The 57,671-nt window shown below is 47.4% G+C and carries 40 protein-coding genes (1 of these 40 running past the window's edge); 21 read left to right on the top strand and 19 right to left on the bottom strand.

All coding sequences use genetic code 11. The features are described from left to right. On the top strand, nucleotides 1–284 hold the 3' end of the coding sequence (gene tilS, locus QUB11_RS07265; RefSeq protein WP_333390150.1) for a tRNA lysidine(34) synthetase TilS. The gene continues 1,090 nt to the left of window position 1, outside the view; only the last 284 of its 1,374 coding nucleotides appear in the window; its start codon lies off the left edge, out of view; its stop codon occupies nucleotides 282–284. Here the strand turns inward: tilS and hmpF are convergent. Continuing rightward, a complete protein-coding gene (gene hmpF / locus QUB11_RS07260) occupies nucleotides 281–2,026 on the bottom strand; it encodes a pilus motility taxis protein HmpF (protein ID WP_333154721.1) in 1,746 nt (581 codons plus the stop codon). The two genes, tilS and hmpF, sit on opposite strands and share 4 nt — an antisense overlap. Nucleotides 2,027–2,774: 748 nt before the next feature. Between hmpF and QUB11_RS07255 the strand changes: the two genes are divergently transcribed. From QUB11_RS07255 to QUB11_RS07225, 7 genes are all read left to right on the top strand, one after another. Then, entirely contained in the window at nucleotides 2,775–3,986 is a 1,212-nt protein-coding gene (locus QUB11_RS07255; RefSeq protein WP_333390148.1) for an RNA-guided endonuclease TnpB family protein, read from the top strand. A gap of 359 nt (nucleotides 3,987–4,345) precedes the next feature. Continuing rightward, nucleotides 4,346–5,584: a response regulator gene (locus tag QUB11_RS07250; RefSeq protein WP_333205332.1), complete on the top strand. Its 1,239-nt coding sequence runs from the start codon at nucleotides 4,346–4,348 to the stop codon at nucleotides 5,582–5,584. 699 nt (nucleotides 5,585–6,283) lie between these two features. Continuing rightward, nucleotides 6,284–6,817 carry a chemotaxis protein CheW gene (locus tag QUB11_RS07245; protein WP_333257180.1) on the top strand — a complete coding sequence of 178 codons (534 nt, stop codon included), beginning with the start codon at nucleotides 6,284–6,286 and terminating at the stop codon, nucleotides 6,815–6,817. Nucleotides 6,818–6,964: 147 nt separating this feature from the next. Then, nucleotides 6,965–10,057, top strand: a complete 3,093-nt coding sequence (locus tag QUB11_RS07240; protein WP_333205331.1) for a methyl-accepting chemotaxis protein — start codon at nucleotides 6,965–6,967, stop codon at nucleotides 10,055–10,057. Nucleotides 10,058–10,198: 141 nt separating this feature from the next. After that, a complete protein-coding gene (locus tag QUB11_RS07235; protein WP_333390146.1) occupies nucleotides 10,199–11,017 on the top strand; it encodes an HNH endonuclease in 819 nt (272 codons plus the stop codon). Nucleotides 11,018–11,068: 51 nt separating this feature from the next. After that, entirely contained in the window at nucleotides 11,069–16,378 is a 5,310-nt protein-coding gene (locus QUB11_RS07230; protein ID WP_333390144.1) for a response regulator, read from the top strand. A gap of 172 nt (nucleotides 16,379–16,550) precedes the next feature. After that, nucleotides 16,551–17,894, top strand: a complete 1,344-nt coding sequence (locus QUB11_RS07225) for a Rid family detoxifying hydrolase (protein WP_333257168.1) — start codon at nucleotides 16,551–16,553, stop codon at nucleotides 17,892–17,894. A 61-nt stretch (nucleotides 17,895–17,955) separates the two neighbouring features. On the opposite strand, the gene QUB11_RS07220 is transcribed toward QUB11_RS07225, so the two are convergent. From QUB11_RS07220 to QUB11_RS07210, 3 genes are all read right to left on the bottom strand, one after another. Continuing rightward, nucleotides 17,956–18,333, bottom strand: coding sequence for a hypothetical protein (locus QUB11_RS07220; RefSeq protein WP_333205327.1), 378 nt, complete (start codon nucleotides 18,331–18,333; stop codon nucleotides 17,956–17,958). A 4-nt stretch (nucleotides 18,334–18,337) separates the two neighbouring features. Next, entirely contained in the window at nucleotides 18,338–18,553 is a 216-nt protein-coding gene (locus tag QUB11_RS07215) for a hypothetical protein (protein ID WP_333205326.1), read from the bottom strand. Between the two features lie 377 nt (nucleotides 18,554–18,930). Continuing rightward, nucleotides 18,931–21,084 (bottom strand): polyribonucleotide nucleotidyltransferase, encoded by a 2,154-nt coding sequence (locus tag QUB11_RS07210; RefSeq protein WP_333205325.1) that lies wholly within the window; start codon nucleotides 21,082–21,084, stop codon nucleotides 18,931–18,933. A gap of 448 nt (nucleotides 21,085–21,532) precedes the next feature. Here QUB11_RS07210 and QUB11_RS07205 point away from each other — a divergent pair, with 448 nt between their 5' ends. Beyond that, entirely contained in the window at nucleotides 21,533–26,362 is a 4,830-nt protein-coding gene (locus tag QUB11_RS07205; RefSeq protein WP_333205324.1) for an SNF2-related protein, read from the top strand. Nucleotides 26,363–26,641: 279 nt separating this feature from the next. Continuing rightward, entirely contained in the window at nucleotides 26,642–27,469 is an 828-nt protein-coding gene (locus QUB11_RS07200) for an SWIM zinc finger family protein (RefSeq protein WP_333205323.1), read from the top strand. Between the two features lie 275 nt (nucleotides 27,470–27,744). Here the strand turns inward: QUB11_RS07200 and QUB11_RS07195 are convergent, their stop codons facing one another. Together QUB11_RS07195 and queG are read right to left on the bottom strand one after the other, a co-directional pair. Further along, a complete protein-coding gene (locus tag QUB11_RS07195; protein ID WP_333205322.1) occupies nucleotides 27,745–28,383 on the bottom strand; it encodes an HAD-IA family hydrolase in 639 nt (212 codons plus the stop codon). Between the two features lie 314 nt (nucleotides 28,384–28,697). Further along, a complete protein-coding gene (gene queG, locus QUB11_RS07190) occupies nucleotides 28,698–29,663 on the bottom strand; it encodes a tRNA epoxyqueuosine(34) reductase QueG (protein ID WP_333205321.1) in 966 nt (321 codons plus the stop codon). 209 nt (nucleotides 29,664–29,872) lie between these two features. On the opposite strand from queG, the gene QUB11_RS07185 reads away from it, so the two are divergent. Together QUB11_RS07185 and QUB11_RS07180 are read left to right on the top strand one after the other, a co-directional pair. Then, entirely contained in the window at nucleotides 29,873–30,835 is a 963-nt protein-coding gene (locus QUB11_RS07185) for an orange carotenoid protein N-terminal domain-containing protein (RefSeq protein ID WP_333205320.1), read from the top strand. Nucleotides 30,836–31,175: 340 nt separating this feature from the next. Further along, nucleotides 31,176–31,610: a nuclear transport factor 2 family protein gene (locus QUB11_RS07180; RefSeq protein ID WP_333205319.1), complete on the top strand. Its 435-nt coding sequence runs from the start codon at nucleotides 31,176–31,178 to the stop codon at nucleotides 31,608–31,610. A gap of 339 nt (nucleotides 31,611–31,949) precedes the next feature. Here the strand turns inward: QUB11_RS07180 and QUB11_RS07175 are convergent, their stop codons facing one another. From QUB11_RS07175 to rsmH, 3 genes are all read right to left on the bottom strand, one after another. Continuing rightward, complete coding sequence (locus QUB11_RS07175) at nucleotides 31,950–32,372, bottom strand: ATP-binding protein (protein ID WP_006633914.1); 423 nt, start codon at nucleotides 32,370–32,372, stop codon at nucleotides 31,950–31,952. Nucleotides 32,373–32,864: 492 nt separating this feature from the next. Next, the gene (locus QUB11_RS07170; RefSeq protein WP_333205318.1) at nucleotides 32,865–34,538 is read right to left on the bottom strand and encodes a SpoIIE family protein phosphatase; all 1,674 of its coding nucleotides are present in this window, start codon (nucleotides 34,536–34,538) and stop codon (nucleotides 32,865–32,867) included. Between the two features lie 935 nt (nucleotides 34,539–35,473). After that, nucleotides 35,474–36,376 carry a 16S rRNA (cytosine(1402)-N(4))-methyltransferase RsmH gene (gene rsmH, locus QUB11_RS07165; RefSeq protein WP_333205317.1) on the bottom strand — a complete coding sequence of 301 codons (903 nt, stop codon included), beginning with the start codon at nucleotides 36,374–36,376 and terminating at the stop codon, nucleotides 35,474–35,476. 57 nt (nucleotides 36,377–36,433) lie between these two features. On the opposite strand from rsmH, the gene QUB11_RS07160 reads away from it, so the two are divergent. Together QUB11_RS07160 and QUB11_RS07155 are read left to right on the top strand one after the other, a co-directional pair. Next, complete coding sequence (locus QUB11_RS07160; protein WP_333205316.1) at nucleotides 36,434–37,618, top strand: NAD(P)H-quinone oxidoreductase subunit H; 1,185 nt, start codon at nucleotides 36,434–36,436, stop codon at nucleotides 37,616–37,618. A 243-nt stretch (nucleotides 37,619–37,861) separates the two neighbouring features. Next, nucleotides 37,862–39,076: a class I SAM-dependent methyltransferase gene (locus QUB11_RS07155; protein ID WP_333205315.1), complete on the top strand. Its 1,215-nt coding sequence runs from the start codon at nucleotides 37,862–37,864 to the stop codon at nucleotides 39,074–39,076. A 103-nt stretch (nucleotides 39,077–39,179) separates the two neighbouring features. On the opposite strand, the gene QUB11_RS07150 is transcribed toward QUB11_RS07155, so the two are convergent. From QUB11_RS07150 to QUB11_RS07120, 7 genes are all read right to left on the bottom strand, one after another. Further along, a complete protein-coding gene (locus QUB11_RS07150) occupies nucleotides 39,180–39,404 on the bottom strand; it encodes a DUF433 domain-containing protein (protein ID WP_190734536.1) in 225 nt (74 codons plus the stop codon). 117 nt (nucleotides 39,405–39,521) lie between these two features. Then, nucleotides 39,522–40,169 carry a hypothetical protein gene (locus QUB11_RS07145; protein ID WP_333205314.1) on the bottom strand — a complete coding sequence of 216 codons (648 nt, stop codon included), beginning with the start codon at nucleotides 40,167–40,169 and terminating at the stop codon, nucleotides 39,522–39,524. A gap of 113 nt (nucleotides 40,170–40,282) precedes the next feature. Next, nucleotides 40,283–41,383, bottom strand: coding sequence for a DNA cytosine methyltransferase (locus QUB11_RS07140; protein WP_333205313.1), 1,101 nt, complete (start codon nucleotides 41,381–41,383; stop codon nucleotides 40,283–40,285). 96 nt (nucleotides 41,384–41,479) lie between these two features. Continuing rightward, nucleotides 41,480–42,229 (bottom strand): Uma2 family endonuclease, encoded by a 750-nt coding sequence (locus QUB11_RS07135; RefSeq protein ID WP_333205312.1) that lies wholly within the window; start codon nucleotides 42,227–42,229, stop codon nucleotides 41,480–41,482. A gap of 315 nt (nucleotides 42,230–42,544) precedes the next feature. Next, nucleotides 42,545–43,819 carry a histidine--tRNA ligase gene (hisS, locus tag QUB11_RS07130; RefSeq protein ID WP_333205311.1) on the bottom strand — a complete coding sequence of 425 codons (1,275 nt, stop codon included), beginning with the start codon at nucleotides 43,817–43,819 and terminating at the stop codon, nucleotides 42,545–42,547. 186 nt (nucleotides 43,820–44,005) lie between these two features. Further along, on the bottom strand, nucleotides 44,006–44,287 hold the full coding sequence (locus tag QUB11_RS07125; protein WP_190742066.1) for a hypothetical protein: 282 nt from the start codon (nucleotides 44,285–44,287) through the stop codon (nucleotides 44,006–44,008). Between the two features lie 34 nt (nucleotides 44,288–44,321). Then, nucleotides 44,322–44,597 carry a photosynthetic electron transport-dependent transcriptional regulator PedR gene (locus tag QUB11_RS07120; RefSeq protein ID WP_006633901.1) on the bottom strand — a complete coding sequence of 92 codons (276 nt, stop codon included), beginning with the start codon at nucleotides 44,595–44,597 and terminating at the stop codon, nucleotides 44,322–44,324. Between the two features lie 443 nt (nucleotides 44,598–45,040). On the opposite strand from QUB11_RS07120, the gene QUB11_RS07115 reads away from it, so the two are divergent. Continuing rightward, nucleotides 45,041–46,018 (top strand): carbohydrate kinase, encoded by a 978-nt coding sequence (locus QUB11_RS07115; RefSeq protein ID WP_333205310.1) that lies wholly within the window; start codon nucleotides 45,041–45,043, stop codon nucleotides 46,016–46,018. A 359-nt stretch (nucleotides 46,019–46,377) separates the two neighbouring features. On the opposite strand, the gene QUB11_RS07110 is transcribed toward QUB11_RS07115, so the two are convergent. After that, nucleotides 46,378–46,890, bottom strand: a complete 513-nt coding sequence (locus tag QUB11_RS07110; protein WP_333257165.1) for a gluconokinase — start codon at nucleotides 46,888–46,890, stop codon at nucleotides 46,378–46,380. A gap of 104 nt (nucleotides 46,891–46,994) precedes the next feature. Here QUB11_RS07110 and aqpZ point away from each other — a divergent pair, with 104 nt between their 5' ends. Next, on the top strand, nucleotides 46,995–47,747 hold the full coding sequence (gene aqpZ / locus QUB11_RS07105) for an aquaporin Z (RefSeq protein WP_333205308.1): 753 nt from the start codon (nucleotides 46,995–46,997) through the stop codon (nucleotides 47,745–47,747). A 227-nt stretch (nucleotides 47,748–47,974) separates the two neighbouring features. After that, a complete protein-coding gene (locus QUB11_RS07100; RefSeq protein WP_333205307.1) occupies nucleotides 47,975–48,211 on the top strand; it encodes a hypothetical protein in 237 nt (78 codons plus the stop codon). Here QUB11_RS07100 and QUB11_RS07095 read toward each other — a convergent pair. Continuing rightward, complete coding sequence (locus QUB11_RS07095; RefSeq protein WP_333205306.1) at nucleotides 48,208–49,530, bottom strand: 3-isopropylmalate dehydratase large subunit; 1,323 nt, start codon at nucleotides 49,528–49,530, stop codon at nucleotides 48,208–48,210. The two genes, QUB11_RS07100 and QUB11_RS07095, sit on opposite strands and share 4 nt — an antisense overlap. A 101-nt stretch (nucleotides 49,531–49,631) precedes the next feature. Between QUB11_RS07095 and QUB11_RS07090 the strand changes: the two genes are divergently transcribed. Next, nucleotides 49,632–50,027, top strand: coding sequence for a Uma2 family endonuclease (locus QUB11_RS07090; protein WP_333205305.1), 396 nt, complete (start codon nucleotides 49,632–49,634; stop codon nucleotides 50,025–50,027). A 70-nt stretch (nucleotides 50,028–50,097) separates the two neighbouring features. Here QUB11_RS07090 and sfsA read toward each other — a convergent pair whose 3' ends face one another. Continuing rightward, the gene (gene sfsA / locus QUB11_RS07085; RefSeq protein ID WP_333205304.1) at nucleotides 50,098–50,820 is read right to left on the bottom strand and encodes a DNA/RNA nuclease SfsA; all 723 of its coding nucleotides are present in this window, start codon (nucleotides 50,818–50,820) and stop codon (nucleotides 50,098–50,100) included. Between the two features lie 399 nt (nucleotides 50,821–51,219). On the opposite strand from sfsA, the gene murJ reads away from it, so the two are divergent. The 3 genes from murJ to QUB11_RS07070 all read left to right on the top strand — a co-directional run. Next, complete coding sequence (murJ, locus tag QUB11_RS07080; protein WP_333205303.1) at nucleotides 51,220–52,833, top strand: murein biosynthesis integral membrane protein MurJ; 1,614 nt, start codon at nucleotides 51,220–51,222, stop codon at nucleotides 52,831–52,833. A 662-nt stretch (nucleotides 52,834–53,495) separates the two neighbouring features. After that, nucleotides 53,496–53,639 carry a hypothetical protein gene (locus tag QUB11_RS07075; RefSeq protein WP_333205302.1) on the top strand — a complete coding sequence of 48 codons (144 nt, stop codon included), beginning with the start codon at nucleotides 53,496–53,498 and terminating at the stop codon, nucleotides 53,637–53,639. A 428-nt stretch (nucleotides 53,640–54,067) separates the two neighbouring features. Then, nucleotides 54,068–57,671, top strand: a 3,604-nt coding sequence (locus QUB11_RS07070) for an Ig-like domain-containing protein (RefSeq protein WP_333390142.1), incomplete at its 3' end; no start/stop codon positions are given.

Below are 57,671 nucleotides of genomic sequence, written 5' to 3'. Positions count from 1 at the left end.
TGCTACAGCGAGCAATGTCTCCCATTGCAGACAGCCTGCTGGTGGATTTTCAACTTCCCGTCAAGTTAAATCGCCCGATTTTGCGCGAAGCACCCCTGGCCTTGCAGCGACGGGCAATGCGGCAACTACTGCAACAAATATTGCCTTCGGCGCCCAGTTTTGAAAGCGTAGAAAAACTAACCAGCTTAATCGTAGCGCCCAACCGATCGCAAACCGATCCATTTCCTGGAGGAGCGATCGGTCGAGTCGAACACCCTTCGATAATTTTAGATATTAAATTTTAAGCTGAGAGTAAACCCGAAAGGACTTGCCGCAACTCGGAAACTACCCGATCTTGCTCGTCTCCCGTCTCCTGCACCCGATCGAGTTCCCCCGCCACCGCTTCGAGCTTTTGGCGTAGCGCAGTCAAATTGTCCTGCACCGGCTGCAACATTTCTTGATAAACATTCACCCTGCCCCAGAGTTGCGCCACTGCACCTTTCTGGTTGAACAAATTCTGCTCTAACTGCTTGAGTTCGTAGCGTTTCGCTTCACTTTCCCCATTTTGGCGGTTGACATTTGCCTCAATTTGGGATATGGCTTCCCGCACCTGCTGAATTTCGTTTTCCAGTCTTTGCAATTCTTGGCTTTGCTGCTGCCGCTGAGTATTGAGCTGTGCGACAATCGGCGCCAAATCAATATCTCCTCGCTCTTGTTTGGGAGCATTAGCAGTACCCAGCCGCCGCCACAGCACCGCCTGATGCTGCTTTAAAACATCTTCCCGTTCCTGCAACCGGAGGCGCTGTCCCACCAGAGTTTCGTTTAACATCTGATAACTTTCGAGTTCATCTGCCATTTCATTTTCCAAAGCCATGCGATCGTACTCGGTAGCAGCTTGAATTTTCCCTTGCAGCTCCTCGATTGTCTCCCGCTGCAGAGTCAACTCCTCCTCTTGATCGTTAACAAAGCGGAACACCTTTTCCAAATCCTGTTGCAGGTGTTGCACCAGCCCCTGTAACTCGTCAACCGGCATCTTCTCCAAAGCTGACACATCTACTTTTTGCTCCGTACCCGCAGTACCCGAAGCAGATGCGAGCCTGGAAACTTGCTGGTAAAGATCCTCAACAGCCCGCACCTGCAAAGACACGGACTGAGCCTGATCCTGCTTAGCGCTGAGGGTACTTTGCTGCCCTTTAAGCTCCGCCCGAGCCCCGGCCAAAGCTTCTTGAGATTGGTACCACTCTTGCCAGCGGTTTTGCAGGCTCTGATTTTGTCTATCGACCTCTTCTTGTTGCTGTTGAGCTATGCTCTGTTTTTGCTCCAACTGCTGCCAGTGCTGATCCAGAATTGCCTGTTGAGCGCCCACGGCACCAAGAGACTGATTCATTTGTTCCCGCACCCCTTGGGCCGAAGCAATTGCCCCTCCCAACTTCTGCATCAACTCCTGAATCCTCTGCGTCTGCTGCTCATCAATTACTGCCCCCTGCGGAACCTCAGACTGCTGCTGGGCCACCCGTTGCTGCTCGCCCCGCAACTGTTCCCAAGCCGTCTCTATTTCCACGCGACTGCGATCGACTTCTTCTCGCAGTCGGTTAGCTTCATCTCGAGTATTTTCAATTTCCGAGCGCTGAGCCTCCAGTCGCTCCAACTCCTCTTCCATTTGAGCCAACTGCTCTTCGCGGGCTTGCATTTCCATTTCCCGGCGATTGAGTTCCTGACTCGAAAACGTCAGAGAAGCCTTCCACTGTTCAATTTCCTCTTCCTTATCCTTAAACTTGTCCTGCAATCGCGAGAAATTTTGCAGAATGCTCACCAACTGGCGGGCCGCCTCCTGAATCCGCTGCACTTGCTTGCTAGCGCTCAACTCAACCAGCACCAGCGTGCCGTCGTTAAACTTATTAGCTTCCTCAACTGGGATCGCGTCATCGCCTGGTACGGCGCTCCAGTTATGTTCGCCCCGCTGACAAGCTAGCAGTTTCAGTTCAGCCTTACCGCCACCGAGACCAAAGCCGCTTCTCTGTTTTTGTACTTCCGCTAGATACAGCACACTAATAGTCCTCTGCTTCGTAAAACCTATCCCAACTTACTTTAAGTTACTTAAAGGCCTAAAAGATAAGTGGTGTTTACTTCCTACGCTGTTGGGTAGACGGCTAATTCCAACATAAGTAGGCTATCCCCCTTAAGCCAAAGGTTCTTGACTAAACATAACACTGCGTGTGATCTTTAGTCAACTTACCTAAAGTAAATAAGTATAGGCAAGTAAGGATAACTTTTTGCCACTTAAGTCTTACTCTTTGGTGTCCTTTGCCCAATCCGGGGATAGCATTTTTTCCTAACTTTTCTTCAGCACTAACGCATAGCACGTTCTCACGGGAGAGCCTCCAGAAAGCACGGCCGCCGCCCTCCTGGACGAATGAGACAGCAGTATCAATGCCGCTTGATTCAAGACTAGCTCTCACTGCGGGGACTGCCATAAGCCAAAGGTGAAAAAGGTCAGTCCGTCAAAAACTTTCTATTGATTGTACCAGGCTTTAGTTGCGGCTCGATCGTCAGAAAAGCCATCGCTGCCCCCAAGCGGACGTCATCCTCCGGCGGACTAGGGATTTGAACCGCGCTGCCTTAGAATAGGGTAATGACGCGAGCCTATGACCCTCGCGGAGGGCGAGCAAAAAGGTCGATCGGCACTGAGGGTGAGAAACTGTAACCAAAATCCTACTCACCTCTACTCATTCCTTCTGAAATGAGTAGGGATTGAAGCAGTATATAGCGTAATTCAAAGCGATAGAGAGGTAAAAATGCTGTTAGGCTTCAAAACCGAATTGAAACTGAATAATCAACAGCGCACATTGTTAGCCAAGCATTGTGGAGTAGCGCGTCATGCGTGGAATTGGGGATTGTGGTTGACCAAAAATATACTTGACCACAATAAAACCAACGAGAGTGAAAAGCTCAAATTTCCCACAGCTATTGACTTGCACAAACTGTTAGTAGCTATGGTGAAATCAAAAAATCCTTGGTACTATAGCAATCCTAAATCATTTGTAAAAATATGTAGGGGTAGTGCCCCCGTGCCTACCCCAGCCAAGGCGGGGCAACCACGGGGGGTTTGCCCCTACAAGAATTACACGAATCATTTAGGATTGCTATATGAATGCAGCAAGTCTACACCGCAGCAAGCATTAATGGCATTGCGCGAAGCATGGAAACGGTGTTTTAACAAGACTGGGGGAGTGCCGAGATTTAAGAAGAAAGGGCGGCGTGACTCTTTCACGTTAGAAGGCGCAGTTAAAATCTTGGGTGACAATAAAATTCAAGTTCCTGTTATTGGCATTCTGAAAACTTATGAAAGATTGCCACAAGTATTAACCAAGTCTTGCACGATATCCCGTCAAGCCGATAGGTGGTTTATCAGCTTTCGGTTTGACGCCAAACAGCAGGAATCAGGCAATACAAGCATTGTAGGAGTTGACCTCGGCATTAAAGCATTAGCTACTCTCTCAACAGGTGAAGTAATTGGTGGCGCAAAATCATACAAAAAATATGCAGCCAAAACGTCAAGAATGCAATGGCTAAACCGCCATAAAGTTATCGGTTCAAGCAACGGTCAAAAAGCGCAAGTCAAGATAGCGAGACTGCATAGAAAAATAGCTAACATACGTAAAGATACGTTACACAAGTTGACGACATTACTTGCCAAAAACCACGGTGTAATTGTCATAGAGGATTTGAATGTAAGCGGAATGATGGCTAATCATAAGTTGGCTGGGTCTGTTGCTGATCTGGGATTCTTTGAGTTTCGGCGCCAGTTAACCTACAAATGCGAGTTGTACGGTTCAAAGTTGGTAATTGCTGACCGTTGGTTCCCGTCCAGTCAAACCTGTTCTAAATGTGGAACAAAAAAAGAAACACTTTCCTTGAGCGAGAGAGTGTTTGAATGCTCCCATTGCGGATTGGTGATTGACCGTGACTTAAACGCCGCAATTAATTTGTCAACAACCGTCAGTTAGGCGGGGCTCGTGCCTGTGGACTGGTGAGTGCCGACACCGCCAGGATGAAACAGGAAGTAAGCTTCACAATACTACTGAGTAGACTTGTCTAGTCATGAGTAGATGTGAGTAGGTCTTATGTAACGCAATACTAAGGTGAAACTCTACACTTAGAGAATGCCGCGAGTTTCGCGGTTTCAGCTTGTGGACTGGTAGCGCCGCGGAGGAGTGGCAGCAAGTATCGCCCTTTCGTCAATTCCCAATTGTGAGATCAGCATCAGCGCGTAAATTATTGACGGAAACTAAAGTCAATCTTTTCGCCAGCACACAGTCTTTCCGAGCTCAGACGCCAACGGTTTTAAGGAGGATACTTTAGCTGCATGCAGGGAAATTTGAGTGAAATAGACATCCGCAGCATCCTGCAATTGATTGAGTTAGGTCAGCGAACCGGAGAACTGTTCGTAGAGGCCTACACCTCCACCGGCAGCAGCACGGGTACTCAACCTACCCCGCGCTCCCTTGCAGGACAATCCTGGTATGTCTTCTGCTTCAACGGTCAGATTATTTACGCTACCCAGAGTGCGGGCAGTTTGTTTCGCTTGCGCGACTACCTGCGCCGCTACAAAGCAGATACCGCCCTCGACAAAATCCAAGTTCCCTATATGGCATCTACCAATGCCCCAGAATACGGCTACCTATGGGCCCTGCTCGAAAACCACATCCTCACCCCAGCTCAAGGGCGCAACATCATCCAGAGCATGATCCACGAAACCCTATTTGACTTGCTCAGTCTCCACCAGGGTTCCTTCACTTTTGAAATGGGCCCAGCTTTGGCTCCTCAACTGACCAGCTTAGAAATTAGCTCCCTGCTGGCAAAGATTGTCAAACAGGTGCAGCAGTGGAAGCAGTTTCACCCTCACATTCAGTCGCCCAACCAATGCCCGGTGATTTCCGACCCCTCCGAGCTGCGAGTCGCACTGCCTGTCAATACCTTTAATACTCTCAGACGCTGGGCCGACGGGCACACTTCCATCCGCCAAATGGCGCGCTACCTCAACCGAGACGTGCTCACTGTCGCTAAGGCGATTTATCCATTTGTGCAGCAGGGATTGGTGCAAGTATTTTACGAACCCTCTGTGGCCCCCACCAACAACAAAAAAGAATGGTCGTCCCTAGAAACCAAGGTTCCCAGAGTTGTCTGTATAGACGACGACAATACTATTCGCAAAACAGTCGAGTCAATTTTAAATGAACACGGTTACGAAGCTACTACGATCGGCAATCCCCTCCAAGCATTGAGTTTGGTGTTTCCACTCAAACCCGATTTAATTCTGTGTGATATCGCCATGCCGGAACTCGACGGCTACGAAATTTGCGCTATGCTGCGTAGTTCTAGCGCTTTCCGGCAGACGCCGATCGTGATGCTGACGGGCATCGACGGATTTATCGACCGCGTTAAAGCCCGCATGGCGGGAGCTACAGACTTTTACACCAAACCTTTTGGTGAAAGCGAGTTATTGATGCTGGTAGAAAAATATGTGGGTCCGGGCTACCCTCGGGTCAATCTCTCAGAAAGATTATTAGACCGATCGCTAGAAGACCAATTAGAAGAAAAATAACTTTCGCACCGATGCCATGATGGGAGCTTTTTTGTACCTGCGGTTAGATCAAGTCTCGGCCGCCACAAAGAGAAAGCTCGCGGGCACTATTGGCGATCGCACCATAAACTAGAATGTATTAATCCGCGCGCTGGCATAAGGGCGTCGGTAAAACTCTGTTCAATTTCTAGACCCATGTGGGTCTAACACGCTCAAAGTGCAAATATAATATACTTGTTCTCCACTTGTAGCCGCTCCGAAAAACTGATGTACAGAGCTACTTATGGCTAGGTATTTCTGTACAAAGTCAGAGAGTCCAATTCTCAGTCTTAAGTGACTCCGTTGATGATTGTCGCGACACCAGCCATGTCAACAAATCCTCGCTAATCCGAGTATCGGTTTAGCATTCATCGCAGAAATTACCTAGAGTTTTACCAATTGAGACGGCGGTGGGAGTACAAAGTGAAGCTTTAGGGGTTTCAAATTAATTGTTCGTAGTCGATTTGAGCTAATTTGCCAGCAAAAGTCGCGCGAATTTATTGATGGCAGTCAATTATTGACGGAGCAAATTTATTGCCCAGCACCTCCGGCCGTCGCGCCATTCACCCCTTGGCTGTGTCAAGCTTGGCTGTGTCAAGTTTCGACCATCGAAGTTTCGATCCGGTTCTTCTTGGCGGGAAACCTCAACAATTTGCTAGAAATGCAGGTGTCAGAATTATGATTAGCGGTAGCCCAGACTTTATATTACCAGGACTAGGCGTAGATCCGGCTCCGGAATTCCAAGAACTAGAAACTCCCGAAGGCGAGCTGCACCTGCGGTTCTTCGTTCCTTCGGGGAACGAGTTCGCACTGCCGGCGACAGGGATTAGAGAGGTACTATCCCCGTCCCCAGACCGCATGACACCGATCCCCAACGTTTCCTCTTTGCTTTTAGGTACGCTAAATATGAGAGGACGAGTGATTTGGGTGGCAGACCTCGGCCAATTTCTGGGAGACCAAACACCTCTGAACACAGATAGACCCGAAATCCCGATCGTGGCTGTGGAAGACCAAGACACGATTTTGGGGCTGGCAGTCGATCGAATTGTGGGGATGGACTGGCTCGACGTAGAGCAACTGCACTCTCAGAACAATGCACCAGACGGCATGATTCCATTTCTGAGGGGAGAATGGATATTAGGTGCACAAGCGACTAAAGTGCTCCGACTGCTAGATCAAGTGAAAATTCTGCGCTCGGCGCGGTGGGCAGCGTGAAATCGATTTTAGATTTGCGATTTGCGATTTTCGATTGGGGTCTAACCATCAACAGTCACACGACTTGAGGCGCGCATCTAAACATTCAATTCAAGATAAAAATCAAAAATCTCAAATCTAAAATCTAAAATCCAAAGAGGGCGGCAAATGGCAACAAGTACCAACTTTCAGCAGGACTACCAACGGGCAGAAGCGGCCTACATGGATGGCAATTATTCAGAAGCCGCAGCCCTAGTTTATCAATTAGTAGAAGATTTTCCCGAAGACCCCAGCGCTCGCTTGCTGTGCGGACACATTTACTGCTACGGACTGCAACAGTATGAGGTGGCGCGGGAACAGTACACGGTTGTGCTAGGCCTGAGTGACGACCAGAGTTTGGTGGAACACGCTCACAGCGGAATTACCTACACTGACCAATTTTTATCTGGAGAACTACAAACGGAAAATTTCGAGGCTTTGTCTGCTGAAACTGAATTAGAATTCTACCCAGACTTATCTCTCGATGAAGGGTTAGAAGACCCGGATTTGGGACTTTTCCAAGGAAATTCCCCATCCCTTTCCTATAGAAGTCAATCCCCAGACGACTTGGAAAACGAGGACTTGGCAGACTTGGGCATGAGTGGCTTGGGGTGGGAAGCAGAAGACGACGATCGCGCAGGCTCAGTCCCAGATTTAGCCTCACATTCTAACCCCTTTGGTGGCGACAGCGGCGGAATGGCAGCTTATGCTGAGAACTCCGACTCGCTAGACATAGACGAGTTTGCCGACTCGGACTTTGGAGACCCTTTCGCCTTAGATGATGGAGGGTTTGATGGTGCTGACTTGTCTAGCAGCAAAGTGTCTGCCAAAAGCGCACCTTACTCAGGAGATTCGTTTTCAGAAGCTCCGACTCAGATGCTCAACGGTCAAAGTTTTGCCTCAAAAGAAATCGGGAATTCCTTCGACTCGAACCAACTAGACTCCCCCATCGGCCCCTCGGACAATTTTGGCGAACCTTTTGCGGAGCTCGATTTGCCAGACGAATTCGACGATAACTCCGACTACGACTACCAATCCCCGCCCCAGAGTGGTCAAAATTACGGTCATAACGCACCAGGGGCCGAAGAGGAAGACCCCTTTGCCGAGGCGATGCCCTCGTCGGGTTTCGGGTCTTCTCGACCTCAAAACAAACAGCCGAATAACGGGTCGGACTACTCGTCAAACTATTCGCTGGCGGAAGACGAAACGCTGTTGATGGGAGGTGCTGTCCCCAACTCTCACTCGTCAAGGTCGAGCCGGGGACAATTTAATTCAGTCGATCCACCCTCTGCCAACAGCAACGGTTACAGCGACTCGGAACCCCCGGCATTTAGCTCTCGAGACAACTTCGAGTTAGATGCTTTTGAAGACGACGCTTTTAGCGATTCTTTCTCTTTCGACGAAAACGAACAAGCAACAGCTTTCGGGGCGTCCGACAAGAACCACAGCGCCTGGTCGTCCAAAGCTGGGAACGCTCAAGAACACAGCGACTTTTTAGACGAATTTGACGAGTTTGACGATTTGGGCAATTTGCCCGACTTTGACATCTCAGAAGATGCCACCAGTTCGATCTTGACTAGAAATAACACCAATTTCGGCAACTCGACCAGCGGCATGATGGGAACGACTGGCAGCAGCCTGGACTTTGATAACAGCGATGGCTCAGCAATTCGGGATGACGAAATATTTAGCATAAGCGGCCCGGCTGATGCGTCTGTGTCGAGTTTTTCTCCCACCGAAACAGAAGCGGTCGATACTTCGGTAACAGTAGAACAGGGGGGACTGGCTTTCTTGGAAAATGCCCCTTTGTTTACAAAACAGTTGTACACGGCAATCGGGGCGGGACTGGTTTCTCTGGTAGCTGTGGCTTTCGTCACCAACATTGCCTCCTATCAAGCTCTGCGGCAAGACAAACCGGAGGCGATCGTTTACCTGCGCCAAACAGGCTGGGTAATGACAGCAGCAGCAGGCTTTACGAGCTTTTTAACTTCTTGGGGCATCGGCCAGTTGATCGCCAAGCAGGTACGCAAGTCGTCGGATAATTTGCAAGCTCAGTTCGATGCGGTATCTCAAGGAACTTTGGACGCTCGCGCTACGGTTTACTCGGAAGATGAATTTGGCAAAATGGCTGCTAAATTCAACCACATGGCGAAGGTCATCCAAACCACGATTAGCGATACCAGGCGCAAGTCTGACGAGCAGGAACAGGCAAAAGAAGACTTGCAGCGCCAAGTGATTCGCTTGCTAGACGACGTGGAAGGAGCGGCTCGGGGTGACTTGACGGTGACTGCAGAAGTGACCGCAGACGTTTTGGGTGCTGTGGCTGACTCGTTTAACTTGACAATTCAAAATCTGCGCGAAATTGTCCATCAGGTGAAGCAAGCGGCTCGGGAGGTCAGCAAAGGCGCGACAGATAGTGCTAAGTTTGCGGGCGATTTGTCTTCCGACGCGCTGCGGCAAGCTGAGGAACTGGCGGCAACGCTGAATTCGGTACAAGTCCTCACCGATGCGATTCAGCGGGTCGCAGAGAGCGCTAGAGAGGCGGAAGAAGTGGCCCGGGGGGCGGCGGCAACGGCTCTGAAAGGTGGCGAGGCTGTGGAGCGGACGGTGGCGGGGATTTTGGAAATTCGAGAAACCGTAGCAGAAACTACGAGAAAAGTCAAGAGGTTGGCGGAAGCTTCTCAAGAAATTTCTAAGATTGTGGCTTTAATTGCGACGATCGCCTCCCGAACGAATTTGTTGGCCCTCAACGCCAGTATTGAGGCGGCGAGAGCTGGGGAAGCGGGCAGGGGTTTCGCGATCGTGGCAGACGAGGTGCGACAATTGGCAGACCGATCGGCTAAGTCTTTGAAAGAAATCGAACAGATCGTGATGCAAATTCAAAGCGAAACCGGCGCGGTAATGACGGCGATGGAAGAAGGGACGCAGCAAGTTATTGAGGGGACAAGATTGGCAGAACAGGCGAAGCGATCTCTTGAAGATATCATTCAAGTAACTAACCGAATTGACGTGTTAGTGCGATCGATTACTGCCGACACTGTAGAGCAAAACGAAACAGCTCGCGCCGTGGCCAGTGTGATGCAAGCAGTAGAGCTGACCGCTCAGGAAACGTCCCAAGAAGCGCAGCGAGTTTCGGGTGCTTTGCAAAATTTGGTAGGCGTTGCTCGCGACCTTTTGACATCGGTGGAAAGATTCCGAGTAGAAACAGCAGAAAGACAATAATCAATTGTCTAATGCTTTTTTTGCGGGCTGATTTACAATCACATTAGTGTGGCCATAATGGCATACAAAAAGCAACCTCGCAGTCTTGAAACCGCTGCGGGGATGCCAATCCAACACCTAAACAAAGTAGGAGTTGCACAGATGGACGATAACATAGTAGAGGTAATACCGGGCATCTTTGGTGAAGTTCAGCCGACGGGCTGTATTATCTCTACCCTAACCAAATCTAGCAGTGGCTATGCCAATAAAAGACTTCGCATTAACGGTGAATGGAAAACGTTTACTGTCCACCGTTTAGTATTAGAAAATATCTTAGGTCGTCCGATTAGACCGGAATACTTTGCTTGCCACACTTGTGATGTCCGCAACTGCATTAATCCAAACCATTTATGGGAAGGTTCTAGACTGGAAAATTCTCAAGATAGGTTTAAGAAAGGACGAATTAAAGATGTAGGAAGTACATCTGCGCCGAAACCTCAAAAACAAGTGCGAGGCATAGAAGTAATTCCAGGCATTCGCGCTGAAATACAGCCGAACGGCTGCATGATTTGTACCTTGGCTAAAAGAAGTGATGGTTACGCCATTAAAGGTACTAAAATTAAGGGCAAAACTCAAAGCTTCTACGCTCACAGACTGGTACTGGAACACAGACTGGGAAGACCTGTTAAACCCGGTTATTTTGCGTGTCACAGTTGCGACGATCGCGGTTGTGTCAATCCTGACCATTTGTGGGAAGGAACCCCCGCCGATAACTCCCGCGATGCTATAGAAAAAAACCGCTTTCCTTTCGTTCCCGGCAAGATATCTGTCCACCGCAAACTCCAACCCGAACAGGTGCGGGAGATTCGCTATCTTTTAAGTGAGGGCATATCGAAAAGAAAAATAGCCAGAACATTTGCCATATCTCGCAGTCAGATTATTCTCTTGGCAAGGGGCGAGATCTACAGAGACCTTCTCTAGAACTACTAACATAGACCCAATACAATAACGCTTAAAATCAGGAATAAAACTATGCTGCCGGAGCAACAACAGAGGATAATGGGCTACTTTATTGAGGAGGCAAAAGACCACCTCAATACGATCGAACAAGGCTTGCTGAATCTGCAAACCACGATCGAAGACCCAGAACTGGTCAACGAAGTATTTAGGGCCGCTCACTCTGTCAAAGGAGGAGCAGCAATGCTGGGGCTGACCAGCATTCAGCAAACAGCTCACAGACTAGAAGATAGTTTTAAAGTATTAAAAGAGTGCAGCGTTAAAGTAGACCAACAGCTAGAGTCCCTGTTTCTGCGAATTTTTGACACATTGCAAGGGCTGTTAGAGCAACTGTCGGGGCCTTTTGGACTGACAGAGGAATTGGGAGAACAGATGGTTCGAGAATTAGAACCAGTATTTGAAGAACTTAACGGGCACTTGGGGGGACTCGTTGGACACGGAGAACACCATGCAGACGAGAGCTACGCGATGCCAGTACCCGAACCAGTTATGGCGGGGGTGGGCGTCGGGGCCTTTGCCTCATCAAAGAGTTTTCCAGATGCGCGGTCAGTTTACGCACCTGATGTTAGAGCAACAGAAGACAGCGCGCTGCAGCTAGTATTTGACTCGGACGTGCCGGCGAGGATGCGGGAACTCCTGCAAGAGTTTAAACAGCCGGAGGGGCCAGAAAGCAGGCGCCAACTCAAGAACATTTGTCGGAACTTGCTCAGGGCAGGGGAAGAATTTGAACTGCCCTGCTGGATAGAATTGATCCAAGCTGTATCCAAGGCGATCGCCAACCCGGACAATACCTACCGTACCTTAGCCGCAATAATCATAAGAGACATCAAACAAGCGCAAGAACTGGTAATTTCTGGTCTAGAATCGTCGATCGCACCAAGCGCAAAACTTCTGGCGCTGCAGCCTGCTGTTCTGGTTCCCGAAACGGATTTTGAAGATTTGCTGGCCTTCGCTCAACCAAGTAAATCCGGGAAAAATGTGGTTTCTGTTGAGGATGAGGCTTGGGATCTGGTGGGTTCGGGCGATGCCCCGGATGGATTGAACAAGTTGCTGCCGAATATTTCTGGGCTGAGTATAGACGAGCTGTTCGACCAACTAGACAGTGGCGACAGCAACGATGACAGTGGCATTCGATCGGCCCAGTTCGACGAGGCCGCCTTCGCAGAATCGGATATAGAGACGGGTGCTTTTAGAGGCTCGACCCGCACCGGCCCGGAAGTGGGCGCGGCAGAACTCAACACTTTAGCTGACTTGTTTGACGGCGAGTCCCCGGATCTCGACGGCGCTTGGGAAGAAGAAGAAGACCTCGACTATGCACAGTCTTCTGGGATATCGGCGGGAATGCTGGGGTCAGACGATGACAATTCCGGCGATTTTACTGATTTGTTGTTTGACGAATACGATGCGGAAAGTTCCGAAACGAACACGAAGCCTCCGATTGATGACCTGACGAGTTTGTTTGGGGAGGATTTGCTGTTTGGAGAAGAGGCAGAGGGCTCGGCAGTAGCTGCCGATCAGAAAAATGGGGGTTCGAGCCAGCGGTTAACTCGCAAACAGCTTAAAACGGGTAACGGTAGGGGCGGTTTGGAGCGGCGAGACGACACGGTGGCCCCAGCCAGGGGACAAGCGGACGAAGATGCTCTCGGTACGCTGTTGGACGAAGTGGCTGCCCAAACTTCTGCTGGTGGTACGGACAATGCTGATTTCGAGAACTTGTTCGGCGATTTAGGCTTATCTGAGGCAACAGGTGGGCCGGCAGTCTCTTCGGAGTATTCCCTGAAGTCTGAGGCTTTAGACGGAGAATCGAAGGAGCCTGCAGCCGGGGGGGGCAATAATGATTCAGCGGAGGCAGAAGCGCTTGCTCTGCCTGAAATGGATGATTTCGAGTTGTTCTCTGAGCTGGGCGAGGACTCGGATTTGAGCGAGCTGTTGGGGATTACTTCTAATTTCCTTTCTTCAGAAGACGAAGGTGGGGAGAATGGGGGCGATCGAGATCAAGCTGCAGGCATCCCACAAAATGAGGAAATGGGCAACGTTCTTAACATGACATCAAATTCTGATTTAGATATCTCTGCGGATGAAAACTGGCTAGAAGATGCTTTCGGCCTGGAAGACGAGTCTGTGCAATCGCTCAACCTGGATATGGACGATAGGGATTTAGATGCGCTGTTTGGGGATATGACCTCGGGTGCGATTTCTGAGGATGAACAGACTGTGCGGGAGCGGCAAGGAGCGGGTACTTCCCGAGAAGCCGCAGATTTGGCTGAGCTATTCGGTTCTGTACCTACGGGTACCGAGTATGACGGAGAAGCTTCGGGGCAAGCCCGTGGGGGTTGGCCCAATGATGGGAATTCAGAATTGCTGAGTGCGGATGTGGGAGTTGATGAGGGAGACTTGGGGAGTTTGTTCGAGAACAATGGTGTGGCTGTTTCCGACCAAGGCTTGACAAATTCGGCAGGGGTAGAACTTCGGGCTGTGTCGGACGATCGTCCTGAGTCGGAAATTTCAAATGTCGAATCTGATGAGGGCGCAGCTTTCGATTTCTTGGAGGATATGTTTGGGGAAAGCATGGTGCTGCAGGGCGATGCTGGATCGGCGCCAGATGACGGCGCGGCTGTGGATGTGAAGGAGTTGTCTGCCGAACCTGCCGAGGATTTGGCAGGCGGGGTGAGTGCGGATTTGTTCGATCGAGCCGAAACAGATATCGCCGGGGAGTCTGAGGGCGAGGATGATTTGTTTGATGCCCTGGAAACGGATTTTTTGAGTGCGGATTTAGAGCCGCTGCCTGCAGAATCTCTCGATGGTATGTTGGAGGGCGATGCTGACTTGCTCTCGGCGATGGAAACCGGCGCTACTCTCAACAACGCAGAGTTGGAGGGTTTTGATGATTTGTTGGATTCGATCGATGCTGAGGTTCTGGTGACTTCGGAACTGACGACGGGCTTTTGGGACGCTGAGGACGACTCGGCCGAGGCCGATTCCTCGGAGTTGGAAGAGGGATCGCTGGCAGACTTTTTTGCCGAGGCAGAATCAGGCGATGAGGATGCCGAAGGCAATTTTGACGATTTAGAAGCTCTGTTAATCGCAGGGGGTGCAGGAGCTGTCATAGCAGCTTCTGGAAGCACAAATCAGAGTCCGGTAAATACAGAAGTTTTCTCTGATCTCGAAGAACTCCTCAGCGAGAGCGCAACTATGCCGGAAATTCACGGGCTACCGGCGACAACTGCTAGTAAAGCTCCGCGCACTGCTGCCGATGAGAGCGACGACGAATTCGGCGATTTAGAAAAACTGCTCGAAGATCCCAAGGACGGCGGCCGCCAAGGGGAAGGCAATATGGGGCCGTCGGCGATCAACAGACCCAGGCGGAATGCCCGCGCGGGCGGGTTCGGCGACCAGACGATGCGGGTGCCGGTCAAGCAACTGGATAACCTCAGCAATTTGATGGGGGAACTGGTGGTAAACCGCAACAGTTTGGAGCAAGACCAAGAACGGATGCGACAGTTTTTGGACAATTTGCTGCACCAGGTGGCGCTGCTGAGCGATGTGAGCCAGCGGACTCAGGATTTCTACGAGCGGAGTCTTTTGGAGATTGCTTTGTTGGCAAACCGGCAGGGACACCGATCGGCCTGGCGCTCTGAGGATTCTGCCCACACAAGGGAAAGTGCCTGGAGACCAGAGGAAATGGACAGGTTTACTCCTTTCCACAGTTTGGCTCAAGAGATTATTGAGCTGATCGTGCGGGTGCGGGAGTCGGCTGCGGACATCGAGTTTTTGGTGGATGAGGCTGATCAGGTGACTCGCCAACTGCGACAAGTTACGACTCAACTGCAAGAAGGTTTGACTCGCGCCCGGATGAAGCCGTTTGCGGAGACGACGGACAGGCTGTTCCGCGCGGTGCGGGAAATCGCGATTAAGTGCGGGAAGCAGGCTCAGTTGCAGGTTGAGGGTAAGGAGATTTTGATCGACAAGATGATTGTGGATCAGCTATATGACCCGATGACTCATTTGGTGAACAATGCGATTACTCACGGGATCGAAGCGCCGGAGGTGCGTCTGGCGGCTGGGAAGCCTGCTGTCGGCAGGATTACGATTCGCGCTTTCCACCAAGGGAACCAAACGGTGGTTTCGGTTTCTGACGACGGGGCGGGAATTGACCCGCAAAGGGTGAAGGCGAAGGCGATTAAGCAGGGTATGCTGACGGCGGCTCAGGCTCAGAGGATGTCTCGCTCGGAAGTTTACGATTTGCTGTTTATGCCGGGTTTCAGCACTCAGGAACAGGCGACGGAGTATGCCGGCCGGGGGGTCGGTATGAATGTGGTGCAGACTTCCTTGCAGGAGATTCGGGGAACTGTGACGATTGATTCGACGCTCGGCAAGGGGACTGTGTTTACCATCCGTTTACCTCTGGTGTTGAGCATTTCTAAGGCTCTGACTTGCATTAGCGATCGAGCTCGCATTGCTTTCCCGATGGATGGGGTCGAGGATATGATCGATGTCCCTCGCGATCAGGTGACGACGGGGGCCGATGGTTTGCCTTGCATTGAGTGGCGGGGTCAAAGCTTGCCGTTCCGGCCACTGCGGGATTTGCTGGCTTACAGCCGCCATTTGGGTCGCGGCAGTGTTTACGGGTTTAATACTGACGATGACATGATTTCGGTGATCGTGCTGCGCTCTGCTGGCAATTTCTTGGCGGTGCAGGTGGATCAGGTTTCGACGGAACAGGAAATTGTGATCAAGCCGTTGGAAGGGCCGGTGCCGAAGCCGATCGGGATTGCTGGGGCCACGGTGCTCGGAGACGGTCGGATCGTGGCAATTGCGGATGTTCTGGAGCTGATCGATTTGGCGACGGGAAGGCTGCGGAAGGACACTGGCGGTACGCTTTGGGATGAGGGCGATCGGGCTGCTGCCGAGGCGGAAATCGAGAAGACTGAGCCGACTGTGCTGATTGTCGATGACTCGATTACGGTGCGATCGCTATTGTCTATTACTTTCGAGAAGTCTGGCTATCGTGTGGAAGAAGCTCGCGACGGTAAGGAAGCTTGGGAAAAGATGAAATCTGGTCTGCCTTGCGATATCGTTTTCTGCGATATTGAAATGCCGAGAATGGACGGTTTGGAACTACTTTCTCGGATGCAGAAGGATGCGGTTTTGTGTGAATTGCCGATCGCGATGCTAACTTCTCGCGGTGCTGACAGACACCGCCAAATGGCTTACAGTTTGGGCGCGAAGGGCTATTTCACTAAGCCTTATTTGGAGGAGCAATTGCTTGATGCTGCTTCTCGGATGTTGAAAGGTGAGGTTGTTGGTGCTCCGGTTGGTGTGTAATGTGTAAATCTGCTTTTATCTGCGGTTAAAAAAGGTAATTTCTTAACCGCAGATGAAAATGGATTAACGCGGATTGACGCAGATAATCTCTAGTTCATCTGCGTTAATCTGTGTTCATCTGCCTATATCTGCGGTTAAAAAATGGAATTTCTTAACCGCAGATGAAAATGGATTGACGCGGATTAACGCAGATTTAGATCGCGCTTTCGGTTTTGGTGGTAGGCTGGGAAAGTGGGGTTTAGCGGAAGGGCGATCGAGGTTATTTATGGATGCTAAAGAACTTTTAGAAAAATACGCTAAAGGCGAACGGGACTTTAATAACGTACAGCTAAGTGGGATAGACCTCAAAGGTGCAGACTTGAGTGGAATAGACCTACGCGGTGCAAATTTGACAGGAGCTGAGTTGAATGAGGCCACTTTGAACAAAGCAAGCCTCTATGGCGCAGACTTGAGTAGAGCATCCCTGTTAGGAACAAACTTAATCGGGCTGGAAGGTAATAGTGTCAACTTCAGTTTTGCAGACCTCAGCGGGGCTGACTTGAGTAGGGCAAACCTCAATGGGGCCAATTTGAGTAATACTAAACTGGAAAATGCAAACCTGAGTGAGGCCCAATTAAGCTCTGTATCGTTAACTAAAGCCTCCTTGAAGAACGCAAAGTTAAATAGAGCAAACCTGAGCAAGTCAAATTTGACTAGGGCAAACTTGACAGGAGCCGAATTGATTCAAGTGAACTTAGGGGGTGCTAACCTCGAAGGTGTCAATTTTCAGAGAGCCAAACTCCGAGGTGTCAATCTGTCTGCATTTAACTTATCAGGCGTGAATCTGACTGAGGCGGATGTTAGTGCAGCAGACCTCACAGGGACTAATTTGAAAAAAGCCTGTCTGAAAAGGACAAATCTAAAAAAAGCTAGCCTTAAAAAAGCAACTATAATGCTAGCAAGTTTGGAGGAAGCCAACCTTCAGGAAGCAGACTTGACGGATGCTCAAACCTATGATTGGAATATTAAAAATGCAGACTTCACTGGTGCGATAATGCCAGATGGAGAACTCTACCAGCCAGAAACCTCAGACGGACAAATCTACCAGCCGGAAACCTCGGAAAAACTATCCCAAAAAGTGATATCTATGACGCGCAAAATTATTCGTACTGACAAAGCACCCGCACCCGTGGGCCCTTACAATCAAGCCATTGCCGCTACGGGCACTATGCTGTTTGTAGCTGGTCAAATTGCGATCGACATTAGACTAAACGATATTGTCTACACCGACGACGTGGCAAAACAAACCGAACAAGTTATGGCAAATCTCGAAGCCATTCTCACAGAAGCCGGCGCTACTTGGTTGGATGTGGTAAAAACTACGGTTTTCCTCAAAGATATGAATGATTTCGCCGCCGTAAATGCGGTTTATGCGAAATATTTTGATGCGGAAACTGCACCGGCGCGCGCTTGTGTGGAGGTTTCGCGTTTGCCGAAAGATGTGTTAGTTGAAATTGACTGCATTGCTGTGATTTGATTTTATCTTATTTTAGATGTCAGACTTTTTCCAGAAGTCGGGCATCTGGAATTCTGTTTTTTTAATGTTTTTGCAGTTGGGAAACTTGAATTTTCGGCAATTCTTTCCATTCGGGATCAATGGGTGAGTAGCAACAGTAGCATACCGCTAAACTGTCGTATTCAGCATTCGGAATTTCAGGCCTGTACTCCTCTACGCGCGAAACCTCCCAATCTCCCCAGCGAACGTGAGTGCTAGCAGCAGGGGATTTAGGCTCTGCACTCTCTTTAAAATGGCCAAAGTTTCGCAGGCGATCGCCCGTTTTAGGCAGAGGTTTGTTTGAGTAGTCGTAGTGTTCTGCTAGGATACTTGTGAGAGCACCTGTATGGGAAAGTAATCTATCCTCCCATCCCGGGGAAGAAAGCGATTCTGTTTTGAAAATGATCAACCGTTTTGGCATTGATTTATTCCTCTCTCTCGTGTTCGGGTTCGTATGGACTTGGTGGAAACTCTGTCAACCCTTCAAAGACACAATCAACCTTAAGTATTGAATCGTTTGTTTTTTCCCATCGGATTAATTCCCATCCCTGACGCTTGGCCATTTGCTCGCATTTCTCTGGATCAGTTGCACTATGACGGCTAATATTCTCTTCGGGCTCGTAGCGAGGTCTTGAGGTCATCTTTATCTGCGTTTTTATACAGACGCTGATGAAAATCAAACCTGCTATCTTCACCTGCAATGTCTGCGGTTTACAAGCCTATATCGTATCATTTATAGTAACTACCTAAGCATACTTTATATTTTTTTGAGTTCCCGCTCTGCGGGGACTTCTTTTATGTAGTTGCGGTTTCAACCGCCGAGGGTAAAGTGCGCGACTTTATTAACTTCTACAGCCGATCGCACTTTTGTCGATCTGTCGCTGTCGCGCACCTACTCCCAAATCAATCTGAAACAATCAGATTTAATCTCAATTAGCAATTAGCAATTACTAATCACGAGTTAGCAATTAGCAATTAGCAATTACTCTATAAGTAATTACCAATTACCAACTGTAAACTATTTATTCAGCGCTTCGCGGGCGGCTACCGCTTCGTCGGGATGAATATTCAAGCGGGTCAAATTAATTCGACCTTTATTGTCAATTTCTCGCACTTTGACAATCACTTCATCGTTCACAGCTAACTCGTCTTCCACTTTGCCAACGCGGTAGTCGGCTAACTGGGAAATGTGAATCATTCCTTCTTTTCCGGGCAAAATTTCCACAAAAGCGCCGATCGGAATAATTCGAGTTACGCGGCCGACATACACGTCTCCTGCATTCAACTTGCGTGTCATGCCTTGGACAATGTTGTAAGCCCGCTGAGCTTTTTCGCTGTCGTTGCCAGCAATTGTCACGGTTCCGTCGTCTTCGATGTCTATTTTGACACCGGTTTCTTCGGTGATGGCTTTGATCGTTTTGCCACCTGGCCCAATTACCAAACCGATAAATTCTGGATCGATTTTCAGGGTTAGCAAACGTGGTGCAAACGGCGACATTTCCTTGCGGGGAGTGTCGATGCTTGCCAGCATTCTTTCTAAAATGTGCAGTCTGGCGGGTTTGGCTTGGCGGATGGCATTGGCAATTACATCTAAGGGCAAACCTTTGATTTTCATGTCCATCTGCAAAGCAGTAATCCCGGTGTCGGTACCGGCTACTTTGAAGTCCATGTCGCCTAAGAAGTCTTCAATTGCCTGAATGTCAGTCAAAATTCGGACTTCATCGCCTTCTTTAATTAAGCCCATTGCCGCGCCGCTGACGGGTTGGGAAAGGGGAACGCCTGCATCCATTAATGCTAGCGTTGAGGCGCAAACTGAACCCATTGAGGTGGAACCGTCGGAAGAAAGGACTTCTGAAACTACGCGAATCACGTAGGGGAAATCTTCTTTGGATGGCAAAACCGGCAGTAAAGCGCGTTCTGCGAGGGCTCCGTGACCGATTTCTCGGCGTCCGGGCGATCGCATCGGCTTGGTTTCTGCTACCGAAAACGGCGGGAAATTGTAGTGATGCAGGTAGCGTTTGTCTTGCTGTGGGTGCAAGTCGTCTCCTAAGTCTTGGGCGTCGCCTGGGGTTCCCAGGGTAGCTGCGGACAAGACTTGAGTCAACCCGCGATTAAACAACCCAGTGCCGTGTACTCGCGACGGCAGCACGCCTACGCGACAAGAAACGGGTCGCACCTCGTCTAGCTTGCGGCCGTCTACACGGACGCCATCTTCGAGGATCTGCTTCCGCATCATTTTTTTGGTAACGTCTTTGAAAACGTTGCCGATCGCCTTGCTGTTGGCGGTGGCCGCTACTTTTACCGGGTCCTCTTCCGGGAGTTCGGCGATCGCAGCTTCGACTGCATTTGCCTTAACTTCGTCCAATGCTGCATTCCGTATTGTTTTGTCTTTTTCAAATCTTGACAAAATGATGCGGATGGGTTCTTGGGCGCGATCGCGAATAAAGTTTTCCAGGGCCGAATCTTGCGATGGCCGTTCCTCTACCACCAAATCGATGCCCAATTCCGCCATAATTTCGCGCTGGGCTTGAATCAAGTCACAGGCTGCTTCATAGCCGAAGTCGATCGCCTCGATGATATCCTGTTCGGGCAACTGGTTGGCGCCGGCTTCCACCATGATTACTCCGTCAGGAGAACCAGCTACCACGAGATCCAACTCGCCTTCTTTGATTTCGCTGTAGGTGGGGTTGATGATGAAATCGTCCCCTACCAAACCGACTCGCACTGCCGCCATCGGCCCGTAAAACGGCATTTTCGCCAGCAGTATCGCCACCGAAGCCCCCGTCACCGCCAAAACGTCTGGTGGCACTTGTTCGTCCATCGAAACCGTTGTGGCTACAACTTGGATGTCATCTCGCAGCCAGCTTGGAAATAGCGGACGCAGCGGTCGATCGATCAAACGACCAGTCAAAGTCACTTTTTCTGGGGGACGCCCTTCCCTTCGCAAAAATCCACCGGGAATTTTACCGCCAGCGTAGAGTCTCTCTTCGTAATCCACCAACAGGGGCAGGAAATCAATTCCTTCTCTCCCCTGCGATCGAGTCGCTGTCACTAAAACCGCCGTGTCACCCGACTGAATCAAAACTGCACCGCCTGCTTGAGGCGCTAGTAAACCAATCTTCAGTCTAATATCCCGTCCATCGAAGGATATTGACTTGTCTATCTCTACCATGTAGCACTGCTTCCTTATCTACCACATTCTTTCTCTGTCGGGATCGTAACATTACCACAGGATGTTTGAGAGTCCGACGCCAAAAGACAGGGATAATCGCCTCGCGATCGACTGTCTCTGTCTCGATTGTAAGCATTTATACTCGAAATTTTTTTTTTGCTGTCTGGGGTCTATTCTCCGGTCGATCGTCCGCTAAACGCCTTCCATAGATGGTACGATCAATTTTCGTTTGGGAATTGGGACGTTGAAGGAAGAAGGAAGAGGGATTTAGTTATCTAGGCCAGGGAATAAGCGGTAAGGTGTGCCCTAAGTACCTAAATATAAAGGTTCTACCTAATTCCTATCTGGCTCAAAATTTCCTCGGTTTGTTTTAAATAAAATTTTCACAAATCCCATATAAATGCTGTAGTCAACCTCGCACTTAAATACAAATATCAGGGTAAAAAAGATGGCAATTTTACACGGCAGTTGGCTCCTAGAAAATGAAAAAAGTTGCTTATTTATTTGGGGAGAAACTTGGCGGAAAGTTGGGGCAATTGAAACCCTAGAATCGGGGAGGAATTTACCGCATCCCTTAGCAATGACAGAATCTGAATTTAAGATTTTCCTAAATTCCTTGCAGCAGTCGGGAAAACTGGATTGGCAATTACCGGAAACCGCAGAAACTCCACCGGAAAAAAGCAAAAAAACTAGGCGATCGCCCAAAACTCAAAACGCAGAAATTCCCACCCAAGACTCCTCAATTCAAAGGGAAATTCGGGCGATCGCACTTCCCACCCAAATCTCAGAATCGAACACAACTCTGATGCCGCAGCACTCAGCAGCAGCACTTGAGGAACCGGCCAAAACCGAGGAAATTTACCTTTATCCCTGGCAACTCGAGGGTTTTTGTCTCAACCCTCAAGCAGCTTTTGTTTTCTTGCAATCACTACCGCTTAACAGCACGGAACCCGACTCTTTTGTCGGCTCAGATTTGCGTTTTTGGTCTCATGTTGCTAGGTGGAGTTTGGATTTGTTGGCAAGATGCAAGTTTTTGCCTGGATTGGAGAAACAGTCGGACGGTTCTGCTATTGCCAAATGGCAACCTCTGTTAGATAGTTCTACAGATACACTCCGCCTCGCCACTTTTGTCAAGCAAATGCCGACGGCTTGCAGAACATATCAGAAGAAGGAAGGCACGACACGGATTTTGACACGGATACACGGATTAAGGATCGATGAGCGTGAGTCAGAGGTTGAAGTCAGAGGGAAGAAGGCAGAAGAATCCAGTCAATTGCCTTTAGCGGTGGATTTGCCGATGGGGGCTGAGGAATTGGTGTTAGGCTTTTTGAGCAGTATTGTAGATAGTCAAGTGCGATCTGCTGGTAGCTCTACTTTAGACATCAAAGCAGTTTCTCCTGTGCGCGACTGGCTGCAAGCTTTGCAGCAGGAATCTGGGATTGTGCAAGTAGAAACAGCAGCATTGGAAAACTTGGCAACCAAGCTGAGTGCTTGGACTGCACCGCTGCAAAACCAATTATCTCAACAAAGTCAATTTCGCACTTGTTTTCAACTCATACCGCCGTCTCCTGGTAAAGCCAACTGGAATTTAAATTATTGCTTGCAAGCAGCAGATGAAAACGAATTTTTGGTAGACGCGACAACTGTTTGGAACAACTCTGTCGAGCGTTTGGCTTATGCGGGGCGGACAATAGAATTGCCTCAAGAAACTTTGCTTAGCGGCTTGGGTTTAGCCTCGAAACTTTATCCGTTAATTGAACCGAGTTTGCAAGCACAGCGGCCTCAATCTTGTCAATTAAATCCGCTGCAAGCATACGAGTTTATTAAGTCTGTAGCTTGGCGGTTTGCTGATAGCGGGTTGGGCGTAGTTTTGCCGCCGAGTTTGACAAAGACGGATGGTTGGGCGAGTCGTTTGGGTTTGAGCATTCAAGCGGAAACAACCCCCCCCAACCCCCCCTTAGTAAGGGGGGGCGCTGGAGAAACTAACCCCCCCTTAGTAAGGGGGGGGGCTGGAGAAACTAACCCCCCCTTAGTAAGGGGGGGCAAGGGGGGGTTGGGATTGCAAAGTCTGCTAAATTTTAAGTGGGAATTGACGATCGGCGGACAGCGCATTTCTAAGGCAGAATTTGACAGATTGATTGCGTTGAATTCACCTTTGGTGGAAATTAACGGCGAGTGGGTGGAGTTGCGCGCGCCGGATGTGAAAGCGGCTCAAACTTTTTTTGCCAGTCGCAAAGAGCAAATGACTCTTTCTTTGGAGGATGCTTTGCGTTTGGCGTCGGGCGATACTCAGATGATCGAGAAATTGCCTGTGGTGAATTTTGAGGCTACGGGTCAGCTTCAGGAATTGTTGAATACTTTGAGCGATAATCAAGCGGTAAGTGCGATCGCAACTCCGGCTAGTTTCCGAGGACAATTGCGGCCTTATCAAGCCCTAGGAGCAGGCTGGTTAGCATTCTTAGAACGCTGGGGTTTGGGCGCTTGTCTCGCGGACGATATGGGAACTGGTAAATGCGCGTTACCACAAACTTTGCTTTTTGTCAATGGCTTTTTACAAAAAGCTGAAAAAATATGGGAAACTTATGCCGGAAAAACAGAATTCGACGGTGAGGGCTTTTGGTCTGAACCTAACGAGCAATTACTGGTAAATTCCATAAATCAGGAAACAGGCAAAATTGTACAGGCGACTATTCGACGACTTTACCGCCAGCAAGTGCAAGAAAAGTTGCGAACCATCAAACTACAAGATGGTAGCAGCATCACAATTACCCGCCGCCACAAATTGTTAGGACGCGATGGCTGGACAAATGACCTCAAGGTTGGAGATTATGTTTGCGTTCCTGCTAAATTGTATTGGGAAGGAAAGCCGGAAGATCCCGATTTGGTCAAGTTTCTGGCTTGGCAAATAGCTGAGGGATATGAGCAGCGCGATCGGGCTGTACTCTCGATCGCACAAAAAGATGCGACAGTTCTTCAAGAGTTACGTGTCGCACTGCACCGGATCGGCGAAAAGTATGGAGTAAAAATCAATAATCCTGCTGTTCGTACTCGTGCTAAGCAGACAGCAGCAGACTTGGTTGTATGCAGTCGATCGTACCAATGCTTTCTTGAGGCTAAAGGCTACGAGTGGGGGAAACTGTCAGCCGAGAAAAGCTTCCCGCAATTTATCATGCAAGCCAATCTTGATAGCATTCGGATTTTTCTCAGAAACTACTTTGATGCTGAAGGTTCTGTCTTTCTTAACACGCGAAATATCGAAATTAGCACCGCTTCGCCTTTAATCATCCAACAACTTTCTACATTGCTGCGGCGCTTTGGAATTTGGCTGCGAATCGCCACTAAACAGAAATGCGCCACCAATGGCAGCGGGATTTTTCGCACCTATTATATCGGTACTTTCGGCGGTAACTCAGCGCGCATATTTTTCCAAGAAATTGGTTTTGGCTATCCCGAAAAACAGCGTAAATTAGAGCAGATCTGCGAATTGCCTTGCAACACCAATGTTGAGGGAATTCCTGCTTCTGATATCGTCGCTCGTGCAGTGGAAATTACAAAATTACCATTGCGCCATTTCGGAATGCACAATCCTGTTTATATTAACGGTTCCCAGCAGTTTTCCCGCATCAGCCTAGGAAAGGTGGTAGCAGGTATGGAAAATGTGCTTGGTGGTTCCGCAGAACAGGAGTACCGCCAGCTAAAGCCTTCTAAATGGACGAATCAGACCCTAGAGGCTTATGCAAATCTCAATGTAGCGCAGTTAGATAGTGTCCGAGAAAATTTGCAACTTATACTCGATCGCGAAGTATTTTATTGCAGAATAGAAGAAATTGAGGATTTTGAGTACAGTGGGTGGGTCTATGATTTTGAGGTGGGCAAACATCACAATTTTGTTGCCAATAATATTTTGTGCCACAATACTGTTCAGCTAATTGCTTTTCTCCTGCATTTACAAGAAAAAGATTCCTTGGAAGGACCGACATTGCTGGTTTGTCCGACATCGGTATTGGGCAACTGGGAACGCGAAGTCAAGAAGTTCGGCCCGACGCTGAAAGTATTGCTACACCACGGAGACCAACGCGCTAAAGGCAAAGCATTTGCTGCGGCGATTAAGGGAAAAGATTTAATCATTACCAGTTATGCCCTGGTGTTTCGGGATGCGAAGGAATTTCAAGGCATTAAATGGCAAGGATTGGTTTTAGATGAAGCGCAAAATATTAAAAATTCCGAGGCTAAGCAGTCGCAAGCAGTGCGGCAAATCGAGGCATCTTTTAGAATTGCGCTGACGGGAACTCCGGTGGAAAATAGACTGCAAGAATTGTGGTCAATTTTGGAGTTTCTCAATCCTGGCTATTTGGGACCGCGCAATTTCTTTCAGCGCCGATTTGCAATTCCGATCGAGAAATACGGCGATCGAGAATCTTTGCAGACTTTGCGATCACTCGTTCGGCCTTTCATCCTCCGCCGCCTGAAAACTGACAAAGAAATCATCCAAGATTTGCCCGAAAAACAGGAGATGACTGTATTTTGCGGGCTAGCAACTCAACAGGCGGTATTATATCAGAAAATAGTCGAAGAGTCAATAGCTGAATTAGACTCAGCCGAAGGCATTCAGCGCCGGGGAATGATTCTGGCTTTGCTGGTAAAACTCAAGCAACTTTGCAACCATCCGGCTCTTGTGAAAGCAGAAGGTAAGCCGAAAGAATTGGAGATTAAGAGTCAGGAATCGGGGAAATTGCAGCGGTTACTGGAAATGTTAGAAGAGGTGATCGCTGAGGGCGATCGGGCTTTAATTTTTACTCAATTTGCTGAATGGGGAAAACTCCTGAAACCCCATCTAGAACAGCATTTAGGACGAGAAGTTTTGTTCTTGTACGGAGGAATTCGGCAACAGCAGCGGGAAGAAATGATCGATCGCTTCCAGCACGATCCCCAAGGCCCGCCAATTATGATTTTATCTTTAAAAGCAGGCGGCACAGGCCTGAACTTAACGAGAGCAACGCACGTTTTCCACTATGACAGATGGTGGAATCCCGCAGTAGAAAATCAGGCAACTGACCGCGTATTTCGCATCGGTCAAACCCGCAATGTGCAAGTCCACAAATTTGTCTGCACAGGTACGTTAGAGGAGAAAATACACGATATGATCGAAAGTAAGAAAGCTCTAGCCGAACAAGTTGTCAGCGCTGGGGAAAACTGGCTCACCGAGCTAGATACAGACCAGCTTCGCAATTTACTAATTCTCGATCGCAATGCTATTATAGAAACCGAAGAAGAATAATATGATTAATTACCAATTCCCAACAGCACGACACGGATGTCACGGATACACGGATAGCTGTTTTTTCCTTTCTGACTCCAGCATCCAGGATACAAGCCCCCGGATGAATCCGGGGAGAAATAAAAAACCTGTATCCGATGAAACTTGCCCCCCGAATTTATCCGTGGGGTCAATGCTTCAGTCTAAAATCTAAAATCTAAAATCTAAAATCGATTGACTCCAGCATCCCAATTACCTGTTTGGCCAATGCCCGATGCCCAATTCCCAATTCCCAAATAAATGATTGACAGAGAATGGTGGACACAACAGTGGTTAGATTTAATCAATACCTACCGCTTCAAAAAGCGCTTAGAACGTGGCTGGCAATACGCCCGCGAAGGTAAAGTTCTCAGCATTAAATTTCCCAATCAAGAAGTAATTGCCATAGTTCAAGGAACTGATCCAAAACCCTATCAAGTTTCTTTAGGACTCGATACATTGAGCGATGAAGATTGGGATTATGTGATTGAAAATATGTCGCAAAGAGCAGTTTTTTCCGCTAAATTACTAGCAGGAGAAATGCCACACAATATTGAGGATGTATTTGCAGCAGCAGGCAAAACGCTATTTCCGTTAAGCTTATCTGATATTCGATCGCGCTGTAGCTGTCCTGACCCGAAAAACCCTTGCAAACACATCAGTGCAGTATACTACTTATTGGGCGATCGCTTCAGCGAAGACCCCTTTGTACTCTTTCAACTGCGGGGGAGAACCAAAGAGCAAATCTTGACAGCACTTCGTCAAAGACGAGGTACGCAAGGAGAGGAAAATTCCCAACTCAACTCCGGCGAAAATGCCCCCACTACGAATTCTAAATTGCCGAAGGTCGATCGCTTTTGGGAATACAATCAGCAGCTAGAATCATCTTTAGTAGTAATTGTACCCCCGCCCAGCAGCGAAACAGTATTAGATATCTTAGGCCCAATTCCCATCGCAACCGACGGAAAAGGAACCGCTAGCAAATCCTCGCCCGCATCTGACGCCCTCAAGCAGCATTTTAGCAAAATCTACCAAGCAGTTAGCCAGCAAGCAGTTTTAGCAGCACTGAAACGGGGCGAAGGAGATTAACATAATTTCATCGCACATAAGCTGTGTTGCATCTAGATTGCCTATGGTATTAGAGAGGGAGAGGGGGAGAAGAGGAGAGGGGGAGAGGATTTGACGATTTTTGATCGAGACTCGAAATATACAATTTAAATGCACAACAGCTTAGGATAATAGGACTATGGCTGATAACAAATCAGGCTTTAATATCCCTTTTATTCTTTAGTCCCTCTTTGGTGGAACGAGAGTTTGTCTAGAAGAGATTTCAACCGAGGAGTCTTACTTTTGGCAATTTCAGTTTATACTTCCCGCAAATTACTCATAATTTCTATCAATTCCTGGGGGCTTTGAATCAAAAAATCGGGATTGTGTGCAGCCAAAGCCTCCTGAGAATTAAAACCCCAAGCTACAGCCATTACCTTAATTCCTGTTTTTCTAGCAGCGTCTATATCTCTAATCTCATCTCCCACATAAACGACTTCTTTAGCATTTATACGTTCTCTTTTTAGCCAGCTATTAATAACTTTATGTTTGCCAAAAGTTGAGCCAGAGTAAATAAATGTGAAAGTGTCTTGCAAACCGTTTTTTTCCAGCGATTCCAAGACGTTTTCTCTGGAATTAGATGTGATTATTCCCAGTTGAAATCCCAGTGTTTTTAACTCCAGTACAACTTCTTTAATCCCCGGAAATAATTGAATATTGGGAATTTCGGTGCGTAACTCTGCTTTCAACATTCTAATCAACAGCGGGAATTTGAAGATAGAAATGCCCGAATACTGAAGGAGTTGCCAAGAAGTTAAATTGCTCAGTTGAGCGATTTGCTCTTTGGTCGCCGATTTAAAGCCTAATTCTACTGACAAACGGTTGCTGATGCTTAGAAGAATATCGATTGTATCTGCTAAAGTACCGTCAAAATCAAAAATAATTACTTTGGTCATTAGACAATAGCAAATAAGGAACGGGGAAGCATACAATTTTAGATTTTAGATTTTAGATTTTAGATTTTAAATGGGAATGATTTACTGCATAATGTATTGACTTTTAGCGATGCGTTTTAGATTTTAGATTTTAGATGGGAATGACTTACTGCATAATTTATTAACTCTTAGCGATGCGTTTTAGATTTTAGATTTTAGATGGGGAATGACTTACTGCATAATGTATTGGCTCTTGGCCATCCGTACACACCCTAGGGTTATTATCTATAGGGTAAGGTGCACCCTAAGCACCTTGAGCGCGAACATCTCAACTTTTAAGGGTGAATTTGATTGGCTTTCGCATTTCGCCGCAGCATTTCGGGTTTAATGCGCCGCAGCGCCGAAGCGGTAAATCTGCGGTTCCATTCCTCGTCGGAAATGTCGGCTAATTCTGCAAGTGTCGGTGCTATATTTTCAGGATAAGGCTCAAACTCTGCCACATCAGTTGGTTTAGCAAACCGCTGATTCCAAGGACAAACATCCTGACAAATGTCGCAACCTGCTACCCAGCCTTGTAAATTAGATGCAATTTCGTCGGGCAATTTTTCGGCTCGATTCTCGATCGTGTGATAAGCTATACATCGATCGGCATTCACCACAAAAGGCTCAGTAATTGCCCCCGTCGGACAGGCCTCAATGCAGCGAGTACAAGTACCGCAATGTTCCGTATGGGACTCATCCGGCGCTAACTCCAAATTAGTCAAGATTTCGCCCAAAAACACCCAAGAACCGTATTCGCGCGAAATTACATTACCATTTTTGGCAATCCAGCCAATCCCGGCACGCTGTGCCCACATTTTATCCTGAATCGGCCCGGTATCAGCATAATACCGCGCTTCAATTCCCTCGCCTTGCGATCGCACCCAATTTGCCAAAACCTTCAGTTTTTTGTGCAAAATTCTATGGTAATCCCGCCCCCAACCGTAGCGAGAAATTTTAGCATATTCGACCCCTGCCTCGACCCCCCCCTCAGAAGCGGGATTTGAGGGGCGTTCGTGAGGTGTGTAGTAGTTGATGGCGAGACATATTAATGACTGCACCTCTGGCATTATTAATCGAATATCCTCCCGTTTCGGGTTTGCCATCCATGCCATATCCGCCTGATAACCCTTGTCCAGCCAAGCTTGCAATCTTTGTTTTTCTAGATCGAAATCCTTGTCTGTTGAGGCGATCCCGACTTTGTGAAATCCCAACTCAAGGGCTTTTTGCTTAATGCGATCGCTATTAATTGATTTTTTCATCGGGTAAGGAACAATAGCACAAATTGCGCTATAAGTCTAGTATTTTTCAGAGTAATTTAGGGACATAATTGATAATACTTCCACAATCTTTATATTTATAAATTTGAACTCCAAAATGTAAAAAATGTCACATAATTTAATTTAGGGAGAATTCGATTCGCAAATTCAAGTACGCAAGTAAAACCGACAGCGAATCCCACAGGATACATATGGCAGTTAGTATTCAATCAGCTCAATCTATTTTTTCCAACACCGAGATTGCTAGCGTTGTTCCGGCTACCACGGAAGCGTTCTACAAACTCAGCGTTGAAGACCAACTAGCCTTGCTCTGGTATGCCTACACCGAAATGGGCGTTTCCATCACCGCAGCAGCTCCCGGAGTAGCCAGCATGGCGCTTGTTGAAGGCATCCTGAGCGAAATCAAGCAAATGTCGCCGGCTGCTCAAAGCAAAACCATGTTTGACCTAGCCAGCAACGCCGACACAACAATTGGCCGGATTTACACATCCTTGCGCGTCAACACCAAACTCGGTTTCTGGTACGAGTTGGGACAGTTGATGAAACAGGGCCTTGTCGCTCCGATCCCCGCGGGCTATCAAATGTCTCCCGAAGCCACCACAGTTCTCGAAGCCATCAAAAAACTCGATCCCGGCCAACAAATTACCGTACTTCGCAACACCGTAGTTCACATGGGCTACGACCCAGATTTCAGCCAAGAGTACGGCAAACGCTCAGCCCCCCGCAGCACTCCCACCGCTCCCGAAGAGCGGGTGAAAACCCAAATTGAGGGTATCAGCGAGCAGACAGTGCTCAGCTACATCGACTACATGAACGCCTTCGACTTCACCCCAGCCGTGGGTTTATTTGCTGAAGAAGGTGCCCTGCAACCACCTTTCCAAAAGCCGATCGTCGGTCGCGACGCTATCCTCAACTATATGCGGGAAGAGTGCATCGGACTGAAAATGATGCCCCAGCAAGGCGTATCAGAACCCGCAGAAGATGGCTACCGCCAAGTGAAAGTCACCGGCAAAGTCGAAACTCCTTGGTTCGGATCGAATGTGGGAATGAACATTGCGTGGCGGTTTATGCTCGATCCCCAAGGTCAAATTTTCTTTGTGGCGATCGACTTATTGGCATCTCCAAAGGAATTGCTCAATTTGATCCGCAAATAGAATATTCTGGTTGGCTCTGTTAAACAGGCTTGCCCAAAAACCCAGATGCCATTAGGTGTCTGGGTTTATATCATTTTAGATTTGAGATTTTAAATTTTAGATTCAAGAATTGAAGCATGGAAAATGACTGATTGTATCAGGGTTTACAGCTTGGCTACACTTGTATTTTTTGAAAGTAGGATTGATTTTGGTCGATCGCTCCTCAAGCTGCGATCGACGCTCTCCGGTTCCTCCTTTTTTCGGAGAATTATTTTCCTAGCCCTACTTATATCTTTTGAGGGATTTGCTGCGACAAAGAGAATGATTACAGTATACTCATTCATCTAAAATCACTTCTTTTATGACCGCAACAACTCGACCTATTTTAACTACCTCTATAAAGATTGCAGGCATCACAAACCCAACGGTACTGCGATATCTTGAAACTTTAAACGCGGGCGATTTTGACGCGACGGCTAATTTATTTGCCGATGACGGGGTTCTGCACGCGCCGTTTGAAGAGCCCATTATCGGCAACATCTCGATCGCCACTTATCTCAAAAAAGAAGCGCGAGGAATGCAGCTAGAACCCCAGAAAGGTGTCAGCCAAATTTTAGAAGATGGCAATGTAGAAGTTCAGGTCAGCGGCCGGGTGCAAACTTCCGCATTTGCTGTTAATGTCGGATGGTTGTTCTTGCTCAATTCTGATCAAAAACTCCTTTCGGTCACGGTAAAACTGTTAGCTTCTCCCCAAGAATTGCTAAGTATGCGGTCACAGAAAAAATTTGATGTTTGATAAGCTGTTTCAGATTTAAATTGCCTATTTTTGTTTGACCTCTCGATCGCACGTAATAGCTAAAATCGTGCGATCGACAGGTTGAGTGGATTTTTATAGCAAGAATGAGGCAGAAACCGGGTTTTTGAACCAAATCTCTGGTGAAGCGTCGCTAAGGGTCCAAAAACCCGGTTTCTGGGCCATTTGTGCGATCGGGACTTTACCCCTACAATCTTACAGTCTCGCGTTTGGCTGACGCTACTGCACGAAAAAGTGGCTGTCACCGCAGTGTGCGACAGACAGCCAAAGCGAGTCAAAAAGTGCCTTGCCAATCATTAATGACTAATGACTAATGACTAATTAAGATTTTTCCGGCAAACTCGCTTCCAACTTGAGACAGTTGCGACCGTCTATTTGCAAAGTGTAGTCCACCCGATCCATAAGTCTGCTCATAATCAGCCAGCCGTAGCCGCTTTCCTGTTTAGCTTCCGGCCTCGGGGGATTGTAAGTATCCATTTCGTAACCTTTACCGTAATCCCAAATTTCTAAACCAATATCCCTATTTTTTAAATTCAAGCGAATTAACACGGGCAAATTGGGTTGATCTTTGTGAGCATGGCGGATCACGTTAGAATAGGCTTCTGCTAACACCAAGCGCAAACGATTCGACTGACGCGGCCAATCGACGTGCTCTCCTAGCTCTACTTCCAAACTGCTCAGCAACCAATTTTCAACAATTGTTAAAAACCGCAAGTCGCTTGGCACATGAAGCTCAGTATTCATAAAAAAATCCCGTAAGTTTGAAAACCCTGTGTCTTCCAGGTATGAAATACGACGCGCCGAATGGATTCGGCCTCAATACTTGTCACTAATCGGGGGATACTAGCCTTTTCTGGTTAAAAATCAGGCATTCGTCATTCGGTAGAAGGCAGAAGTTAAGAGTATAGTTGAAAACTTTTGTTATGAGCTTAAAGCCCCTTAACAATTGATAATCATACCGAGACTGCAAGCAGTGAGGCATAAAAAATCTGTGTTTCAATCCTTGGCTTTTAAGCGTTGGTTTTTTCTGACGAATGCCTTCTACCTTAACCCTTTACAGGTATTTAATCCCCCAGGAAAGCGATTCAGGAAACTAGCTGCGCCATCGCCGGCTAGGTTTTTTACTGTTGACGATAACGCCGTCCTTTGCAGGACTAATCTATGGGCCGCCAACCAGCAGGGCTTAATTTTCTTCGCCTCTGACCCCCGACTATGCGTCGGGAGTCGCTGACAGATTCAAAGAACCTCCAGAGAGAGTATGGTTTGGTCGTCTTCCTGAACGGGATTGTCGGCTCGGATGTAAGCCAACAAATTGTCCAAGTTGAAAGAACCAGGTTCCTGAATCAAGAGTTGCCAAAGCCCTTCTTGTTGTAGCATAGAACGGGTTGGTACACCCCCTGCGACCGCTTCAGTCGTCACGCTAGCTTCAGTAATTCCGTCACTCGTCAGCAGAAATACATCTCCTGACTTTAATTCGATCGCACCCGCTTTGCCCCTCCAAACTGGTAGTATCCCCAAGGGAATGCCACGAGCTTTCAGGAAATTCGGCTCGGCTGGGGTTTTACCGCTAGCGGCTTGAGCTTTCACCTCCGAGTGAGACCAAACAATCGGGTAAATGTGACCAGCATTAGCAAATGCCAGGTGTCCGGTTGACGGAGTGTAACGAGCTACAACCATTGTAATAAAATGGTTGTTGCCGATCAGGTCGTCAGACATACTGCTATTCATATTGTGCATAACTCGATCGGGCTCTGGAGAAACTTCTTGGGAAAGTTCCCGCCGCATCACCGAAATCGCGCTGGCCATAAATAGAGCAGCCGGAACTCCCTTACCCGAAACATCTCCCACCGCTATCCAAATATCCCCTTGGGAGTGGACGTAGACTTCAAAAAAGTCGCCCCCAACTTCCCGCGCGGGATAGCAGCAAGCTTGCACCCTGACAGTTTCAAAATCCGGCCAACTTTGGCGCAACAAGTTTGTTTGGATTTGGCGAGCCACTTCCAACTCGTTTTGCATCTGCTTGGCTAAATCCAGAGTGCGCTGGTATAGCTTAGCTTGAGACAGGGCGAGAGCAGCTTGAGCTGCTACACCTTCTATTAACTCTATCTCTTCTGCCGACCAAGGGTTAGTGCCGCCAATCTGGCACAAAGCCAGTACCGCCAGCAATTCTTGCTGGTAAGTCAGGGGCACGGCAATCTCAACCGAGTTACCGTCGCCCTCACTGTTTGAGTTCACTTGAGTTTGGCGGGTGGCTACAGCTTGAACCAGCAAATTTTCATCAAAAGAAAAGCTACTGGCTTCAGAGGTTTGGGCTTGGTAGGGGAAGGTACTCGGCAATAGTCGATCGGTCTCTACCGGCCGCAGCATACAATAGTTGGCCTCAAAAGTTTGACCTACGGTTTGAACAATAGTTTGTACCATACTAGAGTAATCTAGCGACCCGCGAATCACGCTCATTACCTCATTGAACAGAGATTCCTTGCGTAAAGCGCGGCGCAATGCAACGCTGCGCTGCTTGTAGTATTTGTAAGTTTCTGAGGCTTGATTGATCACCAATTTGAGTTCTTCTGGATTCCACGGTTTGGTGATGTATTTGAAAACTTGACCTGAGTTGATGGCCTCAACCAAATCTTCAACATCGGTGTATCCCGTTAGCAGAATCCGAATCGTATCGGGAAATCGCTCGACTGTTTTCCCCAAAAACTCGGTGCCATTCATTTCTGGCATCCGCTGGTCAGATATAATCACCGCCATCTCGCCCTGTTCGTCTAGAACGGACAGGGCGCTGAGGGCGCTATCTGCTTTGTAAACCTGAAAGTCGCGTCGAAACGTCCGGTACAATAAATCCAAGTTGTCGGGTTCGTCATCGACTACCATCAGTTTCAGCTTGCTTCCATCTCCCCGACTCATCTTTCTTCCCCCTTGAAAACCCCCACCATAGCTGTTATCAGCAAGGTGGCGGGAGGAAAAGGGGGGCTGGATATATGCAACATATCAGTTACGTCAAGTTGAGTTAAAGAAACCCGTTTTACCTCAAGGTGAGCATTCCTTTCGCACCATCTGTTCGCACAGATGAGAGGCTTTCGATACTGTAACCCGCCTCGGTAGGCCGCTTCAATAGGGAAAATTCCCCAGTCAGCTTTCACAAAAAATACTCGGTAAGTGGGAAGCTCCGAGACTTTAGTCCTGAGAGGAAAACGACCCGGCGATTTCAATCGCCTTGAATCCCCTCGCGGGGCAGAGGGGTATGGTTGCCCCAAGGCGTGAGGATATGGTTGTCCTCAATCTCCCATTTCTGGGGTAAAGTTAGCTTCGCCAATGTTATAGAGGCTTGTTAGGCTGGCAGCACTGTCTCAGTGACTTTAAGACTGTTTAACTACTAGCGACAGGGCAGGGGACTAGCTTCGCATCCCAGGGTGTCATGACCTAAATAACGTAGCCTGTTAAGGCTTAGGCTGGTCAGTACAGCTTGTTTGATTTCTCTTACAAGCTCAGTGGCTTTAGCCCTGAGTTACTGACGCTGTGATACGAGCAATGACCTTGTTAGCAGTCGGTACTTTTCTAAACACACCTGCATTCAAAACGGCTAATTAATGCTCTGATTGCAGAGTTCTTAACTAGCTGGGCACTGTCCTCGGTGTGAATTTTAACACTTACTACTAACGCAGGTATTGCTACCTAAGTCTGGTCAACACCGGCTGTATTTCAAGCCCCACTGTACCCGGAGGGTTAGTGGTGGGTTGTTGGCGCTATTCCCTACATCTTTGCCGAATCGTACTTGATTGCTGCATACAAGTCTCCCTAATCTCTGAACTTTTTGCAGCAAGCATATTACTACTGCCGAATCAAGCTAATCTTTCTGCCAGTCTGAGCTTAGCAGAACGAGAGCGGGGATTTCTAGCGACTTCTTCGGATTGCGGCACGATCGGCTTTTTTGTCAGTACCTGCAAACTGGGTGTTCCTCTGAGTTGGTGCTTGACAGGTCGGTCTTCCAGGCTGTGAAATGTAATGATACCGATTCTCCCACCGGGTTTTAACCACCTTGGGGCAAGGTTTAGGAAAGTTTCTAAAGACGCTAGTTCGGAGTTGACGGCTATCCTTAAAGCTTGGAAAGTACGGGTGGCCGGATGGATTCTGCCGTTGCGCTGCTTGGGGGGGAAGCTGGAGGCGATCGCCCCTGCAAGTTCTGTTGTAGTTTGAAAAGGACGGCTTTGCACAATCCGCCTCGCGATGCGCCGCGACAGTCGCTCCTCGCCGTACTTGTAAATAATATCTGCTAGTTTAACTTCTTCCCAGTGGTTGATAATCTCTTCTGCCGTCAAAGATTGCTGCTGGTTCATACGCATATCTAGTTGAGCTGGGTGGCGAAAACTAAATCCCCGTTCCGGTGTATCGAACTGAGCAGAGCTGACGCCCAAGTCTGCTATGATACCATCAAATTCGGCCTCTGGGGACTGATATTCAGCAAAGTTGCCGTGCCAAAACTCAACGGGCGAGTTGGCAAATCGGGCTTGGCAAAAACTGATGGCTTGTTCGTCGCGGTCGATCGCCACCACTGTAACATCAGCCGCCGCCGCTAAAATCAAACTCGTGTGTCCGCCGCCCCCAAGCGTCGCGTCCAAATAGCGACCGCCTGGACGCACAGCCAAACCCGCAATTAACTCGCTTCCCAAAACTGGAACGTGATAGGTGTCAATACTGACATCTGATCCAAGGGTCTCCTTCTCAGAGAGCTCGATATCCTTCATAATCATAAAAGCCAAACAAAAATCAACAATAGCTAGTAATCATTAATTCATTTAATTATGTCAAGAATTGAGACTAGAACCGAACCGATGGTGCTCAACATGGGGCCGCACCACCCATCCATGCACGGGGTACTCCGGCTAATTGTCACCCTAGACGGGGAAGATGTGGTGGACTGCGAGCCTGTTTTGGGCTATCTGCACCGGGGGATGGAAAAAATCGCCGAAAACCGCACCAACGTGATGTACGTGCCCTACGTGAGCCGCTGGGACTACGCTGCGGGGATGTTTAACGAAGCGGTGACAGTGAATGCACCGGAAAAGTTGGCAAATATTGCTGTCCCCAGACGGGCTAGTTATATTCGGGTAATTATGCTGGAGTTGAACCGGATTGCTAACCACTTGATGTGGGTAGGGCCGTTTTTGGCGGACGTGGGCGCGCAAACTCCTTTTTTCTATACTATGCGCGATCGCGAACCAATTCTCGACTTGTGGGAAGCAGCCACAGGTTATCGCATGGTGAATAATAACTATTTCCGCATTGGCGGAGTCGCCGCAGATTTGCCCTACGGTTGGGTAGATAAATGCCAAGATTTCTGCGATTATTTCGTTCCCAAAATTGACGAGTACGAACGTTTAATTACCAACAATCCAATCTTCCGCCGCCGGATTGAAGGCCTGGGTACTATTTCTCGCAACGAAGCGATTAACTGGGGACTATCCGGCCCTATGTTGCGCGGTTCCGGCGTAAATTGGGATTTGCGAAAAGTTGACCATTACGAATGTTATGACGACTTCGACTGGGAAGTTTGTACCGAAGCTGCTGGCGATTGTTTAGCCCGGTATTTAGTACGGATTCGGGAGATGCGCGAGTCTGTTAAGATTCTCTATCAAGCCTTGAAAGGACTCCCAGGCGGCCCTTACGAGAATTTGGAAGCGAAGCGCTTAGAAAGCGGGCCCAAATCTGAATGGAATGGTTTTGACTATCAGTTTATTGGCAAAAAAGTTGCCCCGACTTTTAAGATTCCCAAGGGCGAACATTATGTCCGCGTTGAAAGCGGCAAGGGTGAGTTGGGGATTTATATTATCGGGGATGATAGTGTGTTTCCTTGGCGCTGGAAGATTCGGGCTGCGGATTTTAATAATTTGCAGATTTTGCCTCACATTGTGCGCGGCGTGAAGATTGCGGATTTGGTGGCAATTTTGGGGAGTATCGACATTATTATGGGATCGGTTGATAGGTAGGTTTTGTCGGTTTTTATCTAAGAAATTAACCCGGTTTTTTTTATGGAACCGGGTTGATTTTTTTGAACCGCAGATAAACGCGGATAAACGCCGATGGAGATCGATTAATATTGCTATTAACGTCGCTAAAATGTACCTTATTTCTCTCTTCTCTCTTCCTCTGTGCCCTCTGCGCCCTCTGCGGTTAATAAAAAAAATCTCTCATTGACAAATGAAATAACATCAACTTTGATTCGATAAATTATGAAAGTTCATCAACCAGATATCAATGACAGCAACCTGGAACTCTGCAATTTAATCGGCGAAAGAATTGCCGCCAGTCCCCAGCAGCGTATTACTTTTGCTGAATATATGGATTTGGCATTATATCATCCGCAGCACGGTTATTATAATAGCGATCGACAGTCGATCGGCAAACAAGGCGATTTTATCACGTCGTCTCATTGGGGTGCTGATTTTGCGGAGGTTTTGGCAGAGCAGTTTGTGGAAATGTGGGAAATTCTAGGCAAACCTCAAAACTTCGCGATCGTAGAAATGGGCGCTGGGCGGGGAAATTTTGCCGAAAATGTGCTGCAATATCTGCAACTCCAACATCCCGATTTATTTCATATTTTAGAATACATTATTATTGAAGTTTCCCCTGGACTCCAAGCGGAACAGCGGCAAACTTTAGCCGATATTAAGTGTGTTAAGTGGTGTAATTGGGATGAGATAGTTAATAATTCAATAGTCGGTTGTTTTTTTTCTAACGAGTTAGTGGATGCTTTGCCAGTGCATCAATTCATTCTGGAAGAAGGGCAAGTTAGGGAGATTTACGTTGCCGCAGAAACCCCCAAAAATATACAAGAAGAGATAAAATTTGTTGAAGTAATTGGCAAAGTTTCCACCCATAAAATTGCCGAATATTTGGATTTGGTGGGCATCGATTTGTCGGCGAGTGCTTATGGGGATGGTTATCGCAGTGAGGTAAATTTGGCGACTTTGGACTGGATGAGTACAGTTGCTCAAAAGTTGCAGCGGGGATATTTGTTAACTATTGATTACGGCTATCCGGCGCACCGCTATTACAATCCGAGGCGCAGGGAGGGGACGCTACAGTGTTATTATCGCCACCGATATCACAGCAATCCTTATATTAATGTGGGGCGGCAGGATTTGACGGCTCATGTTAATTTTACGGCGCTGGAAAAACAGGGTGAATTGTGCGGTTTGGATGTGGTAGGGTTTACTCAACAGGCTTTGTTTTTGATGGCGTTGGGTTTGGGCGATCGTATTGCTTCTCTATCAACAAATGATGCGGAAGTATTAGATTTGGCAACATTTTTGCGCCGCCGGGAGGCTTTGCATCAGTTAATCGATCCGATGGGTTTGGGGGGTTTTGGGGTTTTGGTGCAGTGTAAGGGGTTGAGGGAGGAGGAAAAGGGGAGAATATTGAAGGGTTTGATGGTGCCTGATTGATTATTCCCGATTGATTATTAACTAATTTAATAGTTGAGATTTTTTGAACCGCAGATCAACGCTGATGTAATTTTGATTGATTCTGCATCTACCCAAATTATTGTCATGCAACCAATACCGGATGATTGAGTTTGCGCGAAGCATACAAAAGAGATGCTCTCAGATCGTCTGCTTCAAGATCGGGCATTTCTTCTAGTATTTGTTCCGCACTCAAACCAGCCACAAATAAGTCCAGTACGTCTGATACCCGAATTCTCATGCCACGAATGCAAGGGCGACCGCCGCACTGTCTAGGATTAACCGTGATTCTTGCGAATAGATCTGACATTAAAGTTAGCTCCTACAACGCTTAGTTATAGTATGAATGAGTGCGACCGTAATTGTCAATAACTGGATTCCCTGGATTATTAACTAATTAAGCTGTACCAATTACTTTTGTCATCACTTAAGCGCACTGACTCAGTGGCGGAAATTCCCATTTTCCCGAATATAAAGTAGATGGCAGCTTTAAACAATAGGCCGCAGGAACCACCTCAATTAACCACCAATTAAACATATCTCGTCTGGCTTCAGTACAACCAGAAATAGCATCGCCGGTAATGGCATCATACAGAATATCTAAGATGGCATTATAGGCTGTTTTTGTATTGAGTGTTTGCAGCAAGCCATAGAAGATATTATAAGCTTCGTCAGTAGCTTGATATTTTCCAATTTTGTTGATATTAGGAAACAACGTATCTGCCCAAGTTTCTGGGATTTCACAACTATCCTTCAGCCAACAAGATACAATTCCTTCAACGATATCAGCCTTGTGTTCTTCAGGAAAGTAATGTTTAATGGTCGGTTTAGCTGCTAATGCTATTCCATAAGCCATATAGACATATCGCTGATGGGATATTTGATTATTAGGCATCCCAAAGGATGTCATTACTTCTACAAAGGCTTCTTCTACATCGCTGTTTCCGCCTCTTTCGTATAAATCGTCATATTTTCTGTCCCAAACCGTCTGAAGTGTTTGCTGTAATTGCTCTGGAATAGTTGAGTTGCTGGGCAATTTAAAATCGGTGTAGTAGCCTATGTCAAACTTGATCATTGACTTTCCCTCCTGATGTATTTTATTTAATCGTAAACCCAGAGCCAGCTAATGTTAAGCTTCCGATCTACCGCCACATTTCAAATTAACGGAAAACTCTGCTCGTACTCCTCTTATTCAGCCCATTTTAATCGTTGTTGAATTGACATCCCCTGCAACTTTTTACTCATTTCATATAAATCCACTTGCGGATAATCCCCCTTAAATAGCGGAATCAAAGACTCAACAACAGCCGCGATTCCCTGCGGTGGCACTGCATTGCCAATCTGCCGCCGCACTTCAGTTGTAGAACCTTCAAAAACAAAATGATCGGGAAATGTTTGTAATCTTGCTCTTTCACGATTTGTCAAAGAACGCGGTTCTAAATAATGATAACCCCAAGTTCCGCCACCGCCACCAGCAATGATTGTAGATGATGGTTTATCTGGATGAATTCGCCGATAAACGTGACTGATCATGCCTTTGACATAGTATGGACTATCCTGGGGAATATCAGAGAAATTGCCTCCCGGTTTAATTCGATTTAAAATTTCAATGGTGCGGGCTTTAATTTTATGATGTTGGTTATTGTCAAGAACTACTTCCACATTTTTGAGTGCTTCGCCCGCAGTTCGATAAGGATTTTTGCGATTTTGACCGTATTCTGGCTGAGGATGCACAAAGTTAAATCCTGTATCCATCCGAATGCCAACTAATAACACTCTTTGCCGAAATTGCGGAACTCCGTAATCAGCAAAGTTGTAGAGTTTAGGTTTAACTAAGTAGCCCGGTGCGATACTTTCAAAGTCAGAAATTATTTGTTTTATTGCTTGATAATTATTCGCACTTAATAAGCCTTTGACATTTTCTGCTACAAAAGCTTTGGGCTTTTTTCTATTGACAAAATCGAGAAAGTATGTATATAAATTGCCTCTGGTTCCTTCAAGTCCGGGCCGCTTCCAAATTAGGGAGAAATCTTGACAGGGGAATCCTCCTATACATATTTCAGCTTCGGGAACTTGTGCAATGTCTATATTTTCTATGCTGTCGTTGATGATGACATCAGCAATGTTTCTGCTGAATGTTTTGCAGGCGTATTTATTGGAGTCGATCGCCCAAACTACCTCAAATCCGGCTTTGTGGAATGGCAAATCCATGCCGCCGCAACCAGAAAATAAGGATATGAGTCGCGGTTTTTTTGTCCAGGCGATCGGCTGGAGACGTTCGATTAACATAGGAGTGTAAAGTTAGCCAAGGGCGGGCTGGATGCCGGCACCACAAGAGTGTCATCATACCAAAACACGATCGAACTCGACTCATCAATTGATATTTCACTCTTCGTCATCTAATTCGATTCCCGCTTGACGCAATTTTTCGGCCAATTTTTCAGCGCGGAGTCGTTCGCGATCGGCTCGTTCTTCCGACCACAACAATAACCCGCCTTCAGCATTCCACCACCTCAACCAACAGCCTGTCCTTCCTTCGTGGGTTCCTTCCCACATACCTAAAAATAGGTCTAATCCCGGTATCCAATAACGTCCGTTTTCATCAGGTTTTTGCAAGTTGTAGTGTTCTGATTCTAAAGCGTAAACTTCTAAATGAGCTGTTTTGGCTCGGAATATGACGTATCGGGGGACTTTGATTACTTGCTCGTAAAAATACCACTTTCCCACCCGCGAGGTAAATTCAACGGAGTATTCTTCTCCATAGGTTTCTGAAAGAAATTCCATCACGATTTGGGGGATGGTTCCTTCTGTGTGTGGCGTGTAACTGCGGCGGACTTGCGAGACATTTTTTGGATTGACGGGTTTCACGTACATCCAATCTGGTGCTTTGCAGATAATGCGCTGTTCGTCGCTGCTTGAACCTGGGAAACTTATTCCTGCACACAAGGCAAAGTTGGAAACAATTAAGGCATCCTGCATTAATTCTGGAAATGCTGTTAGCGGCTGGCGCAAAGCGGCAGCTAATAATGGTTGGCTTTCGTCTTCCACGGGGTCGTCTGGTAGTTGAAAATCTTCTGGTAGTAGCGGCCAGGTGATTGTGAGTTTTGTTTCAGGATTTTTAGTTGCTACAGACATAGTTTATCAGAGGTTAAATGTTTTAATGCTTAAATTATATCTTTTGGTTTTTGGGATTACTGTTAATGGCTTAATGACGAGGCAGAGGCTGTGGATATGCGTTACCGGGCAGAGCCTGGTAACGAGGAAACCGACCGTTTCTTTTGTTTGTATCGAAGTCTAGATCCCCCCTAGCCCCCCTTAATAAGGGGGGGACAAGAAGTGCCGTCAAAGCCCTTGTCAATCAGGGGGAACAAGAGTGCTGTCAAAGTCAACCCCTACTCCCCTTCTTAAGGGGGATTTAGGGGGATCTAGACTGGGCTAAAAGCGAGAGTTCTAAGGGTTGTTAATTTTCTGCTGTAGCTCGTTTGTCATTGCTAGTAGTTCCGATTGGGCGATCGCACTTTGTTCACCACTCGCCAACCACTTCAATTGTACCGTCTCGTTTTCAGCTTCCGCATCTCCCAAAACTAAACACGCAACTGCACCGCTTCTGTCGGCTCTTTTAAACTGTTTCCCGAAAGCACTACCGCTCAAATCTATCTCTACACTAAACCCCGCACTCCGCAATTTTTGTGCTAACAATACCGATTGCTGTTCTGCTTTTTTGCCCCTGGATACCAAATAAAAATCCAACTTCGGCGCGGGCAAAGGTTGCAACTTTTGCAGCAGGATAATTAACCTTTCGATACCCATTGCCCAACCGACTGCTGCCGTATCTGGGCCGCCCAATTCCTTTACTAAACCGTCGTACCTGCCGCCTCCGCAAACTGTGGCTTGCGCTCCCAAATCGTCGGAGATAATTTCAAATGCGGTGTAGGTATAGTAATCTAAACCGCGCACTAATCTCGGATTTAACTGATAGCTAATTCCTAAATTTGTGAGCATAAGCTGCACTTGCTCGAAGTGATCTCGCGATTCCTCTCCCAAATATTCTAAAATGCTCGGCGCACCAGCTACAATTTCTTGAGTGCGCTGATTTTTGCTGTCCAAAATCCGCAGCGGATTGCGATTCAAGCGGTCTTGAGAATCGGCGTCTAATTCGTCTTTGTGCGGTGTAAAATAATCTATTAATGCTTGTCGATAATTTTGTCTGTCTTCCTTATTTCCGACAGAATTAATATCGAGGCGCAAATTTTTTAAACCGAGTGTTTGCAGGATATCACAGGCGATCGCAATTACCTCGACATCCGCACGAGGATTCGCACTCCCCAAGACTTCCACGCCAATTTGATTAAACTGCCGCTGTCTTCCCTCTTGCGCGCGTTCGTAGCGAAACATCGGCCCAGCATACCACAGACGCTGCACGTCACCCGCCGCGTACAAACTGTTTTGAATAAAAGCTCGGACTACTCCGGCGGTGCCTTCTGGACGCAAAGTTGTCGATCGATCGCCCTTATCCTTAAAAGTGTACATTTCTTTGCCCACGACATCGGTAGCTTCTCCGATGCCGCGTTCAAATAAAGATGTCTGTTCAAAAATTGGCGTCCGAATTTCTTGATAAGCCGCTTTTTTCAAAATTGTTCTAGCGACTTCTTCTATATTTTGCCAATATTGAATTTCAGCGGGCAAAATATCCCGCGTTCCCGGTAAAGTTTTAATTGCACTCATTTTGTTAGTCAGTAGTCAGTAGTCATTAGTCATTAGTCCGTAGTCATTAGTTAGCGGTTATTTTTTGGTTTTTGGTTTTTGGTTTTTATTTGCAGGTTTTTTGTTCGTTGTAGGCGCTCGTAATTAATGCCCAATGCCCAATTCCCAATTCCCAATGCCCAATTCCCAATTCCCAATTCCCAATAACTAATGACTTAATAATTCCCAAGCTCCGTAACGATCGCCATAATAAGCCAAAATGCGATCGACCCGCTCGCGACCTGCCAAATCGAACCCTTCAGGATACTGTATCCACAAACCCCCAATTTGGCTGTCACTGTAATCAAACCGCTGCGACTGCTGCGGGATTAAACCGGTTTGCACCCCTTCAACTTGACGCAAATGGGTCGCCACTTCGCGATACACCGCCAGGGGCAATCCAGGGGATTGAATGTGATAGCGGAGTTGTTTTTCTTGTGCCGTTTGCATCATTTCTTTGCCTGTCCCCAACCAGAACCCCTACTTAAGATACTTCTTTATCGATCGGCCGCGGTAAAGGGCAGCAGTTAATATTGTCCAAACATACCTTTCCCCACTGCAACGCCCAGCGTACAAGCGTAACTCGATTGTCAGCGCGCGTCTTGTTCAAGATATTGCTAATGTGGTTGTCAACTGTACGCTTGCTAATCTCTAACTTTTCGGCAATTTTCTCATTAGTCAATCCCGCTGCTACTAACTCTACCACTTGCAATTCTCTGTCCGACAGGGTGACAGGGGTCCCAGAGACAATCCCACTCATAAATTTTTCCTATGTCTGCATATTTACCTATCTACAATTCTAGAGGATGAGGGATCGAGTATGAAGAGAAAATTAAATTTGCTGTGCTACTCTTTCGGGGCCGAAGCACCAACTCGCTTGCACAATCGCAAAAAGTGCAAACCCAGCGCCGAGACAGCATGACCCGCAGGGACTTGCACTGCTGGCACCGGAGGGCGGTGGGTGATCCCTTTACCGGGGCGCATCTGACATCCGGGCCAAACCCGCAGATGTTCGCACGTAAAACAACTGATACGCCCGCACTGCACTTGTGCCTTGAGCGAGTAACTGCCAGTATCAGTAGGTCTGATACTATAGGAGCAGCCATTAAAAAATAGCTTGCAATTTTTCTGGGATGGGTTAAAAATAATTATTGGCCTGTCTACTGCTGGTCTAAAATCTAAAATGTAAAATCTAAAATTGATATGACTTATCCTCGCGTTCTGTGTCTGGGTGAAGTTTTATTTGATTGTTTAGCAGACAAACCAGGAGTATCTCTCGAAGAGGTAGAATCTTGGACGGCATATCCCGGCGGTGCTCCTGCTAATGTTGCCTGTGCTTTGGTTAAATTAGGGACGGCGGCGGGATTTATCGGTGCTGTAGGTGGGGATGAATTGGGAAATTCCCTAGTGCAGGTATTGCAAGAAGTAGGGGTTGATATTGCTGGAGTGCAGCGGCATCCAAGTGCGCCGACGCGGCAAGTTTATGTCTTGCGGAATGAAGCGGGCGATCGATCTTTTGCCGGTTTTGGCGCATTCGATACTGCGGATTTTGCAGACACCCGCCTCCTGGCTGCACAACTACCCGAAGTGCTGTTTGAAAATGCCGAATATTTAGTGCTAGGCACTTTAGAATTAGCTTATCCTGAAAGTCGAGAGGCGATCGCCCGAGCGATCGAGCTAGCAGACCAGTACGACGTTAAAATTATACTGGACATCAATTGGCGTCCCGTGTTTTGGCACAATCCAGACGAAGCAAAAGCGCACATTAGAAAACTCTTAAAAAAAGTTGATTTTGTCAAGTTATCTGAGGAAGAAGCCGAATGGTTGTTTGACACTACCGACGCTGGAGCTATTACCTACCGTCTCGATTCTGTAGAAGGCGTTTTGGTGACTGCAGGCGAGAAAGGTTGCGCTTATTGTATCTCGGAAAATGAAGGAAAAATCCCCGCATTTACAGTAGATGTTGAGGATACAACAGGTGCAGGCGACGCATTTCTGGCTGGTTTTGTGCGACAGTTGTGCAAGCAGGGAATTAAGAATTTAGCAGATCCAAAAATAGCCCAAACAATTGTAACTTATGCCAGTGCGGTAGGTGCGATGACAGCGATGAATCCCGGGGCAATTAGATCTCAACCTACTGGGGCTGAAGTAGAAGCTTTCTTGTATTTGTACAAAAATTAGGGCCGCAAACCTATCAGCCTGGAAACGGAGAGGAGGCTAAATGTGGGGGAGCATCTCACTTTTGCAGCAAAGCTAGAAATTGGAGTTAGGAGTCAGGAGTCAGGAGCCAGGAGAAAAGAGGAAGAAGGAAGGAGCCAGAAGAAGTGTTTTTACAAATATGAGATGCTCCCAAATGTGGTTCAGAAACTCGGTTAATCAGAAAAAATATCTTATACTAAATCCGCCTTAAAAAACCTCGATCGGACTAGGGGATTGAAATCGGGACTACACAAACTCTCCTCCTAGCTGAGAGGGACTAAGAAATAAAGAGGTATTTAAGTTAAGCCAGATTTTGTATTAGAGGTTTTATTGTGGGGCAATTAACCCCACATCAGATGATTTCTAATTTGGCGCAAGATTACCTCTAGTGGTTGCGAAGCATCTATGATAAGTGCATCTTCAGGTTCTTCGAGACTGCCTAACTGACTTAACAGCAAGTCTGCTTTCATGTAGTGATTTTCGCGATTTTTTAACCTTGTGGCTAATAGCTGAAAAGAAGCTTTTAGATAAACTATCTTCATTCGCTTTTGGTCGCGGGAGAGCATTTCGCGGTAAGATGCTTTTAAAGCAGAACAAGCCAAAACCACATTTTTATTTTCTAACAGCCACCTGTCTATTGCAGCTTGCAATGCTAATAGCCAAGGAAGGCGATCCGCATCTTCTAAAGGAATGCCCCGACTCATTTTCTCGATATTAGCTGATGGGTGAAAATCGTCGGCATCGCTGAAATCCCAGTTGAGGGATTGCGCCAGCAACTTGCCAACAGTAGTTTTGCCAGAACCTGAAACTCCCATCACGATCGTAATCATTTTTTTAAAGCTGATTCCCAACATACAATGCTATCAAGCTTTGGCTCTAACAAACTATCTGTTGCAGTTAATTTTTTCTGGTGCTCGTTGTGGTAAGATAGGGCCCACCTAACAACAAACTTAACAAAATGTCACCTATAAAACGTTATGTAGCTGAGTGCCTAGGTACTTTCTGGCTAGTTTTCGGAGGCTGCGGCAGTGCGGTGCTAGCGGCAGTGTTTACCATCGATGCGGCAAAAATCTCGGCAGAGGCTGTATTTCCTGTAGGGATCGGATTGGTAGGTGTTTCTCTGGCCTTTGGCTTGACAGTAATGACAATGGCTTACGCGATTGGTCACATTTCCGGATGCCACCTCAATCCCGCCGTCTCCTTTGGTCTATTTGTCGCCAAACGCTTCTCATCGCGAGAACTTCTCCCATACATTATTTCTCAAGTGATTGGCGGTATACTAGGAGCCTTTGTCCTGTATTTAATTGCCAGCGGTAAGCCTGGATTTGATATCGGCGGCTTTGCAGCTAACGGTTACGCCGAAAACTCTCCGGGCAATTATTCAATGGTGTCTGCTTTCCTGGCTGAGTTTGTCCTCACATTCATGTTTTTGATTGTGATTTTGGGTGCTACTGATGCGAGAGCTCCCAAAGGTTTTGCGCCGGTGCCGATCGGTTTTGCATTGACACTAATTCACTTAATTGGTATTCCTGTCACCAATTTGTCAGTTAATCCCGCACGCAGCACTGCCCCAGCATTGATACTAGCTATTTTTGGTGGTAAGGTTTGGGCGATCGCACAGTTGTGGCTGTTCTGGTTAGCACCAATTTTGGGCGCTGTAGCAGCCGGATATCTCTATTCATCATTTTTCGAGGAACCTAAAGTCGATTAACTCAAAGTAAATGTAAGGTATTCAGTGCGTACCTTAGATTTACTTTGAGTTAAGAATAATTGTTGGCAATTCTTGTCGAGTTTTTACATTAACTATCTCTTTCCCAACACGGGGTTTGCTGATATTAACCCGGACAAAATCGCTAAGCTGTAGCGCATTTGAATTGTATATTCAGGGCGCGCGGGACACCGCACTCATGGTTTGATTTTTTTTGACATAGAATTTAAATGCCGCAACAGCTTGCGACCAAGACAAATGGAAAAATAATCTTTACTTTTGACCGACTCATTTATAGCAATTTGCTGGCAGAAATATCTCCAAAGGCGATCGAAACCCCAGAAGAATACGATCGCCTCCTGGCAGTTGCAGAAAGGCTAACATTTGCTAAACACCTGACTCCAGAGGAGAAGGCTTTATTTAATCGAAAGGTATGCAGCGCACACCTTTCATCAACTACTATCTAACGCAGGAATTCGCGCGGATCGGTGACGTGCCCAGTCAGCGCAGAAGCCGCCGCCGTGTAAGGCGAAGCTAGATAAACTTGCGCTTCTTTATTCCCCATCCGGCCGGGGAAATTGCGGTTAGTTGTAGACACGCAAATTTCGGGTTCGTTCATCCGCCCAAAAGTATCTTTCGGGCCGCCCAAACAAGCGGCGCAAGAAGGCGCTGCTGGTTCGATGCAGCCTGCAGCTAAGAAGATTTCCGAAAGCGTTTGACCTTCGTATTTGGTGACAAACAAATCTTCGTAAACTTTCTGAGTTGCTGGTACTAAATAAGTCGGAACTTTGACTTGATTTCCTTTGAGAATGCGGGCGGCATTCAGAAAGTCGGAGGTTTTGCCGCCGGTGCAGGAACCGATGTAAACTCGATCGATCTTGACATCGCGGCAGTTGCGGGCTAAGTCGCGGTTGTCGGGAGAGTGGGGTTTGGCGACGACTGGTTCTAATTTGCTGACATCGTAGGTGCGATCGCTATAAAATTTAGCATCCCCATCGCTGTAAAATGAATCGAAGGGTTTGTCAGTCCGAGAAGTAACGTAATCAAATGTAGTTTTGTCGGGCGCAACCGTGCCGTTTTTACCACCAGCTTCAATCACCATATTGCACAGCGTCATCCGTTCTTCCATCGTCAAACGTTCCACTGTATCGCCCGCAAATTCCATTGTCCGGTAGTTAGCACCGGCAACGCTAATATCACCAATAATCTGCAAAATCAGGTCTTTTGCTAACAAATAATCCGGCAGTTCACCGTTGAACACAAAGCGCATGGTTGCGGGAACTTTGATTAACAGTTTGCCGGTTCCCATGATAAAAGCCGCGTCTGTATTGCCGATACCGGTGGCAAATTGTCCGAAAGCGCCGGCATTGCAGGTGTGGGAATCTGTGCCGAAGAGCACTTCGCCGGGCCGGGTGTGGCCTTCTTGGGCTAGCGCGATGTGGCAAACTCCCTTGTAGTCGGGATTTGCTTTGAAGTCCGATCGATCCGTGATGTCGTAAAAGTATTTTATCCCTTGTTCTTGGGCAAAATCGCGGAGAATATCGACGTTGCGGTTAGCGCGTTCGTCGTTGGTGAAAATGTAGTGGTCGGGAATGAGGACAATTTTGTCTGGGTTCCAGACTTTAGCATTCTCACCGAATTCGCGTTTGAAAACGCCGATGGTGCCGGGCCCGCAGACATCGTGGGTCATCAACACGTCTGTTTCTACCCAGATATTTTCTCCGGGATCAACTTTAGTGCGGCCTGATGCTTTGGCTAAGATTTTTTCGGTCAGGGTCATTCCCATAGTGCGATCGCTCTTTTTTATTAGATGCTACAAGTGTATTGTAAGCGAAACATTATATTATAATAGAAATTATCAGGTCTCAAAGATGGGGAGTAATGACGATGACCTTGCTGACGTTACCCCTAAAAGTTAATCTCGATCGCGTTCAATTTACCGATGAGCAGTTTGATCAACTCTGTCTCAGTAATCCTGAATTGACCATTGAGCGCGATGCTGAAGGAAGGTTAATTTTAATGTCTCCAGTTGGTGGGGATAGCGATAGTCGCGAGATGGATCTCGGCGGTGAAGTTTTTATTTGGAATCGCCAAACCCAACTAGGTAAGGTGTTTAGTTCTTCCACGTTATTCAAATTGCCCGGTGGAGGATCTGGTTCTCCTGATGTAGCATGGGTGGAATTGTCTCGCTGGGAAGCACTCACTGCAGAACCACGACAGAAATTTCCCCCCATAGCGCCGGATTTTGTCATTGAACTACGCTCGCGATCGGATAATCTGTAAACCTTACAAGATACAGCGTATTCCAGGTTTATGAAGTACACCTGGAATACGCTATAAGACGATCGCCTCCTCACACATCAAGCTTTGCCAATCCCAAATAGCGCACACCTTCCGGCGTCACCTCAAACCGACAGGGCAAAACCTCTACACCTTCACTAATCGCCTGTCTGAACAATTCTCCATAAGTGCGATCGGCACTATCCCCAGGAGCAAAATTAGTACAATCTCCGCGATTAATAAAATACAGCATTACAGCCCTCGAACCCTGCCGCACCACTTCTATCAATTCTCTCAAATGTTTCTGTCCCCTCTCCGTCACTGTATCGGGAAATAAAGCCAACTCCTCTTTTACCCAAGTTGTATTTTTCACTTCCAGAAAAATCGGTTTTTCCTCACCAGTTAGCCAAAAATCCACTCTACTTTTTTTATCAGTGCCGTAAACAACCTCCGGTTGAATTAAACTGTAATTGCCCAACTCTGGAAACAATTTCAATTCCAAAGCTAATTTAACTACTCGATTTGGCAGCCCAGTATTAACTCCCACCCAAGTTGGCACTGTGTCGCAAACTTTAATTAATTCCCAAGTATAAGCTAACTTGCGTTTAGGATTGTCGCTGGGAGATACTAGCACTGGATTTCCCGGAATATAAACACCAGTCATCGGGCCAGTATTCGGACAGTGCGCGGTGATTATTTCTCCCGAATCTAGTTCAATTTCCGCAAAAAATCGCTTGTAACGTTTGATTAGAATTCCGGGTAAAAGAGGAGGATATTTGTAAATTAAGCCAGTCATGCGATTTTAGATTTTAGATTTTAGAGTTTAGATTCTCGATTAAACTATAACCGAATACCGGGGTTCGCACTTTTGAAATAAGTATGGGAGCTAACACAATCAGTCATCAGTAATCAACTATATGTTATTTATCTACTTTTATGAACTCATTTGTTTCATCATTTTTAGATTGTAGATTGTAGATTGTAGATTTTAGATTGACGCATCATAGCACGAAACGGCGGTTTGTAGTTAGGACGAATAGTCCCGATCGATTATTGAATTTCCGCAAGTCAGTAATATCGATAAAATTGGTATCAGCGCAATTCCCCCTAGAAGTTTTATGAGTTCGTGATATGATTCTCCCGATTCGCGATTAAAATAAGTGAATCCTTTTAGCAATAGCGTTTGTAACCATTTGTGTCCCAATTACAGAAGCCCTCTCGTTCCCTCGCAGGGATTGCCGGCATTGTCGCAGTCGCCACTCTAATTAGCAAAGTCTTTGGATTGGTGCGCCAAATTGCGATCGCCGCAGCCTTTGGAGTCGGTGTCGCCGTCGATGCCTACAACTATGCCTACGTCATCCCCGGTTTCTTATTTATTTTGCTGGGAGGGATTAACGGGCCATTTCACAGCGCCATAGTCAGTGTTTTAGCCCGCCGGGATAAAAAAGAAGCAGCACCCTTAGTCGAGACTATCACCACCTTAGTCGGGGGCTTGTTGCTGTTGGTGACGATCGCTTTAATTATTTTTGCCGATCCGCTGATCGATTTGGTGGCACCGGGATTAAATAGAACAGCAGAAGGCTTACAAATTAAAGCAATTGCCGTGCAGCAGTTTCGGATTATGGCACCGATGGCATTACTTTCAGGCTTGATCGGCATTGGTTTCGGCACTCTCAACGCCGCCGATATGTACTGGTTGCCATCCATTAGCCCTTTATTTTCCAGCGTTGCACTTGTCGGCGGTTTGGGGATTCTCGCAATGCAACTCGGAGACAAAATTATTCAGCCAGAATTCGCACTAATTGGCGGCTTAGTGTTAGCTTGGGGAACTTTAGCGGGCGCAGTTTTGCAGTGGTTGGTGCAACTGGTGGCGCAGTGGCGCGCCGGCTTGGGAACATTGCGCTTGCGGTTTAATTTTAAACGGCCGGGAGTGCAAGAAGTAATTAAGGTGATGGTTCCTGCGACCTTATCATCAGGAATGCTGCAAATTAATGTTTATACTGACCTATTTTTCGCATCCTACATCCCTCAAGCTGCCTCTGCGATGGGTTACAGTGGGTTGTTAGTTATGACGCCTTTAGGCATTATTTCTAATGTAATTTTAGTGCCATTTCTACCCATATTTTCTCGCCTCACCGATCCGAGAGATTGGCCGGAATTAAAAGCTCGAATTCGTCAATCTTTAATTTTGACGGCCCTTACGATGCTGCCTCTGAGCGCTTTAATGGTAACACTTGCCGGGCCGATCGTCCGCGTGGTTTACGAACGCTATGCTTTCGATCGAGAGGCCTCGCTGTTTGTCACGCCGATATTGATGGCTTACAGTATTGGAATGTTTGTGTATTTGGGACGCGACGTTTTGGTACGGGTATTTTACGCTTTGGGAGACGGAGAAACCCCTTTTCGCATCAGTATTATCAATATCTTTTTAAACGGTCTTTTGGATTATTTGTTAGTAGGAGCTTTTGGCGCGCCCGGATTAGTTTTGGCGACGGTGGGAGTGAATCTTATTTCGATGATTATGCTTTTGTACTGTTTAAATAAAAAGCTGGGTGGCCTGCCTTGGGGGGAGTGGAGTTTGCCTTTTCTGGGGTTAACTTCGGGCAGTTCTCTAACTGCTTTCGTTACCTTGGCTACTCTGCAAGCGTGTCAAAGAGTTTTGGGTACTGAAGGTTTGGTAATTCAATTAGTGCAGTTGAGTGTGGCAAGTTTTGTAGGGTTAGGGGTTTTTGCCCTGTTTGTCAGTCAGATGAAGTTGCCGGAAGTTGATATGTTTGTCGATCGCATTCGCGGCCGTTTTCGCAAATAAATATCGGAAATTTGCGGCAGATTCAAGGAATCAACAAAAGTGCGAGATCCCTTAAGTAGACAAAATACCACAAAGGGCGATCGTCCTTAAATCCAAATCAACACTCATCCGCATCCCTCTGCGTATATCCGCCGACACCTGCGGTAAAAATTCCAGAGTAATTAACAAAGGCGATGTCTAGATTGTAAAGATATCGTCAACCTTAATGCGGTTTGGCAAAATAGCCAATACAAATCTGCTAAAAAAAATAATCCCTCATACCCACAGCGTCAGAGGGATATCTAAATTATGTCCTCATGGCAAAGATCCGACTTTTCCGACTTTAAGATCCGACTTTTCCGACTTTACAGAGGCAGGGGCCCGAAGCAACGATAGAGATAGGGAAAGCCAACCCACGATCTCTAGATTGTAAAGATATCGTAAACCAGAAGTGTTGTGTTGCCAAGTGTTAAATAAAAGTATGCTATAAAAATATGTCTTTAGTATGATATATTAAATTTGCATCTATGTTATATACATTCATTCCCACGCGAAGCCAGTGAGAGCCCACTTCATATCAGGACTACCCCGCTCAGGCTCTACTTTACTGGCTGCACTACTACGACAAAATGCCCGGTTTCACAGCGCTATGACTTCCCCTATTGGGGGCGCAAGTCGATCGAATGCTGTCAGCCGTGACCCAAAACAATCAGTGTTCCGTGTTTATTTCCCCTGAACTAAAACCGACGCTGATTATGAGTATCTTTTCGGCTGACTACCAGCCACAAGCGGAAAAAGAAGCGATCGGGGACACCAATCGCCTGTGATGCAGCAAACTGTCATTAATCCTGGCACTATTTCCCGAAGCCAAAGTGATGTTCTGTATCAGAAACCTCGCTTGAATTATGGACAGCATTGAGTTACTAATTCGCGGTAACGCCTTGGATGTTTCCAGGTTATTCAATCCTCCAGCGGAACGGGCTAACAATTTTACCGCCCGATTTATTTAAGCAAGAGAACTAATAAGCTGTTCGGCATTTAAAGGACTTGCGTAAGGTGCGTCAGCATCTAAGGTTTTCCGTTTCAGCGTAAGGGTTCTAGCTGACGCACCCTACTAGCCTCGTTACTGGTTTAAATGCTCCACAGCTTAAATTCTTCAGTCCTCATAGCGAGCACTTAAGATTTGAGGCGGGGGTTTCAACCCCGGCCGGACTTGGATGTAAACAATATATAGATATTAAGGATGTCAGGAATTATGAACCTACCAATCGCGAACAAGCAAATTATTTTCGTTGACTCCTCTGTACAAGATTATCAAAGCCTGATCCAAGGCATCGATCCCGCTCAAATTGTGATTTTAAATGAAAATTCCAGCGCGATCGACCAAATTACAAACGCCTTAGCCACTCAAAAAGATATTGAAGCAGTTCATATAGTTTCTCACGGCAGCGAAGGCAGTTTAAAACTCGGTGCAGACGTACTCAATGACAATAACCTAGAAACTTTCAGCACTCAGATAAAACAGTGGGGAAATGCCCTGACAGCAAATGGCGATATCCTACTTTATGGCTGCGATGTAGCAGCCGGAGAAGTTGGAGAAAACTTCGTAAAGCGCTTGAGTGAAATAACCGGGGCGGATGTGGCAGCATCTACCAATAAGACGGGGAATGCAGCACTAGGGGGCGACTGGGAACTGGAGGTAAACATCGGCAACATTGAGACTCCCATAGCTTTTCAGCCACAAGAAGCACAGAAGTATGACGGGGTACTTGGCACGTTTACCGTGACGAACACCAACGACAGTGGAGCTGGGTCATTGCGCGACGCGATCGCCCAAGCCAACACCCAGACCGGTGCAGACACCATTATTTTCGATCCCAGTGTATTTAACACCTCCCAAACCATCCGCCTCAATTCGCAACTAATCGTCGATGACAGTGTGAGCATCCAGGGGACTGGGCTGAACCTCGTGAAGATTAGCGGGGATGCCAATAATAATGGCATTAATGACAACGGTGATGTGCGCCTGTTCTTTGTCAACCAAGGCACAGTAAGTTTTAGCGACCTCACCCTACAGGGCGGGCGGGGCAAAGGTGGCAATGGTGCTGCTGGCGGTGGTGGTGGACTAGGGGCTGGTGGTGCATTATTTATCAATGGCAACGGAACTTCACTGCCCGCTCAAGTGACCATCAATAATGTTAGCTTTACCCAGAACCAGGCAGTAGGCGGTAATGGAGGCGCTTCTAATGGTGGTGGGGGTGGTGGCGGCTTCGGCGGAGTCGGTGGCTCTGGTGCCTACCAACCCGGTGGTGGGGGTGGCGGCGGCGGACTTAGTGACATTGGGACTAATGGCACCACTGGTGGGGGTACCGGTGGTGGCAGTAGCTTCTTTGGTAACACCGGCGGCACGGGCGGCACAACCAGCAATAGTGGAGTTGCTAGCAACGGAGGGTTCGGTGGCGGTGGCGGCGGTGGCCTCAGTGCTGTCAGTGCTAATGGTACCAACGGCGGTCAAGGAGGTGACTTTGGTGGCGGCGGTGCCGGTGGTGCTAGCCAGTTTAGCGGGGTATCGGGTCAAGGCGGTTATGGAGGATTCGGTGGGGGTGGTGGTAATGCGGGCATTGCTGCTAACGGTTCTACCCAGGGCCTTGGTGGTAATGGTGGCTTTGGTGGTGGTGGTGGTAGCGGGAATACCGGCGGTGGCTTAGGAGGCAGTTTGGGCGGCAATGGTTACGACGCTGGTGGTGGCGGCGGAGCTGGATTAGGCGGAGCCATCTTCATCCGCAATGGTTCTCTGGTGCTAACGAATGCCACGTTTAATAACAACAGCGCCACTGGAGGTGCGGGCGGATTTAGCGCTCAGCTCGGTCAGGCCAAAAGCGGTGCTATTTTCGTGAACGCTGGTGCAACGGTAACAGCATCAGGAGTGACGTACAGTAGTAATTCTGCCACAAATGCCAGTACCACTGCTACTGATAATAGTAATACCTATGGAACGATTACCGTAGCTGACACCACACCGCCGACAGCCGCCAGTTTCACCCCCGCCGATAACGCCACCAGTGTTGCAGTTACAGCTAATTTAGTCGTCACATTGAGTGAAGCCGTACAGAAAGGCATCGGCAATATTGTCATCAAGAAAGTCTCCGATAACTCAGTTGTAGAAACCATTGATGTCGCTTCAGCAAATGTCACAGTTAGTGGTAGTACCGCCACAATTAATCCAACTCTTGATTTAGTTAACGGTACTGATTACTACGTTGAAATTGCCAGCGGTGCGATTAAAGACTTAGCAGGTAACAATTATGCCGGTACTACAGGCGCAACTGCTTGGAATTTCACCACCGTAGCTGACACCACACCGCCGACAGCCGCCAGTTTCACCCCCGCCGATAACGCCACCAGTGTTGCAGTTACAGCTAATTTAGTCGTCACATTGAGTGAAGCCGTACAGAAAGGCATCGGCAATATTGTCATCAAGAAAGTCTCCGATAACTCAGTTGTAGAAACCATTGATGTCACCTCAGCCAATGTCACAGTTACTGGCAGTAGCGTCACCATTAATCCCACAGCAAATTTAGTTGAGGGTACAGATTACTACGTTGAAATTGCCGCTGGTGCAATTAAAGACTTAGCAGGTAACAATTATGCCGGCACTACAGGTGCAGCCACTTGGAATTTCAGCACCGTAGCTGACACCACAGCGCCGACTGCCGCCACTTTCACCCCCCTAGATAACGCCACCGGTGTTGCAATTGCTGCTGATTTAGTCGTCACCTTGAGTGAAGCCGTACAAAAAGGCACTGGCAATATTGTCATCAAGAAAGTCTCCGACAACTCAGTTGTAGAAACCATTGATGTCACCTCAGCCAATGTCACAGTTACTGGCAGTAGCGTCACCATTAATCCCACAGCAAATTTAGTTGAGGGTACAGATTACTACGTTGAAATTGCCGCTGGTGCAATTAAAGACTTAGCAGGTAACAATTATGCCGGCCTTGTAGACCCAACTGCTTGGAATTTCAGCACCGTAGCTGACACCACACCACCGACAGCCGCCAGTTTCACCCCTGCAGACAACGCCACTAATATTGCAGTTGCTGCTGATTTAGTCGTCACCTTGAGTGAAGCCGTACAAAAAGGCACTGGCAATATTGTCATCAAGAAAGTCTCCGACAACTCAGTTGTTGAAACTATTGATGTCACCTCAGCTAATGTCACAGTTACTGGCAGTAGCGTCACCATTAATCCCACAGCAAATTTAGTTGAGGGTACAGATTACTACGTTGAAATTGCCGCTGGTGCAATTAAAGACTTAGCAGGTAACAATTATGCCGGCACTACAGGTGCAGCCACTTGGAATTTCAGCACCGTAGCTGACACCACAGCCCCCACAGCCGCCAGTTTCACCCCCGCTGATAACGCCACTAATATTGCAGTTGCTGCTGATTTAGTCGTCACCTTGAGTGAAGCCGTACAAAAAGGCACTGGCAATATTGTCATCAAGAAAGTCTCTGACAACTCCGTCGTTGAAACTATTGATGTCACCTCAGCCAACGTCACCGTCAGTGGTTCTACTGTCACCATTAATCCTACCGCTGACCTCGCACCAAGTACCGAATACTATGTAGAAATTGCTAGCGGGGCGATTAAAGAATCGGCTGGTAACAATTATGCCGGGATTACAGGGCCAACCAGTTGGAACTTCAGAACCCTCACCGCTTCCACGCTGCCGATTCCTCCCATCCCGCAATTAACCCAAAACGGTAGTGCTAATACCAATCATCAGGGACAGAGCTTCACAGCTTCTGAGAATGGAACAATTAGCGAGATTGCGGTTTATACCGGAGGTGCTTTTA

This window comes from Microcoleus sp. B6-A1 (assembly GCF_036705085.1).
In the GTDB taxonomy this organism is placed as follows: Bacteria; Cyanobacteriota; Cyanobacteriia; order Cyanobacteriales; family Microcoleaceae; genus Microcoleus.
This window is presented reverse-complemented; position numbering and strand designations above follow the sequence as displayed.

Excerpts from the sequence above, each read along its gene's own strand:
- rsmH (WP_333205317.1), bottom strand. The coding sequence starts at position 36,376 with ATGAAGGATATCGAGCTCTCTGAGAAGGAGACCCTTGGATCAGATGTC.
- QUB11_RS07180 (WP_333205319.1), top strand. The coding sequence starts at position 31,176 with ATGACCGCAACAACTCGACCTATTTTAACTACCTCTATAAAGATTGCA.
- QUB11_RS07075 (WP_333205302.1), top strand. The coding sequence starts at position 53,496 with ATGCTGTCAGCCGTGACCCAAAACAATCAGTGTTCCGTGTTTATTTCC.
- QUB11_RS07145 (WP_333205314.1), bottom strand. The coding sequence starts at position 40,169 with ATGATCAAGTTTGACATAGGCTACTACACCGATTTTAAATTGCCCAGC.
- QUB11_RS07100 (WP_333205307.1), top strand. The coding sequence starts at position 47,975 with ATGCCGCAACAGCTTGCGACCAAGACAAATGGAAAAATAATCTTTACT.
- QUB11_RS07215 (WP_333205326.1), bottom strand. The coding sequence starts at position 18,553 with ATGACCTCAAGACCTCGCTACGAGCCCGAAGAGAATATTAGCCGTCAT.
- QUB11_RS07090 (WP_333205305.1), top strand. The coding sequence starts at position 49,632 with ATGACCTTGCTGACGTTACCCCTAAAAGTTAATCTCGATCGCGTTCAA.
- QUB11_RS07155 (WP_333205315.1), top strand. The coding sequence starts at position 37,862 with ATGAAAGTTCATCAACCAGATATCAATGACAGCAACCTGGAACTCTGC.
- QUB11_RS07235 (WP_333390146.1), top strand. The coding sequence starts at position 10,199 with ATGGACGATAACATAGTAGAGGTAATACCGGGCATCTTTGGTGAAGTT.
- QUB11_RS07175 (WP_006633914.1), bottom strand. The coding sequence starts at position 32,372 with ATGAATACTGAGCTTCATGTGCCAAGCGACTTGCGGTTTTTAACAATT.
- QUB11_RS07170 (WP_333205318.1), bottom strand. The coding sequence starts at position 34,538 with ATGAGTCGGGGAGATGGAAGCAAGCTGAAACTGATGGTAGTCGATGAC.
- QUB11_RS07125 (WP_190742066.1), bottom strand. The coding sequence starts at position 44,287 with ATGCAAACGGCACAAGAAAAACAACTCCGCTATCACATTCAATCCCCT.
- QUB11_RS07220 (WP_333205327.1), bottom strand. The coding sequence starts at position 18,333 with ATGCCAAAACGGTTGATCATTTTCAAAACAGAATCGCTTTCTTCCCCG.
- hisS (WP_333205311.1), bottom strand. The coding sequence starts at position 43,819 with ATGAGTGCAATTAAAACTTTACCGGGAACGCGGGATATTTTGCCCGCT.
- queG (WP_333205321.1), bottom strand. The coding sequence starts at position 29,663 with ATGAAAAAATCAATTAATAGCGATCGCATTAAGCAAAAAGCCCTTGAG.
- QUB11_RS07120 (WP_006633901.1), bottom strand. The coding sequence starts at position 44,597 with ATGAGTGGGATTGTCTCTGGGACCCCTGTCACCCTGTCGGACAGAGAA.
- QUB11_RS07210 (WP_333205325.1), bottom strand. The coding sequence starts at position 21,084 with ATGGTAGAGATAGACAAGTCAATATCCTTCGATGGACGGGATATTAGA.
- QUB11_RS07195 (WP_333205322.1), bottom strand. The coding sequence starts at position 28,383 with ATGACCAAAGTAATTATTTTTGATTTTGACGGTACTTTAGCAGATACA.
- sfsA (WP_333205304.1), bottom strand. The coding sequence starts at position 50,820 with ATGACTGGCTTAATTTACAAATATCCTCCTCTTTTACCCGGAATTCTA.
- QUB11_RS07240 (WP_333205331.1), top strand. The coding sequence starts at position 6,965 with ATGGCAACAAGTACCAACTTTCAGCAGGACTACCAACGGGCAGAAGCG.
- QUB11_RS07160 (WP_333205316.1), top strand. The coding sequence starts at position 36,434 with ATGTCAAGAATTGAGACTAGAACCGAACCGATGGTGCTCAACATGGGG.
- QUB11_RS07230 (WP_333390144.1), top strand. The coding sequence starts at position 11,069 with ATGCTGCCGGAGCAACAACAGAGGATAATGGGCTACTTTATTGAGGAG.
- aqpZ (WP_333205308.1), top strand. The coding sequence starts at position 46,995 with ATGTCACCTATAAAACGTTATGTAGCTGAGTGCCTAGGTACTTTCTGG.
- QUB11_RS07115 (WP_333205310.1), top strand. The coding sequence starts at position 45,041 with ATGACTTATCCTCGCGTTCTGTGTCTGGGTGAAGTTTTATTTGATTGT.
- QUB11_RS07255 (WP_333390148.1), top strand. The coding sequence starts at position 2,775 with ATGCTGTTAGGCTTCAAAACCGAATTGAAACTGAATAATCAACAGCGC.
- QUB11_RS07110 (WP_333257165.1), bottom strand. The coding sequence starts at position 46,890 with ATGTTGGGAATCAGCTTTAAAAAAATGATTACGATCGTGATGGGAGTT.
- QUB11_RS07135 (WP_333205312.1), bottom strand. The coding sequence starts at position 42,229 with ATGTCTGTAGCAACTAAAAATCCTGAAACAAAACTCACAATCACCTGG.
- QUB11_RS07205 (WP_333205324.1), top strand. The coding sequence starts at position 21,533 with ATGGCAATTTTACACGGCAGTTGGCTCCTAGAAAATGAAAAAAGTTGC.
- QUB11_RS07250 (WP_333205332.1), top strand. The coding sequence starts at position 4,346 with ATGCAGGGAAATTTGAGTGAAATAGACATCCGCAGCATCCTGCAATTG.
- QUB11_RS07095 (WP_333205306.1), bottom strand. The coding sequence starts at position 49,530 with ATGGGAATGACCCTGACCGAAAAAATCTTAGCCAAAGCATCAGGCCGC.
- QUB11_RS07150 (WP_190734536.1), bottom strand. The coding sequence starts at position 39,404 with ATGTCAGATCTATTCGCAAGAATCACGGTTAATCCTAGACAGTGCGGC.
- QUB11_RS07140 (WP_333205313.1), bottom strand. The coding sequence starts at position 41,383 with ATGTTAATCGAACGTCTCCAGCCGATCGCCTGGACAAAAAAACCGCGA.
- QUB11_RS07200 (WP_333205323.1), top strand. The coding sequence starts at position 26,642 with ATGATTGACAGAGAATGGTGGACACAACAGTGGTTAGATTTAATCAAT.
- QUB11_RS07185 (WP_333205320.1), top strand. The coding sequence starts at position 29,873 with ATGGCAGTTAGTATTCAATCAGCTCAATCTATTTTTTCCAACACCGAG.